The sequence below is a fragment of the Streptomyces tateyamensis genome (assembly GCF_003205575.1).
Classification (GTDB): Bacteria; Actinomycetota; Actinomycetes; order Streptomycetales; family Streptomycetaceae; genus Kitasatospora; species Kitasatospora tateyamensis.
Genome location: NZ_PYBW01000084.1, coordinates 1 through 56,930, shown reverse-complemented (window position 1 = coordinate 56,930; position 56,930 = coordinate 1). Strand labels below are relative to the sequence as shown.

Below are 56,930 nucleotides of genomic sequence, written 5' to 3'. Positions count from 1 at the left end.
CTCCAGCAGCAGGAACCCCCACTGCGAGGTGAGCGCGGCGTCGGTGGCCAGGATCGCCGACCCGGCCAGGTTCGGCGCGAGGTACCAGCGCGAGTGTGCGCTGGTCCGCCCCCACTGGGACAGCGCGAACGGGATCAGCACGAGAACCGACCCGAGGACCTGGACGACCTGCTCCATCACGGCACACTCCTGACGAGGCTGCGTCGTCTGTCGGTCCGGGGACGGCGCGTCTCGTCCGGTGGCCCGCGGTCGCGGTCCGCTCCCAGGATGCCCGATCGCCGAACAGACATGCGAGAGTTGTCCGCCACGCTGTCCGCTGGGCGGACCGCAGGACCGGCCCGCACCGCGGTCGTGAAAGGATCCGGGGGAGGGCCTGGCGTTCCGGGCCCGGCAAGAGAGCCCGGTCGGGCCCGCGGCCCCTCCCCCAGCCTTCGGCCGGGAGGTACCCCCAATGCCGCCCGGCCCGCTGACGAAGGAGCACCGTTGGGAACGTTGCGCTGGCTGACGGCGGGGGAGTCGCACGGCCCCGCCCTGGTTGCCACCCTGGAGGGCCTGCCCGCGGGCGTGCCCGTGACCACGGCGGCGGTGGCCGACGCGCTGGCCCGGCGCCGGCTCGGCTACGGGCGCGGCGCGCGGATGAAGTTCGAGCAGGACCAGGTCACCTTCCTGGGCGGCGTGCGGCACGGCGAGTCGATGGGCTCGCCGGTGGCGATCATGGTCGGCAACACCGAGTGGCCCAAGTGGGAGCAGGTGATGTCGGCCGACCCGGTCGACCCCGAGGTGCTGGCCGGCCTGGCCCGCAACGAGGCGCTGACCCGCCCGCGCCCCGGCCACGCCGACCTGGCCGGCATGCAGAAGTACTCGATCGACGAGGCCCGCCCGATCCTGGAGCGCGCCTCCGCCCGCGAGACCGCGGCCCGGGTGGCGCTCGGCACGGTGGCCCGCTCGTTCCTCAAGGAGGTCTGCGGGATCGAGATCGTCTCGCACGTGGTGGAGCTGGGCGCGGCCAAGGCCCCGGCCGGCGTGCTGCCGCTGCCCGCCGACGAGGCCCGGCTCGACGAGGACCCGGTGCGCTGCCTGGACGCCGACGCCTCGAAGCGGATGGTCGCCGAGATCGACCAGGCCCACAAGGACGGCGACACCCTGGGCGGCGTGGTCGAGGTGCTGGCCTACGGCGTGCCGGTGGGCCTGGGCTCGCACGTGCACTGGGACCGCCGGCTGGACGCGCGGCTGGCCGCCGCCCTGATGGGCATCCAGGCGATCAAGGGCGTCGAGGTCGGCGACGGCTTCGAACTGGCCCGGGTCCCGGGCTCGCAGGCGCACGACGAGATCGTGCCGACCCCCGACGGCGTCAAGCGCACCTCCGGGCGCTCGGGCGGCACCGAGGGCGGGCTGTCCACCGGCGAGCTGCTGCGGGTGCGGGCGGCCATGAAGCCGATCGCCACCGTGCCGCGCGCGCTGCAGACCGTCGACGTGCGCACCGGCGAGCCGGCCAAGGCGCACCACCAGCGTTCCGACGTCTGCGCCGTGCCGGCCGCCGGCATCGTGGCCGAGGCGATGGTGGCCCTGGTGCTGGCCGACGCGGTGCTGGAGAAGTTCGGCGGCGACCACGTCACCGAGACCCGGCGCAACGTGCAGGGCTACCTCGACCACCTGATCGTCCGGTGACCGCCCCGGTGGTGGTCCTGGTCGGCCCGCCCGGAGCCGGCAAGAGCACGGTCGGCCGACTGCTGGCCGAGCGGCTCGGTGTCGTCTTCCGGGACACCGACACGGACATCGAGCAGCAGGACGGCAAGCCGATCCCGGAGATCTTCATCCAGGACGGCGAGCCGCACTTCCGCGAGCTGGAGCGCCGGGCGGTGGCCGACGCGCTGGCCGAGCACCCCGGGGTGCTCGCGCTGGGCGGCGGCGCGGTGCTGGCCGAGCAGACCCGCGAGCTGCTGCGCGGCCGCCCGGTGGTGTACCTGGAGGTCGCCCCGGCGGACGCGGTGCGCCGGGTCGGCCTGGACGCGCCGCGCCCGCTGCTGGCGGTGAACCCGCGTCAGCAGTGGCGCGAGCTGATGGAGCGTCGGCGCCCGCTGTACCTGGAGGTGGCGGCCGCGGTGGTGGACACCGGGGGCCGCACCCCGGAGCAGGTGGCCGAAGCCGTGCTGGAATCGTTGGAGCTGAAGGATCAATGACTGACACCGTCACCATCCACGTCGCCGGTTCGGCCGGCCACGAGCCGTACGACGTGCTGATCGGGCACCAGCTGCTGGGCGAGCTGGGCGGGCTGATCGGCACCCAGGCGCGCCGGGTGGCGATCATCCACCCGGAGGCGCTGGCCGCCACCGGCGAGGCCGTCCGCGAGGACCTGCAGGCCCAGGGCTACGAGGCGATCGCGCTCCAGGTGCCGAACGCCGAGGAGGCCAAGAGCGCCGAGGTGGCCGCGTTCTGCTGGTCCGCGCTGGGCCAGACCGGCTTCACTCGCACTGATGTGATCATCGGCCTGGGCGGCGGTGCGACCACCGACCTGGCCGGCTTCGTCGCCGCCAGCTGGCTGCGCGGGGTGCGCTGGATCGCCATCCCCACCACGCTGCTCGGCATGGTGGACGCGGCTGTCGGCGGCAAGACGGGGATCAACATCCCCGAGGGCAAGAACATGGTCGGCGCCTTCCACCCGCCGGTGGGCGTGCTGGCCGACCTGGCCACCCTGGAGACGGTGCCGGTGCACGACTACGTCTCCGGCCTGGCCGAGGTGATCAAGTGCGGCTTCATCGCCGACCCGGTCATCCTCGACCTGGTGGAGGCGGACCCCGAGGGCGCCAGGACCCCGGGCGGGCCGCACACCGTGGAGCTGATCCAGCGGGCCATCCAGGTCAAGGCCGACGTGGTCTCCGGCGACCTCAAGGAGGCTGGCCGGCGCGAGATCCTCAACTACGGCCACACCCTGGCGCACGCGATCGAGCGCAACGAGCGGTACAAGTGGCGGCACGGCGCGGCCGTCTCGGTCGGCATGGTGTTCGCCGCGGAGCTGGGCCGGCTGGCCGGGCGGCTGGACGACGCGACGGCGGACCGGCACCGCTCGGTACTGGCCTCGGTCGGCCTGCCGCTGACCTACCGGGCCGACGCCTGGCCGAAGCTGCTGGACGCGATGAAGATCGACAAGAAGTCCCGCGGCGACCTGCTCCGCTTCATCGTGCTGGACGGCCTGGCCAAGACCTCGGTGCTGGAGGGCCCGGACCCGTCGCTGCTGGTGGCGGCCTACGCGGAGGTGTCGGCCACGTGAGCCGGCCTTTCGGGCAGCGCGTCCTGGTGCTGAACGGCCCCAACCTCGGGCGACTGGGCAGCCGGGAGCCCGACGTGTACGGGGCCACCTCGTACGCCGGGCTGGTCCAGCGGTGCACCGCGCTCGGCAAGGAGCTCGGCCTCGAGGTGGAGGTCAAGGAGACCAACTCCGAGCAGCAGATGATCGAGTGGCTGCACTGGGCGGCGGACGAGCGGACCCCGGTGGTGATCAACCCCGGCGCGTTCACCCACTACTCGTACGCGATCCGGGACGCGGCCGCCCAGCGCACCGCGCCGCTGATCGAGGTGCACATCTCCAACCCGTACGCGCGCGAGGAGTTCCGGCACACCTCGGTGATCGCCGCGGTCGCCTCCGGCACCGTCGCGGGGTTCGGGATCGGCTCCTACGAGCTGGCGCTGCGCGCCCTGGCGGAGCAGCTCGCCACCCGCTGAGCTGGCGCCCCGGTTGCGGGCTGGGCTCGCCGCCGGGGCGCCGTGTAGTGTCCCGGGCGGGAGGTGTGACCGTGACTCAGCAGTACGGCCGGGAGGTGCCGCCGCGTCCGCCACTGCCGCCGGGCACGCCCGCGCCCGCCGCCGCCCAGCTGACCGCCGGTCAGCCGACCGGGGCTCAACTGCCGCCGCCACCGGCCGTCCCGCCACCGCCGGCGGTGCCGCCGCGGCGGTCGGTGAGCGCACCCAGCGCCGCGGTGCCGCCCGGCGGTACCGGCCACTTCGTGATGCCCACCGGTGCGCCGGTCCAGCTGCCCGCGGCCCCCTCGCCGCAGCCCGGGGCCCCGGCCGGTCCGCTCGCGGTGCTGCTGATCGGGCCGGCCGGCGCGGGCAAGACCACGGTGGCCCGGCACTGGGCCGAGCGGCGCACCACGCCGACCGCGCACATCAGCCTGGACGACGTGCGGGAGTGGGTGCGGTCCGGGTTCGCCAACCCGCAGTCGGGGTGGAACAGCGACTCCGAGGCGCAGTACCGGCTGGCCCGGCGCACCTGCGGGTTCTCCTGCCGCAACTTCCTGGCCAACGGCATCTCCTGCATCATCGACGACGCGGTCTTCCCGGACCGCCCGGCGATCGGCCTGGGCGGCTGGCGGCGGCACATCGGGCCCGGGATGATCCCGGTGGTGCTGCTGCCCGGGCTGGACTCGGTGCTGGCCCGCAACGCCCGCCGCAGCGGGACCAGGCGGCTGAGCGACGAGCAGGTGGCCCTGATCCACGGGCGGATGGCCGGCTGGTACAACTCCGGGCTGCCCATCATCGACAACTCCCAGCTCGACGTGCCGGCCACCGCCGAGGCTCTGGACCGGATCATCGCGGCCCGCCTGTCGGGCCGCCCGGTCCGCTGACCGGCGCGGGCCCCGCTCGCCACCTGGTCTAAGCTCGCCCGCATGCCCGAAGGCCACATCCTGCACCGACTCGCCCGTGAGCACCTGCGCCTGTTCGGCGGTGCGCCGGTCGCGGTGGCCAGTCCGCAGGGGCGGTTCGCCGCGGGGGCGAAGCTGGTGGACGGCCGGCCGCTGGAGCGGGCCGAGGCCGACGGCAAGCACCTCTTCCTCGGCTTCCCGCACGCCTGGCTGCACATCCACCTCGGCCTCTACGGCGTCGTCACCTTCGGTGCGGCGCCCGCCCCCGAGCCGGTGGGCCTGGTCCGGCTGCGGCTGGCGAACCAGGACCACTACGCGGACCTGCGCGGCCCCACCACCTGCGAGCTGCTCACCCCGGCCGAGAAGGACGCGGTGCACGCCCGCCTGGGCCCCGACCCGCTGCGCGCCGATGCCGACCCCGAGCGGGCCTGGCACCGGATCAGCCGCAGCCGCAGCACGGTCGCCGCGCTCCTGATGGACCAGAAGGTGCTGGCCGGCGTCGGCAACGTCTACCGCGCCGAGGTGCTGTTCCGGCACGGCATCGACCCGCACCGCCCCGGCCGCGAGCTGACCCGCGCCGAGTGGGAGCCGATCTGGCAGGACCTGGTCGAGCTGATGCGCGCGGGTGCCGAGACCGGCCGGATCGACACCGTGCGCCCCGAGCACACCCCCGAGGCGATGGGCCGCCCGCCCCGGGTGGACGACCACGGCGGCGAGGTCTACGTCTACCGCCGGGCCGGGCAGCCCTGCCTGGTCTGCGGCAGCGAGGTCCGCACCGAGGAGCACGCGGCCCGCAACCTGTTCTGGTGTGCTAGCTGCCAGCAGCGCTGACCGCGCGGGCCGGCTGCGCCGCCGAGGCCGCCACCAGGACGCTCCCCGGCCGCCCGAGGGCCGCCAGCCGCCGCCGGGCGCCGAGCCGCTGCACCGCGCCGACCGCCGTCACCCCGGTGCCCAGCGCCAGCCAGCCGAGCGGACCCGCCGTCATCACCACGCCGGTGAGCAGCAGCGGGCCGAGCGACTTCTGCACCGACTGGGACATCCCGGCCACCCCCAGGTAGGCCGCCTGCGCCTGGTCCGGGGCCAGGCTGACCGCCAGCTCCCAGGAGCTGACCGAGCGGATCAGCTCGGCCAGCGTGACCAGCACCGCCGCCGCCAGCAGCGCCACCGAGCCCCGTACCGCCCCGCCCCCGGTCGCGGCCGCCATCGCGGCGCAGGCGCCGAGCAGGGCCACCCCGTACCAGCCGACCGCGGTGGCCGCCCGGCGCGGTCCGTCGGTGCGGCGCGAGACCGGCAGCTGGAGGAACACCACCAGCACCGTGTTGAGGACCAGGAAGACCGGTACCAGGGCGTGCGGGGCCGCGGTGTGGTGGATCAGCCAGAGCGGCAGGCCGACGCCCAGCAGCGAGTCGTCCAGGCAGAGCGCGGTGTCCCGGAGCACGAAGAGCAGGTAGCCGCGGTCCCGCCAGGGGTTGGTCCCGGCCTGTGCCTGCTCGGCCGGGGCCGCCTGGGGGGCGGGCGGCAGCTCGCCGGTGCGCCAGGCGAGGAAGGCCGCGGCCAGGTAGGAGAGCCCGTTGGCCACGATCAGTGCGCGGTAGGCGTCGGTGGTCCCGACGGCGAGCCCGACCGCCGCCAGGCCGGCGCCGACCGCCGTGCCCGCGTTGGCCACGGTCCGGAAGAGCGCCTGGTAGGTGCCGCGCCGCTCGCCCGCCACCCGGGTGGCGAAGATCATCTCCAGCGTCTTGGCGCCGCGCTCGGCCAGGCAGGTGACGGCCACCACGGCCGTCAGTGCGGCGAAGCTGTGCACCAGCAGCATCAGCGCCATGGTGCCCACCCGCAGCAGGTGACTGCCCATCAGCAGGCCGCGCACCGGCAGCCGCCCGGCCAGCCGCCCGGCGACCGGCGAGCCCGCGATCCCGGCCACCGCCGCCACGCCCACCAGCAGGCCGACCTGCCGGGCGTCCAGGTGGCAGACGAAGGTGAAGTACAGCACCGAGGCGGCCGCCCACACCCCGCTCCCGGTCCGGTCCACCGCCTGCGCGGCCAGCATGGTCCGCGCATCGCGCCCGCCCGGCGGCCGCCGCAGCTGCGCCAGCAACCCGTCACCGCTTCCGTGCCGTGCCATCCTTCGGCCCCGTTCCCCGTCGTACACGATCATCGGGGAGCAGCCTCGCCGAGATGTCTCTTGATGTCAAGATAATTGATGTCGAGAGAAACATCGGATGCCGTGCGGGCGCCGGGTCCGGCCCGCATGGTGCTCAGCGCCGGCTGACCGGGGCCAGGTACGGGCGCGGGTCGGACCGGTGCCACCAGTGGCCGGTGGCGCGCCGTTCGGCGCGGGTGGTGAAGCGGTACCGGTAGCTGACCGCGCGGACCCAGTGCGGCGGCCGGTCGGGGAACGGGTTGTGCCGCAGCAGGCGCAGGGTGCCCCGGTCCCCGGCCGCCAGGCGCTCGGCGAACGGCCGCAGCCAGGGCCGCGCGTACTCGGGGGAGAGCGCGGCGAACCACATCAGCCAGTCCAGCCGCAGGTGGTAGGGGGCGTACTGGCGCGGGCGCCGGCTCAGCGCCCCCGGCTTGCCCTTGAAGCCGTACTCCCGCCAGACCGTGCGCTCGGTGAGCACCGCCTCCTCGGTGCCCTCCAGCACCACCTCGAAGCGGACCCGGCTGATGCTGCCGAACGCCCCGTAGGCGTTCACCAGGTGCAGCCGGTCGAACGAGTGGTTCATCAGCTGACGGCGCGACAGCAGGTTGCGGGCCGGCCGGTAGCTGAGCACCAGCAGCAGCGCGGTGCAGCCCAGGACCAGCACCTCGAACCAGAGCGGCGCCGCACCCATCGCCGACCGGCCCGAGCCGGGCAGCCGCAACGCCCCGAAGGCGAGCGCGATGGTGAGCCAGTTCAGCCAGGCGAAGTTGCCGGAGGCGACCAGCCAGAGCTGGGTGACGACCACCGCGCCGGCCGCCACCGAGGCGAACGGCTGCGGGGCGAACAGCAACACCGGCAAACCCAGCTGGGCCAGGTGGTTGGCGGCCGTCTCCACCCGGTGCAGTGGGGCCGGCAGGTGGTGGAAGTACCAGCTCAGCGGGCCCGGCATCGGCTGCGTCTCGTGGTGGTACCGCAGGCAGCTGAGATCCCGCCAGCAGGGGTCGCCGCGCAGCTTGATCAGCCCGGCCCCGAACTCGACCCGGAACAGCAGCCAGCGGTAGAGCAGCAGCACCGGCAGCGGCGGTGCGACCTCGGCGTTGCCGAGCAGGACCGCCAGGAACCCGGCCTCCAGCAGCAGGGACTCCCACCCGAAGGAGTACCAGGTCTGCCCCACGTTGACGATGGAGAGGTACAGCACCCAGAGCACCGCCCACAGCGCCATGGCCGCCCCGAGCGGCACCGCGTCGGCGGCGCCCGCCAGCACCGCCGCGGCCACCGCCGCGCCGCTCCAGGACACCATCGCGAACCGCCGGTCGGTGTAGCCCCACTGGAACAGGCTCGGCGCCTGGCGCCAGCCCCGCCGGCGCAGGTAGCGCGGCACCGGCAGCATCCCGTGCTCGCCGATCAGCGCCCGGAACTGCCGGGCCGCCGCGACGAAGCCCACCAGGTAGACGAGCGCCAGCAGCCGCTGCAGCACCAGCCGGCTGAGCGCGAAGTCGGGTGCGCCGAACCACTCCACCCCCTCAGCCAACCACCGCTCGCCCGCCCGGCGCAGCAGGACGGGCGTGGCGGCCTCGGCATCCCTAGGCTGGCCGACATGGCTGATGCGCACGCGGTCCGCAGGGAACGGCTCGGCGAGTACTGCAGCGCCGGCGGGGCGGACGCGGCACTGGTCACCAAGCCGGCCAACGTCCGCTACCTGACCGGCTGCGCGCCGTGCGGCGCCACCCTGCTGCTGACCCGCGAGCGCGCCCTGCTGGTGCTGCCGGCCGACCTGCCCCCGGACGACACCGGCGAGCACCCGTACGCCGTGGACCTGCCCCAGCTGGCCGCCCCGGGCGGGCGCGACACCGCCGAGCTGGCCGCCGAGGCCGCCGCCTCCTACGGCGTGGCCGACCTCGCGGTGGAGGAGCACGACCTGACGGTCAGTCGGCTGCGCGCGGTGCAGGCGCTGGCGCCCGGGGTGCGTTTCGGCGACCTCAACCGGGCGGTGGAGCAGCTGCGGGTGGTCAAGGACGAGCACGAGGTGGCCGACCTGCGGATCGCCGCCGAGATCGGCGACCAGGCGCTGGGCGAACTGCTGGAGTCGATCCTGGTCGGGCGGACCGAGCGGCACCTGGCGATGGAGCTGGAGCGCCGGATGATCGACCACGGCGCGGACCGGGCCGGGTTCCCGGTCTCGGTCGGCACCGGCAGCCACTCCGGCCGCCCGGTGCACCGGCCGACCGACCGGCGGGTGGAGGAGGGCGACTTCCTGACCGTCTCGCTGGGCGCCCAGTACCGGGGTTACACGGTCTGCTCGGCCCGCACCTTCGTGATCGGCGCGGCGCCGGCGGCCTGGCAGGTCGAGCTGCACCGGCTGGTCTTCGAGGCGCAGCGGGCCGCCCGGGAGGCGCTGGTCCCGGGCGTGTTGGCCGCCGCCCCGGACCTGGCCGCGCGCGAACTGCTGCGCGCGGCAGGGCACGTGGAGCAGCAGCCGCGGCCGTTCGGACACGGTGTGGGCCTGGAGGTTCGGGAGGCGCCGCAGCTTGGGCCCGGCGAGATGGGTAAACTGGACAATCGCGTGCCGGTCACCGTCGGTCCAGGGGTCCACCTCCCGGGTCGCGGCGGTGTCCGGATCGAGGACACGCTCGTGGTGCGTCCCGCGGAAGCGGGCGGGCCTGAGCTGCTCACCATCACCACCAAGGAGCTCCTCGCCCTGTGACCGCCCAGGCGGAGGCAGGACCGCACCCTTGGTTCCTTGACAGCTATATCAGGAGTAAGTGCGCCCGTGGCTTCCACGAACGATCTCAAGAACGGCATGGTTCTCAACCTGGACGGCAAGCTCTGGTCCGTGGTGGAGTTCCAGCATGTCAAGCCCGGCAAGGGCCCGGCCTTCGTGCGCACCAAGCTCAAGGAGGTCCTGACCGGCAAGGTCGTCGACAAGACCTTCAACGCGGGCGTCAAGGTCGAGACCGCGAACGTCGACAAGCGCACCATGCAGTTCTCGTACAAGGACGGCGAGAACTTCATCTTCATGGACATGGACACCTACGACCAGATCACGGTCGAGCCGGGTGTGGTCGGCGACGCCGCCAAGTACCTGCTGGAGGGCTTCGACGCCCTGGTGGCGCAGCACGACGGCGCCCCGCTGTACGTCGAGCTCCCCGCCGCGGTCGAGCTGGTCATCGCGGAGACCGAGCCGGGCCTGCAGGGCGACCGCTCCACCGGTGGCACCAAGCCGGCCACCCTGGAGACCGGCGCCGAGATCCAGGTGCCGCTCTTCGTCACCACCGGCGAGAAGGTCAAGGTCGACACCCGCGACGGCAGCTACCTCGGCCGGGTCAAGTAACCGTGGCCTCTGCACGCACCAAGGCGCGCACGCACGCCTTCCAGATCCTCTTCGAGGCCGACCACCGGGACGCCGACCCGCTGTCGGTGCTCGCCGACTGGGTGGCCCGGGGCCGGGACGCCAAGCCGGGTGACGGCGTCCCGCAGGTCGCCGAGTACACCATGGAGCTGGTCGAGGGCTACGTCCAGCACGCCCGCCGGATCGACGAGCTGATCTCGACCTACGCGGTCGGCTGGACGCTGGACCGGATGCCGCTGGTGGACCGCAACGTCCTGCGGATCGGTGCCTACGAGCTGCTCTGGGAGGACGGCGTCCCGGATGCCGTGGTCCTGGACGAGTCGGTGGAGATCGTCAAGGAGTTCTCCACGGACGACTCCCCGGGGTTCGTCAACGGCCTGCTGGCCCGGTTCCAGGAGAACAAGGCGGCGATCCGCCGCTGACCGCAGCGCGCCCGCACCACCGCGGCCGCCGGACGAGCTTTCCCCCTGCCTTCGGCCGGGGGGACCCTCCCATCCGGCGGCCGCGGTGCGTTCACCGACCGGCCCTGGGCCCGGTCGTCCCGGTGGAGTACGCTGCTTCCTACTCGTCAGTAACATCACCGGAAGGCGGCACCTCCATGACTCCCGCGAGCAGCAGTGAGTTCGACCAGGGCATCGCCCTGCGGCCGGACGGCGAGGCCGGCTGGTACCGCGGCGAACTGGGCGAGGGCTGGCAGATCGGCGGCGGGATCAACGGCGGCTTCCTGCTGGCCGCGGCCGCCAACGCGCTGCGCCAGGAGCTGCCGCAGCACCCGGACCCGCTGTCGATCAGCGGCTACTACCTCTCCGCCTCCACTCCGGGCCCGTACACGGTGCGCACCGAGGTGGTGCGCAAGGGCAACTCGCTCTCCAACGCGACCGCGGTGCTCTACCAGCAGGACGAGCACGGGCAGCAGGTGGAGCGGCTGCGGGTGCTGGCGAGCTACACCGACCTGGCCGCACTGGACGCCGAGGTGGGCACCGCGGCCGAGCCGCCGGCCATGCCGCCGCGCGAGCAGTGCATCGGGGCCGAGCACGCCCCGCCGCAGTTCGTCGAGCAGGCCGCACTGCTGCGCCGCTTCGACCTGCGGCTGGACCCGGCCTGCGTGGGCTGGGCGCTCGGGCAGCCGTCCGGCAACGGGCGGATCCAGGGCTGGTTCCGGCTGGCCGACGACCGCGAGCCGGACCCGCTGGCGCTGCTGCTGGTCGCCGACGCGCTGCCGCCGGTCACCTTCGACCTGGGCCGCCCCGGCTGGGCGCCGACCATCGAGCTGACCGTGCACCTGCGGGCGCTGCCGGCGGCGGGCTGGCTGCGGGTCTCGCACGCCACCCGGAACCTGGCCGGCGGGTACTTCGAGGAGGACTGCGAGATCTGGGACGAGGCGGGCCGCCTGGTCGCGCAGTCCCGTCAGCTGGCCCGCACGCCGCGCGCGAAGTAGACCGCGCCCTCCTCCGCGCACCACCGTGCGCGGGGGCGTGAACCCGGACGGCAACGGCGTGACCCCGAGGGGGTCACGCCGTGACGTTTCTTCAGGCGGGGCAACTGAGCCAGGCTCAGTTCGCCTCCTCCTCGCGCACCGCGCGGCGGGCGTCGGAGTTGAGCACGCCCCAGCTGATCAGCTGCTCGGTGAGGATGGACGGCGACTGGTCGTAGATCACGGCCAGGGTGCGCAGGTCGTCCTGGCGGATCGACAGCACCTTGCCGTTGTAGTCGCCGCGCTGGGACTGGATGGTGGCTGCGTAGCGCTGCAGCGGGCCGGCCTTCTCGCTGGGGACCTGGGTCAGTCTCTCCAGGTCCAGCACCAGGCGCGGCGGCGGCTCGGCCGCCCCGCCCGGGGTCCCGCCGGGCAGCAGCTCCTGGACCGGGACGCCGTAGAACTCGGCCAGCTCGGCGAGCCGCTGCACGGTCACCGCCCGGTCCCCACGCTCGTAGGAGCCGACGACGACGGCCTTCCAGCGCCCCTGGGACTTCTCCTCGACGCCGTGCAGGGAGAGCCCCTGCTGTGTGCGGATGGCGCGGAGTTTGCCTCCGAGCTGCTTCGCGTAGTCGCTGGACATTGTTCTCCCCGGACGAAGTGCGTGTTCGTGACGGTCACGGGGGAGTGGAGGGGTGCCCCTGCTTCCCAGTCGGCCTACTGGTGGGTAGGTCGCGCATTCCGTAACTCACTGTGAGGTTACGTAGAGTAAGGTAGCCGCGTCAAGCCGAATGGGGCAGTCGTGCGAATGGTCTGCTACCTCTGCGTGAACACGACACAACGCTCGGCGGGCGCCGCATGATCGCCCTGGTAGCATGTCCGAGGCCGCCAGTACGACCGGGCAGCCACCCTTCCAGGCATCCTTTAAAGCCCGTCCCGTGAGGCGGGGAAGGAGGTCCGCTTCGGCATGACCACTCAAAACGAATTGCCCCGCCCGCCGCACCAGGTGCTGGACGGCGCGGACATCACCCGGGTGATCACCCGGATCGCGCACGAGATCGTGGAGCGCGCCAAGGGCGCGGAGGACGTGGTCCTCCTCGGCATCCACACCCGCGGGGTCCACCTCGCCCGCCGGCTGCACGCCAGGCTGACGCAGATCACCGGCCGCGAGATCCCGCTGGGCACCCTCGACATCACCATGTACCGGGACGACCTGCGGCTCAAGCCCGCCCGCGCCCTGGAGCACACCGACATCCCGGCCGACGGCATCGACGGCCGGCTGGTGATCCTGGTCGACGACGTGCTCTTCTCCGGCCGCACCGTGCGCGCCGCGCTGGACGCCCTGGGCGACATCGGCCGCCCGCGCGCCGTGCAACTCGCCGTGCTGGTCGACCGCGGCCACCGCGAGCTGCCCATCCGCGCCGACTACGTGGGCAAGAACCTGCCCACCTCGCTGCGCGAGGCCGTGCAGGTCCGGCTCGCCGACACCGACGGCCAGGACGCCGTGCTGGTCGGGGACCGCGACCACGCCGCTCCGTCGCGCTCCGCGCGCCATGACAGCAGCTCCCAGGCGCTCGCCGCCGACCCGATCCACCCGGAGTAGACCCCGTGAAGCGCCACCTCGTCTCCGCCGCCGATCTCAGCCGCGACGACGCGCTGCTGATCCTGGACACCGCCGAGGAGCTGGCCCAGCTCTCCGGACGGGCCGTCAAGAAGCTCCCCACGCTGCGCGGTCGCACCGTCGTCAACCTGTTCTTCGAGGACTCCACCCGCACCAAGACCTCCTTCGAGGTCGCCGAGAAGCGGCTGTCCGCCGACGTGATCAACTTCGCCGCCAAGGGCTCCTCGGTCTCCAAGGGCGAGAGCCTCAAGGACACCGCGCTGACCCTGCAGGCGATGGGCGCCGACGCCGTGGTGATCCGCCACCACGCCTCCGGCGCACCGGCCCGCCTGGCCCAGTCCGACTGGCTGCACGGCAGCGTGATCAACGCCGGCGACGGCACCCACGAGCACCCCACCCAGGCCCTGCTGGACGCCTTCACCATGCGCCGGCACCTCAACCCGGGCCTGGGCAACGACCTGAGCGGCCGCCGGATCACCATCGTCGGCGACGTCCTGCACAGCCGGGTGGCCCGCTCCAACGTGCTGCTGCTCAAGACGCTGGGCGCCCAGGTCACCTTCGTCGCCCCGCCGACCCTGCTGCCGATCGGCATCGACAGCTGGCCCTGCGAGGTCTCCTACGACCTGGACGCCACGCTGGCCAAGACCGACGCGCTGATGATGCTGCGGGTCCAGCGTGAGCGGATGAACGCCGCCTTCTTCCCGACCGAGCGCGAGTACTCGCGTCGCTACGGCATGCACGGCGGCCGGCTGGCCAGGCTGCCCCAGCACGCCATCGTGATGCACCCGGGCCCGATGGTCCGCGGCATGGAGATCACCGCCGAGGTCGCCGACTCGCCCCGCTGCACCGCGGTCGAGCAGGTCGCCAACGGCGTCTCGATCCGGATGGCCGTCCTGTACCTCCTGCTCGGCGGGGCGACGCTCGCCGACACCCCCAGCACGAACCAGAGTGAGGCCGCGAAGTGAGTACGTACCTGATCCGCAACGCCCAGCTGCTCGGCGGCCCCGCGCAGGACATCCTGATCGACGGCGGCGTGATCCGGCAGATCGGCGCCGGCCTGACCGCCGAGGCCGAGGTGGAGATCGACGCCACCGGCCTGATCGCGCTGCCCGGCCTGGTCGACCTGCACACCCACCTGCGCGAGCCCGGCCGCGAGGACGCCGAGACGGTGCTGACCGGCACCCAGGCGGCCGCCAAGGGCGGCTACACCGCCGTACACGCGATGGCCAACACCTTCCCGGTGGCCGACACCGCCGGCGTGGTCGAGCAGGTCTGGCGGCTCGGCAAGGAGTCCGGCTACTGCGACGTGCAGCCGGTCGGCGCCGTCACCGTCGGCCTGGAGGGCAAGAAGCTCGCCGAGCTGGGCGCCATGCACGAGTCGGCGGCCGGCGTGCGGGTCTTCTCCGACGACGGCAAGTGCGTGGACGACGCGGTGATCATGCGCCGCGCGCTGGAGTACGTGAAGGCCTTCGACGGCGTCGTGGCCCAGCACGCGCAGGAGCCGCGGCTGACCGAGGGCGCCCAGATGAACGAGGGCCGGGTCTCCGGCGAGCTGGGCCTGGGCGGCTGGCCGGCCGTGGCCGAGGAGGCGATCATCGCCCGCGACGTGCTGCTCGCCGCGCACGTCGGCTCCCGGCTGCACGTCTGCCACGTGTCCACGGCCGGCTCGGTGGAGATCATCCGCTGGGCCAAGGCCAAGGGCTGGGACGTGACCGCCGAGGTGACCCCCCACCACCTGCTGCTCACCGACGAGCTGGTCCGCTCCTACGACCCGGTCTACAAGGTCAACCCGCCGCTGCGCACCGCCGAGGACGTGCACGCGCTGCGCAAGGCGCTGGCCGACGGCACGATCGACGCCGTCGCCACCGACCACGCGCCGCACCCGGCCGAGGACAAGGACTGCGAGTGGGCGGTCGCCGCGATGGGCATGGTCGGCCTGGAGACCGCGCTCTCGGTAGTCCAGCAGGCGATGGTCGACACCGGCCTGCTGAACTGGGAGGGCGTCGCGGACCGGATGTCGCACCGCCCGGCCCGGATCGGCCGGCTGGTCGGCCACGGGCGCCCCGTCTCGGTCGGTGAACCCGCGAACCTGGTGCTGTTCGACCCCGCGTACCGTGGCACCGTGAACCCCGACAGCTTTGCCACCCGCAGCCGCAACACCCCCTACCGGGGCCTGGACCTGCCCGGGCGGGTGCACGCCACCTTCCTGCGCGGGGTGGCCACCGTGCTGGCCGGCGAGCTGGTCGCACCGGAAGAGCTGGCGTGAGCGCGCGGAGCGCACTGACCGTCAGGGCGGGCAGTGACACCCTGACGGCCATGCAGAAGGCCAAGGTCAACGACTGGCCCACCCACATCGGCTGGATCGTGGGCCTGCTGATCCTGGTCGGCCTGGTCTACTGGCTGATGCGCCAGGGCTGGAACTGGCGGCGCACCCTGCAGTCCGGCCTGCCGGCGCTGCCCGCCGTGCCGAGCGAGCCCGGTGCCACCATCCTGGAGAGCGGCGGCCGCTACCACGGCAGCACCACCGCCGGGAACTGGCTCGACCGGGTGGTGGCCCACGGCCTGGGCACCAGGAGCCTGGCGGAGCTGACCCTGACGGAGCGCGGGCTGCTGGTCCGCCGCCCCGGGGACACCGACCTGTGGCTGCCCGCCGGGGAACTGACGGGGGCTCGGACCGACACCGGCATCGCCGGCAAGGTGGTCCCGGCGGGACTGATGGTGGTCGGCTGGCGGCTCGGGGAGCAGGAACTGGAGTCCGGCTTCCGGCTGGACCACCCGGACCGGCACCCCGAATGGGTCACCGCCATCGAAGACGTTGCAGTACGGACGAAGAAGACGGAAGGCGTAGCACCATGACCGCACCTGCCCCCACCGAGCCGCGCCCCTGGCGCGAACGCGTGCCCGCCGTGCTGGTCCTGGAGGACGGGCGCACCTTCCGCGGCCAGGCGTACGGCGCGGTCGGCGAGACCTTCGGCGAGGCGGTCTTCAACACCGGCATGTCCGGCTACCAGGAGACCCTCACCGACCCGTCCTACCACCGCCAGGTGGTGGTCATGACGGCCCCGCAGATCGGCAACACCGGCTGGAACGACGAGGACGACGAGTCCCAGCAGATCTGGGTCTCCGGCTACGTGGTCCGCGACCCGGCCCGGATCCCCTCCAACTGGCGGTCCAACCGCTCGCTGGACGCCGAGCTGGCCGCCCAGGGCGTGGTCGGGATCAGCGGCGTGGACACCCGCGCCCTCACCCGCCACCTGCGCGAGCGCGGCGCGATGCGGGTCGGCATCTTCTCCGGTGCGGCGGTGGCCGAGCCGGCCGAGCTGCTGCAGCGGGTGCTGCGGGCGCCGGAGATGAAGGGCGCCGACCTGTGCGCCGAGGTCGCCACCAACGAGCCCTACGTGGTCCCGGCGGTCGGTGAGAAGAAGTTCACCGTCGCCGCGGTGGACCTCGGGATCAAGGCGATGACCCCGCAGCGGATGGCCGAGCGCGGCATCGAGGTGCACGTGCTGCCGGCCAACTCGACCGCCGAGGACATCTACGCGGTCGACCCGGACGGCGTCTTCTTCTCCAACGGCCCGGGTGACCCGGCCACCGCCGACCACCAGGTCGCCGTGCTGCGCGAGGTGCTGGCCAGGAAGACCCCGTTCTTCGGGATCTGCTTCGGCAACCAGATCCTCGGCCGGGCGCTGGGCTTCGGCACCTACAAGCTCAAGTACGGCCACCGCGGCATCAACCAGCCGGTGCAGGACCGCGGCACCGGCAAGGTCGAGGTGACCGCGCACAACCACGGCTTCGCCGTGGAGGCCCCGCTGGACAAGGTGAGCGACACCCCGTTCGGGCGCGCCGAGGTCTCCCACGTCTGCCTCAACGACGACGTGGTCGAGGGCCTGCAGTGCCTGGACACGCCCGCCTTCTCCGTGCAGTACCACCCGGAGGCGGCGGCCGGTCCGCACGACGCCGCCTACCTGTTCGACCGGTTCGTCGAGCTCATGCGCGGCGACAACAAGCACAGCGCCGAGCTCATGGAGGGCCAGCGTGCCTAAGCGCACCGACATCAAGTCCGTCCTGGTCATCGGCTCCGGCCCGATCGTCATCGGCCAGGCTGCCGAGTTCGACTACTCCGGGACCCAGGCCTGCCGGGTGCTGCGGGCCGAGGGCCTGCGGGTCGTCCTGGTGAACTCCAACCCGGCGACGATCATGACCGACCCGGAGATCGCCGACGCCACCTACGTCGAGCCGATCACCCCGGAGATGGTCGAGAAGATCATCGCCAAGGAGCGGCCCGACGTGCTGCTCCCGACGCTGGGCGGGCAGACCGCGCTCAACACCGCGATCTCCCTGCACCAGGCGGGCACGCTGGACAAGTACGGCGTGGAGCTGATCGGCGCCAACGTCGAGGCGATCAACAAGGGCGAGGACCGGGAGCTGTTCAAGCACGTGGTCGAGGCCGTCAAGGCCAAGATCGGCTACGGCGAGTCGGCCCGCTCGGTGATCTGCCACTCGATGGAGGACGTGCTGGCCGGCGTCGAGACGCTCGGCGGCTACCCGGTCGTGGTCCGCCCCTCCTTCACCATGGGCGGCGCGGGCTCCGGCTTCGCGCACGACGAGGAGGACCTTCGCCGGATCGCCGGCCAGGGCCTGGCCCTGTCGCCGACCACCGAGGTGCTCCTGGAGGAGTCGATCCTCGGCTGGAAGGAGTACGAGCTCGAGCTGATGCGCGACAAGAACGACAACGTCGTGGTGGTCTGCTCGATCGAGAACTTCGACCCGATGGGCGTGCACACCGGCGACTCGATCACCGTCGCGCCGGCCATGACGCTGACCGACCGCGAGTACCAGATCCTGCGCGACATCGGCATCGCGGTGATCCGCGAGGTCGGCGTCGACACCGGCGGCTGCAACATCCAGTTCGCGGTCAACCCGGAGGACGGCCGGGTCATCGTGATCGAGATGAACCCGCGGGTCTCCCGCTCCTCGGCGCTCGCCTCCAAGGCCACCGGCTTCCCGATCGCCAAGATCGCCGCCAAGCTGGCCGTCGGCTACACGCTGGACGAGATCCCCAACGACATCACCGAGCAGACCCCGGCCTCCTTCGAGCCGGCGCTCGACTACGTGGTGGTCAAGGTCCCGCGGTTCGCCTTCGAGAAGTTCCCGAGCGCGGACGCCACGCTGACCACCACCATGAAGTCGGTCGGCGAGGCCATGGCGATGGGCCGCAACTTCCCCGAGGCGCTGAACAAGGCGCTGCGCTCGCTGGAGAAGAAGGGCTCCCAGTTCACCTGGGTCGGCGAGGTCGGCGACAAGGCCGAGCTGCTGGTCAAGGCCCAGGTGCCGACCGACGGCCGGATCAACACCGTGATGCAGGCGATCCGGGCCGGCGCCACCCCCGAGGAGGTCTTCGAGTCCACGAAGATCGACCCGTGGTTCGTCGACCAGCTGTTCCTGCTCGACGAGATCGCCCGCGAGCTGGCCGCGGCCGAGCTGCTCGACCCGGAGCTGCTGCGGCACGCCAAGCGCCACGGCTTCTCCGACCAGCAGATCGGCGAGATCCGCGGCCTCAAGCCGGACGTGGTCCGCGAGGTGCGGCACGCGCTCGGCATCCGTCCGGTCTTCAAGACGGTCGACACCTGCGCCGCCGAGTTCGCCGCCCGGACCCCGTACTTCTACTCGTCCTACGACGAGGAGAGCGAGGTCGCCCCGCGCACCAAGCCCGCCGTGATCATCCTGGGCTCCGGCCCGAACCGGATCGGCCAGGGCATCGAGTTCGACTACTCCTGCGTGCACGCCTCGTTCGCGCTGGCCGAGGCCGGCTACGAGACCGTGATGGTCAACTGCAACCCGGAGACGGTCTCCACCGACTACGACACCTCCGACCGGCTCTACTTCGAGCCGCTCACCCTGGAGGACGTGCTGGAGATCGTGCACGCCGAGCAGGCGGCCGGCCCGGTGGCCGGCGTGCTGGTGCAGCTCGGCGGGCAGACCCCGCTGGGCCTGGCCCAGGCGCTCAAGGAGAACGGCGTGCCGATCGTCGGCACCCAGCCCGAGGCGATCGACCTGGCCGAGGAGCGCGGCGCGTTCGGCCGGGTGCTGCGCGAGGCGGGCCTGCCGGCGCCCAAGCACGGCACCGCCTTCTCCTTCGCGGAGGCCAAGGCGATCGCCGACGAGATCGGCTACCCGGTGCTGGCCCGCCCGTCCTACGTGCTCGGCGGGCGCGGCATGGAGATCGTCTACGACGAGGCCAGCCTCGCCTCGTACCTGGAGCGGCACGCCGGTCTGATCTCCGAGCACCCGGTGCTGATCGACCGCTTCCTGGACGACGCGGTGGAGATCGACGTCGACGCGCTGTACGACGGCCAGGAGCTCTACCTCGGCGGCGTGATGGAGCACATCGAGGAGGCCGGCATCCACTCCGGCGACTCGGCCTGCGCGCTGCCGCCGATCACCCTGGGCGGCTTCGACAGCAAGCGGCTGCGCGCCTCCACCGAGGCGATCGCCGCGGGCGTCGGGGTGCGCGGTCTGATCAACATCCAGTTCGCGCTGGCCGGGGACATCCTCTACGTGCTGGAGGCCAACCCGCGCGCCTCGCGCACCGTGCCGTTCACCTCCAAGGCGACCGCGGTGCCGCTGGCCAAGGCGGCCGCCCGGATCTCGCTCGGCTCCACCATCGCCGAGCTGCGCGCCGAGGGCCTGCTGCCGGCCGAGGGCGACGGCGGCACGCTGCCGGCCGACTGCCCGATCTCGGTCAAGGAGGCCGTGATGCCGTGGTCGCGGTTCCGCGACATCCACGGCCGCGGGGTGGACACCGTGCTCGGCCCGGAGATGCGCTCGACCGGTGAGGTCATGGGCATCGACAAGGTCTTCGGCACCGCCTACGCCAAGGCCCAGGCCGGCGCCTACGGCGCGCTGCCGACCAAGGGCAAGGTCTTCGTGTCGGTGGCCAACCGGGACAAGCGCAACCTGGTCTTCCCGGCCCGGGCGCTGGTCGAGCTCGGCTTCGAGGTGCTGGCCACCGGCGGCACGGCCGAGGTGCTGCAGCGGGCCGGCATCCCGTCCACGCTGGTGCGCAAGCACAGCGACGGCGAGGGCCCCAACGGCGAGCGGACCGTGGTGCAGCTGATCCACGACGGCGAGGTCGACCTGATCATCAACACCCCCTACGGCACCGGCGGCCGGATGGACGGATACGAGATCCGCACCGCGGCGGTCTCCCGCGGAGTGCCGTGCCTGACCACCGTGCAGGCGATGGGCGCGGCGGTGCAGGGCATCGACGCGCTGGTGCGCGGCGAGGTCGGGGTGATGTCGCTGCAGGAGCACGCGGCGCTGATCAACGCCGGCCGCAAGTAGCACGATCCTGAAGGGGAGGCATCCGTCGCCGGATGCCTCCCCTTCCCATGCGAGGAGCCCTGTGTACAAGATCCTGTTCAACCTGGTCTTCCGGAAGATGGACCCGGAGAAGGCGCACCACCTGGCCTTCTTCTGGATCCGGCTGGCCGCCTCGGTGCCCGGTCTGCGGCAGCTGGCCGCCCTGGTGCTGGCCCCGCGCGACGCCGCGCTGCGCAGCACCGCGCTCGGGCTGGACCTGCCCGGCCCGTTCGGACTGGGCGCCGGCTTCGACAAGAACGCGATCGGCATCGACGGCCTGGCGATGCTCGGCTTCGACTACGTCGAGATCGGCACCGTGACCGGCGAGCCGCAGCCGGGCAACCCGCAGCCGCGGCTGTTCCGGCTCGTCGAGGACCGGGCGCTGATCAACCGGATGGGCTTCAACAACCAGGGCTCGGCCCGGATCGCGGCCCGGCTGGCGAAGCGTCAGCGCGGCTCGCTCTCCCCGGTCGTCGGGGTCAACATCGGCAAGACCAAGCTGGTCGAGGAGGCCGACGCGGTCGCCGACTACGTGAAGAGCACCGAGCGGCTGGCCGCGCACGCGGACTACCTGGTGGTCAACGTCTCCTCGCCGAACACCCCCGGGCTGCGCAACCTGCAGGCCGTCTCGGTGCTGCGCCCGCTGCTGACCGCGGTGCGCGCGGCGGCCGACGCGGCCACCGCGCACCACGTGCCGCTGCTGGTGAAGATCGCGCCCGACCTGGCGGACGAGGACGTGGACGCGGTCGCCGACCTGGCGCTGGAGCTGGGGCTGGACGGGATCATCGCCACCAACACCACGATCGGCCGGGACGGCCTGCTGGCGCCCGCCGACGCGGTCCGGGCGATCGGGCTGGGCGGGCTGTCCGGGGCGCCGCTGAAGGACCGCTCGCTGGAGGTGCTCAAGCGGCTGCGCCGGCGGACCGAGGGGCGGCTGGTGCTGGTGTCGGTGGGCGGCATCGAGACCGCCGAGGACGCCTGGCAGCGGATCCTGGCCGGTGCCGACCTGGTCCAGGGCTACAGCGCCTTCGTCTACGAGGGCCCGTTCTGGATGCGCCGGGTCCACCGGGGCCTGAGCGCCCGGCTGCGCCGCGCCGGCTACCGCTCGCTGGCCGAGGCCGTCGGCGCCGACGCCTGACCCTGTTCTTCCGGAAAGGAAACCTCCTATGACCACCCCCTTCGGCGCCCGGTTGCGCCACGCGATGGACGAGCGCGGCCAGCTCTGCGTCGGCATCGACCCGCACGCCGAGCTGCTCACCGCCTGGGGCCTGGGCGACGACCTGGCGGGCCTGGAGACCTTCAGCCGCACCGTGGTCGAGGCGCTGGCCGACCGGGTCGCGGTGCTCAAGCCGCAGGCCGCCTTCTTCGAGCGGTTCGGCAGCAAGGGCCTCGCGGTGCTGGAGACCACCGTGGCCGAGGCCCGGGCGGCCGGCGCGCTGGTCCTGATGGACGCCAAGCGCGGCGACATCGGCTCCACCATGGCCGCCTACGCGCAGGCCTTCCTCTCGCCGGCCAGTCCGCTCTTCTCGGACGCCGTGACGGTCAGCCCCTACCTGGGTTTCGGCTCGCTCCGGCCGGCCCTGGACCTGGCCCGGGCGAACGGCTGCGGCGTCTTCGCGCTGGCCCTGACCTCCAACCCGGAGGGCTTCGAGGTGCAGCGCGCCACCGGCCCGGACGGCGTGAGCGTGGCCCAGCAGGTGCTGAACCGGCTGGCGGCGGAGAACGCCGGTGCCGAGCCGCTCGGCTCGTTCGGTGCGGTGGTCGGCGCCACCCTGGCCGACGCGGGCGCGGACCTGGCGATCAACGGCCCGCTGCTGGCCCCCGGGATCGGTGCGCAGGGGGCCACGATGGCCGACCTGCCGCGGGTGTTCGGCGCCTCGGTGCGCGACGTGGTGCCCAGCGTGAGCCGCGACGTGCTCAAGTACGGTCCTTCGGTCACCGGCCTGCGGGAGGCCGCGCAGCGCTTCGTGGACCAGGTCCGGGCCGTCGGCGGCATGTGACAGCGGTCACAATCTTTTGCCGAAGAGGCCCCAAACCGGGCCGATTTCGCCCGAAAAGTCCTGGCCCACCTGTGCTGACCAGGACTTTTCGGCTTCTTTTCCTGACGCGGGCGCCCAATCCGGGTAGTGTCCGGCGATAGGTGCCCAACGCAGGGGTATCTCGTTGCTCTCGCAGGTCAGAGCGGCTAGGTTCCACTGCGGCCGCAGCCCGGGATTGCGGTAGCACCTGCGCACGACCAATGTCCTAGCACTTCATTTCCTTCCAGACCCTGAGGTGAACGGCGTGGCTCTTCCGCCCCTTACCCCTGAACAGCGCTCCGCCGCGCTGGCCAAGGCCGCCGAGGCTCGCCGGGAGCGCGCCGAGGTGAAGAACCGGCTCAAGCACTCGGGCGCTTCCCTGCACGAGGTGATCAAGGCCGGCAAGGCCGACAACGAGGTCATCGGCAAGATGAAGGTCTCCGCACTGCTGGAGAGCCTGCCCGGTGTCGGCAAGGTCCGTGCCAAGCAGATCATGGAGCGTCTCGGCATCAGCGAGTCCCGCCGGGTCCGTGGCCTCGGTACGAACCAGATCGCCTCGCTGGAGCGCGAGTTCGGCGGTACCCAGTCCTGACTCGGGCGCCGGTGCGCCCCGGTGGTCCCGGTACTGTCCGGGATCCGGGATAATCGGTGCATGAGTGAACGTCCGCGGCTGACCGTGCTCTCCGGCCCCTCCGGGGTCGGCAAGAGCACGGTCGTCGCTCATATGAGGCAGCAGCACCCCGAGGTCTGGCTCTCGGTGTCGGCGACCACCCGGCGTCCCCGGCCAGGCGAGCAGGACGGGGTCCACTACCACTTCGTCGACCACGACGAGTTCGACAAGCTGGTCGCCAACGGCGAACTGCTGGAGTCGGCCGTCTTCGCGGGGAACCGGTACGGCACCCCGCGCGCCGCGGTGGAGCAGCGGTTGGAGCGCGGCGAGCCCGTGCTGCTGGAGATCGACCTGCAGGGAGCCCGCCAGGTCCGGCAGTCCATGCCGGAGGCGCAGCTGGTCTTCCTGGCGCCCCCGAGCTGGGAGGAGCTGGTCCGCCGGCTGACCGGCCGCGGCACCGAGCCGCAGGAGGTCATCGACGAGCGGCTGGCCGCCGCCCGGGTCGAGCTGGCCGCGGAGCCGGAGTTCGACACCACACTGGTCAACACCTCCGTCGAGCAGGTGGCGGCCGAGCTGCTAACGTTGCTCGGTGTAGTCTGACCTTTTCCTTTCCACCCTTTCGGAAGGTTTTCGCGTGTCCTCTTCCATGACCGCGCCCGAGGGCATCATCAACCCGCCGATCGACGAGCTGCTCGAGGCCACGGACTCGAAGTACAGCCTGGTGATCTACGCGGCCAAGCGGGCCCGTCAGATCAACGCGTACTACTCCCAGCTCGGCGAGGGTCTGCTGGAGTACGTCGGCCCGCTGGTCGACACCCACGTGCACGAGAAGCCGCTGTCGATCGCGCTCCGCGAGATCAACGCGGGCATGCTGACCGCCGAGGCGGTCGACGCGGCCTGACGGCCTTTCACCGAGGGGCCCACCGGATCCGTCCGGTGGGCCCCTCGCGTGTCCGCGGCCGGACCCGCCTAAGGTTGGGGCGTGACTGAGACCCAGAGCCCCCGTGTCGTCCTCGGTGTCAGCGGCGGGATCGCCGCCTACAAGGCCTGCGAGCTGCTGCGCCGGTTCACCGAGTCGGGGCACCAGGTCACCGTGGTGCCGACCGCGGCCGCGCTGCACTTCGTCGGCGAGGCCACCTGGGCGGCGCTGTCCGGGCGCCCGGCCGCGGTGGAGACCTGGGAGCGGGTGCACGAGGTCCCGCACGTGCGGATCGGGCAGCAGGCCGACCTGGTGGTGGTCGCCCCGGCCACCGCGGACCTCATGGCCAAGGCGGCCCACGGGCTGGCCGACGACCTGCTCACCAACACCCTGCTGACCGCCCGCTGTCCGGTGGTCTTCGCGCCCGCGATGCACACCGAGATGTGGGAGCACCCCGCCACCCAGGAGAACGTGGCCACGCTGCGGCGCCGCGGCGCCGTGGTGCTGGAGCCGGCGGTGGGCCGGCTGACCGGCAAGGACACCGGCAAGGGCCGGCTGCCCGACCCCGACGCGATCTTCGCCGCCTGCCGCCGGGTGCTGGCCCGCGGGGCGGCCGCGCCGGACCTGGCCGGCCGTCACGTGGTGGTCTCGGCCGGCGGCACCCGGGAGGCGCTGGACCCGGTCCGGTTCCTGGGCAACCGCTCCTCCGGCAAGCAGGGCTACGCGCTGGCCGTCACCGCCGCCGCGCGCGGCGCCCGGGTCACCCTGCTGGCCGCCAACACCGAGCTGCCGGACCCGGCCGGGGTGGACGTGGTGCGGGTCACCTCGGCGCTGTCGCTGCGCGAGGCGGCGCACCTGGCGGCCAAGGACGCGGACGCCGTCGTGATGGCCGCCGCCGTCGCCGACTTCCGCCCGGCCCTGTACGCCACCGCGAAGATCAAGAAGGTGGACGGCGTCGAGCCGGCCCCGGTCGAGCTGGTCCGCAACCCCGACATCCTGGCCGAGCTGTCGGCCGGGCGGGCCCGCCCGGGCCAGCTGGTGGTCGGCTTCGCGGCCGAGACCGACCACGTGCTGGCCAACGGCCGGGCCAAGCTCGCCCGCAAGGGCTGCGACCTGCTGGTGGTCAACGAGGTGGGCGAGGCCAAGGGCTTCGGCACCGACACCAACGCGGCCGTGGTGCTGGGCGCGGACGGCTCCGAGACCGTGGTGCCGCACGGCCCCAAGGAGGACCTGGCCGAGGTGGTCTGGGACCTGGTGTCGGCCCGGCTGGCCTGAGCAGGGCCGCTGACCTCGGCGGATCCCGGTGGGCGAGACAGAGTGTCCAAGAACGCGGTGGGGAGTATTGATCGGCGATTGCTGACCGTTACACTCCAGGAATCAAGTCTTTCCGGATGCCCCGGCCCGGCCGGGAGCGTTCAGTCAGCAGCCGCTGCAACCCCAGGGAGCGCTGTGTCTCGCCGCCTGTTCACCTCGGAGTCCGTCACCGAGGGGCACCCCGACAAGATCGCTGACCAGATCAGCGACACCATCCTCGACGCCCTGCTCAAGGACGACCCGACCTCCCGGGTCGCCGTCGAGACCCTGATCACCACCGGCCAGGTCCACATCGCCGGCGAGGTCACCACCGCCGCGTACGCGCCGATCGCGCAGCTGGTGCGGGACAAGATCCTGGAGATCGGGTACGACAGCTCGAAGAAGGGCTTCGACGGCGCCTCCTGCGGCGTGTCGGTGTCCATCGGCTCGCAGTCGCCCGACATCGCCCAGGGTGTCGACTCCGCGCACGAGCACCGGGTCGAGGGCGACGAGGACGAGCTGGACCGTCAGGGCGCCGGCGACCAGGGCCTGATGTTCGGTTACGCCTGCGACGACACGCCCGAGCTGATGCCGCTGCCGATCACCCTGGCCCACCGCCTGGCGCGCCGGCTGACCGAGGTGCGCAAGAACGGGACCATCCCGTACCTGCGCCCCGACGGCAAGACCCAGGTCACCATCGAGTACGACGGTGACAAGGCGGTCCGGCTGGACACCGTGGTGGTCTCCACCCAGCACGCCAGCGACATCGACCTGGACTCGCTGCTGGCTCCCGACATCCGCGAGTTCGTGGTGGAGCCGGAGCTCCAGGGGCTGACCATCGACACCTCCGGCTACCGGCTGCTGGTCAACCCGACCGGCCGCTTCGAGATCGGCGGCCCGATGGGCGATGCCGGCCTGACCGGCCGCAAGATCATCATCGACACCTACGGCGGCATGGCCCGCCACGGCGGCGGTGCCTTCTCCGGCAAGGACCCGTCCAAGGTGGACCGCTCGGCCGCGTACGCGATGCGCTGGGTGGCCAAGAACATCGTCGCCGCCGGGCTGGCCACGCGGGCCGAGGTGCAGGTCGCGTACGCGATCGGCAAGGCCGAGCCGGTGGGCCTGTTCGTGGAGACCTTCGGCACCGAGACGGTCGACGTGCTGAAGATCCAGGAGGCGGTGACCCGGGTCTTCGACCTGCGCCCGCTGGCGATCATCCGCGACCTGGACCTGCTGCGGCCGATCTACTCCCAGACCGCCGCGTACGGCCACTTCGGCCGTGAGCTGCCGGAGTTCACCTGGGAGCGGACCGACCGCGCCGAGGCGCTCAAGGCGGCCGTGCAGGGCTGACGCGTTCGCAGCGGCGGCGGCCACCCCTGGGGGTGGCCGCCGCCGCCGCATGTCCGGGCCGCGTGGTACCACTGGAGCGGGTCGCAGTGGGCACCGGGCTGGGAAAGGCTAGATGAGCAGCGAGAACACCCCCGAGGGCGGCGGGCCGCCGGAGCAGCTGGCGCTGATCCGGGACACGGTGCGCCGGGCCAAGCCGCGCACCTGGCGCGGCGCCCACCTGGCCGAGGAGCTGCCGGTGGCCCGGGTGGTGGTGGACAAGGGACTGCTCCACCTGGACCGGTACTACGACTACGCGGTCCCGGTGCAGATGGCCGACAGCGCCCAGCCCGGGGTGCGGGTCCGGGTGCGGTTCGGCGCCCGGATGACCGCGGGCGGGCGGCGCGAGGGCGGCGAACTGCACGACGGCTTCGTGGTCGAGCGGCTGGCGGCCAGCGACTACCCGGGGGCGCTGGCCCCGCTGGCCCAGGTGCTCTCCCCGGAGCCGGTGCTCAGCCCGGCCCTGCTGCGGCTCAGCCGCACCGTCGCCGACCGCTACGCCGGCACCCTGGCCGACGTGCTGCAGCTCGCGGTGCCGCCGCGGCACGCCAAGGCGGAGGCCGAGCCCTCGCCCGCGCCGCTGCCGCCCCCGCCGGCGCCCGCGCCCGGCAGCTGGCAGCGCTACCCGCAGGGCCCCGAGTACCTGAGCGCGCTGACCGCCGGGCTCGCCCCCCGCGCCGTCTGGACGGCGCTGCCCGGCCCCGACTGGCCGGGCGAGATCGCCCGCGCGGTGGCCGCCGCGCTGGCCGGCGGGCGCGGCGCGCTCGTCGTGCTGCCGGACGGTCGGGCGGTGGGCCGGGTCGACCAGGCGCTCACCGCGCTGCTCGGCGAGGGGCGGCACACCGTGCTGACCGCCGAACTCGGGCCCAAGGAGCGGTACCGGAACTGGCTGTCCGTCAGCCGCGGCGCCGTGCACGCCGTGATCGGCACCCGGGCCGCCGTCTTCGCCCCGGTGCACGACCTGGGCCTGCTGGTGGTCTGGTCGGACGGCGACAGCAGCCACAGCGACCCGCGCGCCCCGCACCCGCACGTGCGCGAGGTCGCCCTGCTGCGCGCCGCCGAGGAGGGCGCCGGGGTGTTGCTCGGCGGGCTGGCCATGACGGTGGAGGCGGCCCAGCTGCTGCGTACCGGGTGGGCCCGGCCGCTGGCCGCCGAGCGGGCGACGGTGCGCCAGGCGGCGCCCCGGGTGCGCACCGTCGAGGACGCCGACCAGGCCAGGGACGCCGCCGCCCAGGCCGCCCGGCTGCCCACGGTGGCCTGGCAGGCCGCGCGCGAGGCGCTGGCCACCGGGCCGGTGCTGGTCCAGGTGCCGCGCCGCGGGTACGCGCCGCGGCTGGCCTGCGAGCGCTGCCGCACCCCCGCACGGTGCCGGCACTGCGCCGGTCCGCTGGAGGCGGTGGCGGCCGGCGAGCTGCGCTGCGCCTGGTGCGGGGTGCCCGAGGAGGACTGGCACTGCGCGGAGTGCGGGTCGTTCCGGCTGCGGGCCCAGGTGATCGGGGCCCGGCGGACGGCGGAGGAGCTGGGCAAGGCCTTCCCCGGGATCCCGGTGCGGACCTCGGGACGGGACGCGGTGCTGCCCACCGTGCCCGGCGAGCCGGCCCTGGTGGTCTCCACACCGGGGGCCGAGCCGGTGGCCGAGGGCGGCTACGCGGCGGCGCTGCTGCTGGACGGGTGGGCGCTGCTGACCAGGGCCGACCTGCGGGCCTCGGAGGAGGCGCTGCGGCTGTGGCTGACCGCGGCCTCGCTGGTGCGACCGGCAGGTGAGGGCGGCCTGGTGGTGGTAGTGGCGGAGCCGACGGCGCGGCCGGTGCAGGCACTGGTGCGGTGGGACCCGGCCGGCCACGCGGAGCTGGAGCTGGCGGAGCGGGCGGAGCTGGGGTTCCCGCCGGTCTCGCGGATGGCCACCGTGACGGGGACGCCGAGCGCGGTGGCGGACCTGCTCGGGGTGGCCCGGCTGCCGGAGGGGACGGACCTGCTGGGGCCGGTGCCGCTGCCGCCGCTGCGGGGACAGGAGCAGGAGCGGGCGCTGCTGCGGGTGCGGCCGGGGCAGGGCGGGGCGCTGGCAGCCGCGCTGAAGGCGGCTCAGGTGGCCCGGGTGGCGCTGCGCGGGGCGGAGCCGGTCAAGGTCCGGGTGGATCCGACCGACATCGGCTGACCGGTGGCCCACCCCCGGGAAGTCGGCCGGCCTGCCCGCCGACTTCCCGCTGATGGGGCCCGCTCAGGGGTCCCGTGCTTCGGGGGTGGGATCAGCCGCGCAGCGGGATGCCGGGACGGTCCAGGCCGCCCTGGCGGGCCGCGGGCACCGTGCGGGCCAGCGGCGCCGCGGCGGGCTGGGCGAGCGGGGCGAGAGCCGGCTGGGCGAGGGGGGCGAGCGCGGGCTGGGCCGGGGCGGCCGGCTCGTCGTCGCGCGGCACCGCCGGGGCGGGCACCGCCGCCGCGGCCCCGGCGGCCGCGCCGAGCAGCTCGGTGGCCGAGCGGCGCATCCCGTACCGCCGGTGCACCGCCTGCTTGGTCACGCCCAGCGCCGAGCCGACCGAGTCCCAGGAGAAGCCGAGCGCCCGGTCGAACTCCACGGCGGCGGCCACCAGGGTCTCCACGCTCTCCCGCAGCTCCTGGGCCAGCCGGACGGTCGGGGCCGGCGCCCGCCCGTAGACGACGAAGCCGCCCGAGCTGCTGGGTCGGCGCGGACGGTAGACATTGCCCAGCTGGGCGGTGAGGGTGCGCAGCGCGTCCACCTGGCGGCGGACCCGCTCGATGTCCCGCACCAACAGGTGCAGACTCGCCCGTGCCCGGGTGTCGTGGTTGATCTGCTCGGCCATCGTGCTCGGGCCACCTTCCGGAGTGAATCTCCTTGGTCGGTCAATCGCACTTGACCAACGCGGGAGCATGCCCCAGGGTCACGCGCCGCGCACCAACTAGACTGACGAGCCGTGCCGTCTGAGAGGAGCCTGCCGAGTGGCGATCCAGCCGATCCGGATATTCGGTGACCCGGTGCTGCGTGCCAAGGCGCAGCCGGTGACCACCTTCGACAAGGAGCTGCGGACCCTGGTCAAGGACCTCACCGAGACCATGCTGGACGCGCCGGGCGCGGGCCTGGCGGCGCCTCAGCTCGGCATCTCGCTGCGGGTGTTCACCTACCACGTGGACGGGGTGACGGGGCATCTGGTCAACCCCGACCTGTCGCTCAGCGAGGAGGAGCAGGACGGCCCGGAGGGCTGCCTGTCGCTGCCCGGGCTGCGGTTCGACACCAAGCGGGCGCACGGCGTGGTGGCGCGCGGGTTCGACCAGTACGGCGAGCCGGTGACCGTCGAGGGCACCCAGCTGCTGGCCCGCTGCATCCAGCACGAGACCGACCACCTGGACGGGATCATCTTCATCGACCGGCTGGACCGGGAACTGCGCAAGGAGGCGATGCGGGCGATCCGCGAGGCCGACTGGGGCGGCGGCCCGGCCCCCGAGGTGCGGCTCTCGCCGCACAGCACGTTCGGCCCGGTCCGCTAACCGTACGCCCGGTCAAGTCCGTTAACCGTCGTCCACCGTTCCCTGACCTTCTGGAAAGGCTTCCCCCGTTGCGCCTGGTCTTTGCTGGCACTCCTGACGTCGCTGTCCCCTCGCTGGAGGCGCTGCTCGCCTCCGACCGGCACGAGGTGGTCGCGGTGGTCACCCGCCCCGACGCCCCCGCCGGGCGCGGGCGCAAGCTGGTGGCCAGCCCGGTCGGCCGGCGGGCGGCCGAGGCCGGGATCGAGGTGCTCAAGCCGGCGACGCCCAGCGACCCGGAGTTCCTGGCCCGGCTGACCGAGCTGGCCCCGGACTGCTGCCCGGTGGTGGCCTACGGCGCGCTGCTGCGCGAGAGCGCCCTGGCGATCCCGGTGCACGGCTGGGTTAACCTGCACTTCTCGCTGCTGCCGGCCTGGCGCGGGGCGGCCCCGGTGCAGCACGCGGTGCTGGCCGGTGACGAGGTGACCGGCGCCGCCACCTTCCTGATCGAGCGCGGCCTGGACTCCGGCCCGGTCTTCGGCGTGCTCACCGAGGAGATCCGCGCCACCGACACCAGCGGCGAGCTGCTGGACCGGCTGGCCCGCTCCGGCGCGCACCTGCTGACCGCGACGATGGACGGCATCGAGGACGGCAGCCTGGTGGCCGTCCCGCAGCCCGCCGACGGGGTCACCCTGGCCCCGAAGATCACCGTCGAGGACGCCCGGATCGACTGGAAGCACCCGGCGCTGCGGATCGACCGGCAGGTGCGCGGCTGCGCCCCCGCGCCCGGTGCCTGGACCACCTTCCGCGGCGAGCGGCTCAAGCTGTCCGGGGTGGTCAGGCTGCTGCCCGGCGAGCAGACGCTGGCGCCGGGCGAGCTGGCGGTGGCGAAGAACAGCGTGCGGGTCGGCACCGGCAGCCACGACCTGGAGCTGGGCGAGGTGCAGCCGCAGGGCAAGAAGCCGATGCGGGCGGCCGACTGGGCGCGCGGGGCGCGGATCGAGAGCGGCGAGCTGCTGGGGGTGTGAGCCTTATCCTTGAGCGTTGATCCGCAGTCCGTGAGCGGCGATCCGCAGCAGCTTCGACCCGCAGCAATTCTGACCCGCAGCATCTTTGACCCGCATCAGCTCTGATCCGCAGCACTTTTGAGCGCAGCACATTCCCGAGGTCGTTTCCCATGAGCACACCCCCCGCCAAGCGCGCACCCCGTCCGCACCGCCGCCCCAAGAAGGACCCGGCCCGGACCGTCGCCTTCCGCGCGCTGCGGGCGGTGGACGAGCGGGACGCCTACGCCAACCTGATCCTGCCCTCACTGCTGCGCGAGGCCGAGCAGAAGGGCATGGACCGGCGCGACGCGGCACTCGCCACCGAGCTGGTCTACGGCACGCTGCGGCAGCAGGGCAGCTACGACGCGATCATCGCCGCCTGCATCGACCGCCCGCTGCGCGAGGTGGACCCACCGGTGCTGGACGTGCTCTCGCTCGGCGCGCACCAGCTGCTGGCGACCCGGATCCCCACCCACGCCGCGGTCTCCGCCACCGTCGAGCTGGCCCGTGCGGTGCTCGGCGACGGGCGGGCCAAGTTCGTCAACGCGGTGCTGCGCCGGATCAGCGCGCAGGACCTGGACGCCTGGCTGGCCCAGGTCGCCCCACCGTACGAGGACGACGCGGAGGACCACCTGTCCGTGGTCCACTCGCACCCGCGCTGGGTGGTGGCCGCGCTCTGGGACGCGCTGGGCCGCTGGCAGCCCGGCTCGGCCGGCCGGGAGGCGATCGAGCAGCTGCTGGCCGCCGACAACGAGCGCCCGGCGGTCACCCTGGTGGCCCGCCCCGGCCGCATCTCCACCGAGCAGCTGGCCGCCGAGCTGCCGGAGGCCGGCCCCGGCCGCTGGTCGCCGTACGCGCTGGCGCTGGCCGAGGGCGGCGACCCGTCCGGCCTGGCCGCGGTGCGCGAGGGCGCGGCCGGGGTGCAGGACGAGGGCAGCCAGCTGGTCGCGCTGGCGCTGGCCAACGCGCCGGTGGACGGCGCGGACCGGCTCTGGCTGGACGGCTGCGCCGGCCCCGGCGGCAAGGCCGCGCTGCTCGCCGCGCTGGCCGCCGAGCGGGGCGCGGCCCTGGTCGCCTCCGAGCGGCAGCCGCACCGGGCCCGCCTGGTGGCCAAGGCGCTGGCCGGCAACCCCGGCCCGTACACCGTGATCGCCGCGGACGGCACCCGCCCGGCCTGGCGGCCCGGCACCTTCGACCGGGTGCTGGTCGACGTGCCCTGCTCGGGCCTGGGCGCGCTGCGCCGCCGGCCCGAGGCGCGCTGGCGGCGCCGCCCGGAGGACGTGGCCGGTTTCGGTCCGCTCCAGCGTGACCTGCTGCGCTCGGCGCTGGACGCGGTCCGGGTGGGCGGCGTGGTCGGCTACGCGACCTGCTCGCCGCACCTGGCCGAGACCCGGGCGGTGGTGGACGACGTGCTGCGCGAGCGGGCCGAGGAGCTGGAGTGGGTGGACGCCCGTCCGCTGCTGCCGGATCTGCCCGGGCTCGGCGACGGACCGGACGTGCAGCTCTGGCCGCACCTGCACGGCACCGACGCGATGTACCTGGCGCTGCTGCGACGGGTGCGCTGACCGGCCGCCGGCGGTGCGCTGACCGGCCGTCGGCGATGGCCGTGCGGAACAGGCGGACTGACAGGCGGCAGGTCGACGGCCCGGACTGACGGGTGACAGGTCGACGACTCGGGCTGACCGGCGGTAGCTCGACGGCCCGGGCTGACAGGTGGGCAGATGGCCTGGTGGGCGGCCGGATCGAGGGGCTTGCCAGGCGGGCGGCGGGCTGGCAGCATGCTGGCCGACCGGTCCCGGGGGAACAGGCGAGGAGTGAAGCCGATGGTTGCGGGCGAGTTCGAGCACCAGAGCCGCCGACGCGCCTGAGCACAGCGTCGGGGAGGCCCGCCTCGCGGCGGGCGGCAGGGCCCCGGCGTCGGTGGCATGTCCGAGTCCGAATCGTGCATGTCTCTGAAGGAATACCAACACCGTGGACTTCGCTGTCCGAATCCAGCAGCACGTGTGCGCGCTGGCCCGGCGGTCCCCGAACCACCTCGTGGTCGGTCCGTTCCTGATCCGGTTCAGCCCGGACTGGCCGAGCCCGTACGCCAACTACGCGATACCCGAGCAGGACGCCGAGCCGACCCGGCGTCAGATCCGCGAGCTGGTAGCGGCGTTCGAGCAGCGGGAGCGGCTGCCCCGGCTGGAGTATTTGCCCGAGTGGGCGCCCGCCGTCGAACCCGCGCTGCTGGCCGCCGGGTTCGAGGTGGAGAACCGGGTCCCGCTGCTCGCCTGCACCGCCGCGGACCTGGTGGTTCCCGGCCCGGTGCCGGGGTTGGCGGTCAGCGTGCCGGAGAACGAGGACGAGTTCGTCGCCCTCGCCCAGGTCCAGCACCGCGCGTACGGCGAGGAGGGCGAGCCGGGCGACGGCGAGCTCGGCTGGCTGCGGATGACCGCCCACGGCGGTGGGGCGGTGGCGCTGGCCCGGGTGGACGGCGAGCCGGCCGGCGGCGGGGCCGCCTCGATATCGGCGGAGGGGCTCAGCGAGTTGGCCGGGATAGCGGTGGCCGACCGCTACCGCCGCCGCGGCGTGGGCGCCGCGGTCAGCGCCGTGCTCACCGCCACCGCACTGGACCACCAGCGGGAGGCGGTCTGGCTGGAGCCCGCCGAGGAGTCGGTCGAGCGGATGTACGAGCGGATCGGCTACCGCCGGGTGACCGAAAAACTCAACATCTCGCTGCCGCGCCGGCGTTAGCCTGGCCCGATGGACGAGACGGAGTGGTTGGTCGCGCGGTTCGTCGCCGGGCTGCGCGCGTTGCTGCCGGTGCGGGCGGTGTGGGCGCACGGCTCGCTGGCGCTGGGCGACTACCAGCCCGGGCGCAGTGATCTGGACCTGCTGGCCCTGCTGGAGCGGGCACCTGACCCTGCGGAGCGGGAGCGGTTGACGGCGCTGCACCGGGAGTTGGAGCGGGCCAGCCCGCTGGCGCTCGAGCTGCACTGCTCCTACCTGCTGCCGGACCGGCTCGCCGATCCGGCGCTGGACCACCTCACCTGGGCGCACCGGGAACTGCTGGCGCGCCCGGTCTCCGAGGTCACCCGGCGCGAACTCCAGCTGGGTGCGCGCACCGTGTACGGCCCGCCGCCGGCCGGCCTGCTGCCCGGCGTCACGGACGAGGAACTGGCCCGCGCGGTGCGCGCCTCGCTAATGGACTTCTGGCGCCCGGCACTGCCCCGCTGGCACCTGTGGCTGCGCGACGACTGGGTGGACCTGGGCCTGTACACGCTGGCCCGGGCAACCGCGACGCTGCGCACCGGAGAGCTGCTGACGAAGGGGCAGGCGCTTGCACTGCTCCCGGAGTTCGGGGTCTCCACCGCGGTGCTGGCGGACCTGCGGGCCCGCCGCTACGGGGGCGCGGTGAACGGCCACTGGCGCTGGAAGTGGCGCCGCTCGCTCGAGGTGCGCCGGGTGCTGGCAGCCGGGATCGCGCGGGCGGTCTGCGGGGCGGCGGGGGCTCAGCGGTAGCGGGGGAGCCCTGCGGTGCCGAGCAGCCAGCGGCCGACGGGGACGTTCTGGCGGTGCGCGGGTCCGCCGGTACGGGCGGTGAGGTCCGAGGCAGCCGGCCAACTGGGCCGAGTGGGCGTTGATTTCCGGTAGGTGCTGGACAAATCGGCTGGTGCGGCGCAGGGTTGAGGATCATGGAGTACACCCGTCTGGGCCGCACCGGCCTCAAGGTTTCCCGACTCTGCCTGGGCACCATGAACTTCGGTCCGTTCACCGAAGAGGGCGACGCCCATCAGCTCATGGACGTCGCGCAGGAGCAGGGCATCAACTTCTTCGACACCGCCAACGTCTACGGCTGGGGCGAGAACCGCGGCCGGACCGAGGAGATCCTCGGCAGCTGGTTCGCCAAGGGGGGCGGCCGGCGCGAGAAGACCGTGCTCGCCACCAAGGTCTACGGCGACATGGGCAGCTGGCCCAACGAGGGCCGGCTCTCGGCCCTCAACATCCGCCGCGCGGTGGACGCCAGCCTGCGCCGCCTGCAGACCGACCACATCGACCTCTACCAGATGCACCACGTCGACCGGGACACCCCGTGGGACGAGATCTGGCAGGCGATGGAGGTGCTGGTCGCCCAGGGCAAGATCATCTACGTCGGCTCCAGCAACTTCGCCGGCTGGCACATCGCCCAGGCCCAGGAGCGGGCCAAGGCACGCAACTTCCTCGGCCTGACCAGCGAGCAGTCGCTCTACAACCTGCTGGAGCGCAGCGTCGAGCTGGAGGTGCTGCCGGCCGCCGAGCACTACGGACTGGGCGTCATCCCGTGGTCCCCGCTGCACGGCGGGCTGCTCGGCGGCGTGCTGCGCAAGGAGCGCGAGGGCGTGCGCCGGGCGGGCGGCCGGGCGCTGGAGGGGCTGGCCAAGCACCGCGGCCAGCTCGAGGCCTTCGAGGACTTCGCCGCCGAGCTCGGCCACGAGCCCGGTGACATCGCGCTGGCCTGGCTGCTCACCCGCCCGGCCGTCACCGCCCCCATCGTCGGCCCGCGCACCCTGGACCAGCTGCACGCGGCGCTGCGCGCGCTCGAGGTGACGCTGGACCAGAAGTCGCTGGAGCGCCTCGACGAGATCTTCCCGGGCCACCGGACGGCGCCGGAGGACTACGCCTGGTGAAGCCGCGCGCGGGGTGGTCCGCCGCTCGGCGGGCCACCCCGTGCGCGGGTCGGGGTCAGCTGCGGCGGGCCACCGTGTGCTCGGGTCGGGTCGGTAGCGGCGGGCCACCCCGTGCTCGGGGCGGGGTCAGCTGTTCAGGCCGAGGTCAGCCCAGCACCGAGCGGACCAGCTCCGCCGACAGGGCGCGCAGCTGCTCGCGGGCCTTCGGGTCGTACGCCTGGTTGTCGGCGCGGGCCTCCTGCAGGCCGTTGTAGAAGCGGCCGGTCCCGGCGCCCGCGGCGCCGCTGACCAGGGCCAGGGTGGTGGTGGCGCCCTCGTCGACCCCGCTCATGGTGGGCAGCAGGGCCTCCGCGACCATGCCGGTGGGCATCAGGGTGGCCGGGTGCAGGGCGTTCACCGTCACGGTGGAGCCGGCGGCGGTGAGCTGCTCGGCCAGGTCGATGGTGTGCAGGATCTGGGCCAGCTTCGCCTGACGGTAGGCCCGGCCGCCGTCGTAGTCGACGAGCAGCTGCGGGTCGGCGAAGTCGATCGGGTGCTGGCCGATCGAGGAGACGTTGACGATCCGGCCGTCCGCCTCCTGGAGGCGGCCCAGCAGCCGGGTGTTCAGGTGGTATCCCGCCAGGTAGTTGACCGCGAGGCGCAGCTCCAGCCCGTCCGCGCTCTGCTCGCGCGGCGCGCCGGGCGGGCCGGAGCCGATGCCGGCGTTGTTGACCAGCACGTCGAGGCGGGGGAAGTCGGCCAGCACGGCGGTGGCCAGGCCGTCCACCTCGTGCAGGTCCGCCAGGTCGGCGAGCAGTACCTCGGCCTGCCCGCCCGCCGCGCGCACCCGGTCCCGCACCTCGCCGGCCCGCTGCTCGTCCCGGCCGTGCAGCAGCAGGAGGGTGTCGGGGCCGGCCAGCCGCTCGGCCAGCGCCTGGCCGTGTCCGGTGGTCGATCCGGTGATCAGAATGGTCCTCAGTTGATTTGACACATTGTCAAAGATAGGGCAACGGACGGGAGATGAAGTTGACGAAGTCCGCGCCCGCGGATCCGCGGCCGGCCGCGGCGCGCCAGGACGGCAACGAACGGCAGCGAGCTGCCCTGCCGGAACTGCCGGCGGACTGCACGGCCCGGTGTCGGAGCGGTACGACGTGATCGTGCCGGAGCGGGGCGGGGGAGCGGGCGGCGAGAGCCTCGGGGGATGATGGGGGCGGGCGAGTGCCCACACGGACGAATGGTGAGGCTTTCGGAAATGGCGCAGATCAACCCCAGCATCCTGTCCGCGGACTTCGCCCGCCTGGCCCAGGAGGCCCAGGCCGTGCGCGGGGCCGACTGGCTGCACGTGGACGTGATGGACAACCACTTCGTGCCGAACCTGACCCTCGGCGTCCCCGTGGTGGAGTCGCTGGCCCGGGCCACCGACACTCCGCTCGACTGCCACCTGATGATCGAGCAGCCCGACCGCTGGGCCCCGCAGTACGTGGAGGCCGGGGCCGGGTCGGTCACCTTCCACGTCGAGGCGGCCGCCGCGCCGGTCCGGCTGGCCCGCGAGATCCGGGCCAAGGGCGCCCGCGCCTCGATGGCGCTGCGGCCCGCCACGCCGATCGAGCCCTACGAGGATCTGCTCCCCGAGCTGGACATGCTGCTGATCATGACGGTGGAGCCCGGCTTCGGCGGCCAGGCGTTCCTGGACATCATGCTGCCCAAGATCCGCCGCACCCGGGAGCTGATCAGCAAGCACGGCCTGGAGCTGTGGCTCCAGGTGGACGGCGGTGTCTCGGCCGCCACCATCGAGCGTTGCGCGGAGGCGGGCGCGGACGTGTTCGTGGCGGGCTCGGCGGTGTACGGCGCCGCGGACCCCGCCGAGGCGGTGCGGGCGCTGCGGGCCCAGGCCGAGGCGGCCACCGCGACGGCGGCCTGGGCCTGCGCGCACTGAAGCACCCCCCGGCCGGGCCGCGCGGGTCCCGCGCGCAGACAGCCGCCCGCCTGCTGGGCTGCTGACCCCCGCTCGGCTACGGTGGCCGACGTGAGCAACCTCGACCTGCGTCCCACCGCGACCGACTGCGGCGGCCAGTCGGCCACCGGCCCGGTCCGCGACCTGCTGACCGGGCGCACCGTCCAACTCGGCGAGAGCACCAGGGTCCGCCGACTGCTGCCCACCCTGGGCCGGCGGATGGTCGGCGCCTGGTGCTTCGTCGACCACTACGGCCCCGACGACATCGCCGGCGAGCCCGGCATGCAGGTCCCGCCGCACCCGCACATGGGCTTGCAGACCGTCAGCTGGCTGCACGACGGAGAGGTGCTGCACCGGGACAGCCTGGGCAGCCTGCAAACCGTCCGCCCGCGCGAGCTGGGCCTGATGACCTCCGGGCGGGCGATCTCGCACTCCGAGGAGTCCCCGGCCGACCACCCCCGGCTGCTGCACGGCGCCCAGCTCTGGGTCGCCCTGCCGGACGCGCACCGCCACGTGGCGCCGCACTTCGAGCACCACCCGGTGCTCCCCGAGATCACCGCCGCCGGCCTGCGGGGCACGGTCATCATGGGCACCGCCGACGGCGCCACCTCGCCCGGCACCACGTACACGCCCCTGGTGGGCGTCGACCTGACACTGCGTGAGGGCGCCCGGGCCCAGCTCCCGGTGGAGCCGGACTTCGAGTACGCGGTGCTGTCGATCAGCGGCAGCGTCGAGGTGGACGGCGTCCGGGTCGAACCGGGCTCGCTCCTCTACCTGGGCACCGGCCGCACCACCCTCCCCCTGCTCGCCCGCACGGACGCCGCGGTGCTGCTGCTGGGCGGCGAGCCGTTCGAGGAGCGGTTGGTGATGTTCTGGAACTTCATCGGCCGCGACCACGCGGAGATCGTCCAGGCGGTCCAGGACTGGGATCAGGGTGACCGCTTCGGGGTGGTGCACGGGTACACGGGGGAGCGGCTGCGGGCGCCGGCGTTGCCGCCGGGGCCGCTGAAGCCGCGGGGAAGGGTGCGCTGACCTGCGGGAATATATGGTCGGGCTGGCTCTCTGCGGAGCGTCGGCGGGAGTCCGTAGCTGGACTCGGCCAGACATAGGCGGGGAGCTAGCCGACCCTTGGGGACGGCTCATCGGGTAAAGGGAGCGATTCCCAGGTCTACGCGCGTTCGGCAGGGTCTACTCGTACACTTGCTGACCATTTGCTGACTTGGCTGACGGGTCATCAGGAAATCGGTCTGGGCCGTTTGGGTGCGCTGGACCAAGCCCAGGCGGCTGCGGCGGCCTGCTGGGCCGGGGTGTACAGCGGGTAGGGCGCCGGGGTTGGCGGGGCGACCGGCGGCAGGTTGGGGATCGGTGCGGCGCCGGGCGCTGCCGCTGCGAGGTTCAGGGGCCTCGCCTCGGTGGCGGCAACGGCATCCGCCGCAGCCGCCGCCTCCGCTACGATCCCGGCGTCGACCGCGCCAGCGGCGGCGTCGGAGCCGCCGAGGGTGAACCCGCGGGTCTTGCGTATGGCGATCTTGGTCGGCAAGGTGTCCGGGTGCGGGCTGATCTTGTTCCGGATGACTTGTGGGAGCGCGTGGCTCCGCTCCTGCCACCCGCTCCTGAGCGGCGCCACCGCTACCCCGGGCGGCTGCGTGTTCCCGACCGTGCGGCCCTCGCCGGGGTGATGTACGTACTGCGAACTGGCGTCGCCTGGCGTGATGTCCCGGCCGAGACGGTCGGCTGCTCCGGGGTGACGGCCTGGCGCCGCCTGCGGGACTGGACCGGGGCCGGCGTCTGGCCGCGCTTGCACGCAGCCCTGCTGACCGAGCTGCGCCGCGCCGACCTGCTGGATCTTGAACACTGCGCTGTTGACGGCTCGCATGTCCGGGCCCTCAGAGGGTGGATCACGTCGGCCCCTCACCGGTCGACCGCGCCCGTCCCGGTTCCAAGCACCACCTGATAGTCGACCGGCACGGAACCCCGCTCGCCGTCACGCTGACCGGCGGCAACCGCCACGACGTCACCCAGCTGCTGCCGCTGCTCGACGCGGTCCCGCCGATCCGGGGGCTACGAGGACGGCCTCGCCGCAAGCCGCGATACCTGTATGCCGACCGGGGCTACGACTTCGACTAGTGGCCGCGGTACGGACCAACCGTGCTCCATGATCACCGCGAGAGCGACCCCGTCGCGCCCCGACTGACCCTCGGTGCCGCAGCTCGGGCCGCCCGGGCCGTCGAACTGCACCGAGCTGAAACGTCCCCCGGGCACCTGAGGTGGCGTGTCCTCGCCAGCCCTTCAGCGTGCTGTCCCAGGGCCCACGATCGCAGTAGGACGTCCGATGACATGGGGGACACCATCGAAGACCGGAGCGCGTTCTTCGGGTACGTCCACCGTTTCGTGATCCACGCCGCCGGGGTGGGCGGCTGGTCGACTTGCCCGACGGCCGTGGGCCGCGCCGGATGCCGGCGCGGCCCACGGAGGTGGTGGTGGGTCAGGAGGTGGGCGGCATCAGGACGGTGTCGATGATGTACACGGTGGCGTTGGCGGTGTGCACGTTGCCGCACAGGACCTTGGCGTTGCTGTTGACGGTGAAGTCCTGGCCGGAGCCGGTGACGGTGACGGGGCTGCCTTCCAGGGTCTTCTGGGTGCCGGCCAGTGCGTCGGGCGACAGGCGGCTGGGCGAGACGTGGTAGGTGAGGATCTTGGTGAGGAGGGCCTTGTCGGCCAGGACCTTGTCCAGGTCGGCCTTGGGGAGCTTGGCGAAGGCGTCGTTGGTCGGCGCGAAGACGGTGATGTCCTTGGCCGAGTTGAGCGTGTCGACCAGGCCTGCGGCCTTCACAGCGGTCACCAGGGTCGAGAGCAGCGGGTTGTTGGAGGCGGCGGTGGCCACCGGGTCCTGGCCCATGCCGGCGAAGCTGCCGGCACCGGTGGCGGGGACGGCGGAACAGGCGGCGCCGAACGGCTGGTCGGCCATCGCGGAGCCGGTCGCGGGCATGGACGCGGCGCTGCTCGGGGCCATCGGTGCGCCGGCTGCTGCTGACGATGCCGCATCACCGCCGGCCTTGCTGCTGCCGCTGCTGCCGCACCCGGTGAGGCTCAGCGCCAGCGCTCCGACGGCCAGGGCGACGGCGAGGGACGTGCGGGTGGTGATGACGGACATGTGAGGTGCTCCTTGAGAGGGGTGATGACGGTTCAGGCCGGGCGATAGCCGGGCGCCGGGACAGGAGGGAGGTTCGGAAAGGCTTCAGGTGACGATCACGACGGTGCTGTGCCAGCCCGTCGAACCGGAGGGGAACGGAGTTGCTCGGGCTTCGGTCTGGACGGCGCCGGTGGCGTCGGTGGCGCGGACCTCGATCCGGTGCGTTCCGGGTTGGGCACCCGTCCAGTCGTAACTCCACTGCCGCCACAGGTCCGTGCCCGCGTCGGCTGCCAGGCGGGCCTGGGCCCATGGTCCGCCGTCCACCCGGACCTCCACCGCCGCGATACCGCGGTGGGTGGCCCAGGCCGTGCCGGCGACGCTGACGTCTCCGGCGGCGACGTGGGCGAACGGCGCAGGGACGTCGATGCGAGAGGTGGTCTTCACCACCCCGGTACGATCCCAGCCGCGCTTGACCCAGTAGGGGTCGTGGGCGGCGAAGGTGGTGACCTCCAGGTCGACCAGCCATTTAGTGGCTGACGTGTAGCCGTAGAGTCCGGGGACCACCGTGCGGCACGGGAAGCCGTGCGCCACGGGCAGGGTCTCGCCGTTCATGGCCACCGCCAGGAGTGCCTGCCGCCCGTCGAGTACGGCGTCCATCGGGGCGCCGATGGTCATGCCGTCCTTGGAGCGGCCGACCAACTGCTGTGCCCCGGAGCGGACTCCGGCTTCGCGCAGCAGGGCGGGCAGCGAGGCTCCCAGCCACCGCGAGGTGCCGACGTAGGGTCCGCCGACCTCGTTGGACACGCACGACAGGGTGTGGTCCAGCTCCTCAAGCGGTCGGCGCAGCAGTTCGTCGAAGCTGATGAGCAGTGGTCGGTCGACCAGGCCGTGCACCCGCAGCGACCAGCTGCGCGGGTCGATCCTGGGCAGCGTGAGGGCGGTGTCGACCCGGTAGAACTCCGCGTTGGGGGTGTAGAAGGAGGGCAGGCCGGGGATGGCCGGGCGCGCCGCAAGTGGGACCGGCCGGGCGCGAAGCGCAGGCGCGGGGAGGTGGACCGCGTTGCGGGCGGCGGTGATGTCGTTGCGGCTGTCCGCGAGCATGCGGCCGCCCACCCCCGCGACCGCTGCCACGGCGACCGTGCCGCCGGTGGCCAGTAGCACCGTTCGCCGGTCCGGGTTGGACGATGACGTGGGGCCCTTCACAGGGGGCTGGACGCCGGGTCGGACGCTGGCTTGCCGGAACAGGCGGGCGAGCCAGACCACAGCCGCCGCGCCTGCCAGGCCGGCCGCGATGGATGGCACGGCGTCGGTTGGCATCGACGTCGAGCGGGATAGGGCCGCCCAGATGCCCAGACCGCCGAAGAGCGCGAAGACCGCGCCTCCCAGCGGGGGGCGTCGGGCCGCGAGCAGGCCGGCGAGGGCGGCGAGAGCCGCCATCGTCAGATAGATCCCGGCGAGCAGCACCGGCTTGTCGTTGGTGCCGAAGGTGCGGACGGCGTAGTCCTTCAGCGCAGTGGGCGTCAGGTCGATCGCGGCCGAGCCGACCGCGATCACCGGTGCGCTCTCGGGTCCCGTGAACGCCGCGACCAGTTCACCCGCGCCGACCGCTGCCGCGGCGGCGGCAAACCCGATCATCGCGGCGCCCGCCGCACGCAGCGCCGGGCGGGGATGGTGCACGGAGGCGGGTTCCTCGGCAGGCGTTCCACTGTTGGTCACAACGCCCATTCGGAGCAGTCCCCGGGCCGGATGGGTGGCGATCGAAAAGTCACTGATCCGGTTGCGAAGCGGGATTGACGGCTGGTCCGTAAGAGGGCAACCCCGCCGGTCGGGTTGCGCGTGGGCGGGCGGTGAGCGCCTCGACCGATGCGCAGGCCGGCGGCATCGCGGGCCTCCCGGAGGACCCGCGCCAGAGCCCGGGGGAACTTCACCCTCACATACTTCGAGACGTCTTCACCCTGCGCGGGGAACGCCCCCGCCGCACAGCGAGCGGATCTGCTTCGGAGACCAGCGGAAGGCCGGGATCGGCAACCGCGGCGGTACTCCCAGCACTGCTCGACGGGTGGAGGTGGACCGGGCATCGATGCCCGGTCCACCTCCACCCGTCGAGTTTCTCGATCAGCCGCCGTGCGAGAGCCGACCGCGAGCCGTGCTGTCCATCTGAAAGGCTGTCACGCCGTCACAGAAGGAACGAGAGCAGCCCGAAGCCGCGGCCGTAACGGTCGCCGCCCTCGTGGTTGCCGTTGAAGCTGTTGACGAAGACGTTGTGGTGGCCGTAGTCGTTGTTGTTGTTCTGCCACTGGTCACCGCCGCCGTGCTCCTCGTGGCGGCCCTCGTCGTTTCCGTTCTCGTCGCAGTCCTGCTGGTGGCCGTAGGACTGGACGGAGTGCGCCAGGCTGTGGATCGGGGTGGCCATGGCGGCCCCCGCCGGGATGACCACCGCGCCGACGGCGAGTGTGGCGATGGCAGCGGCCTGTGCGATGCGCTTGAGCATGAGAAGTCACCTTCACGTCTGGGGATTTCGGAGATTTCAGCCTCTCCACCGCCGACGCTAGGAGCAGGACCGGCCGCTCGCATGTCGGCTCGGCCGGATGCCGAGGCGAATGGACGAGCGTGAGGGTGAGCGCCCGGAACGGTCACATGGGGGGATGCGTCACCTGCCCTTATGTTGACGGGCCCGTAGCGGCGCCACCCGTCCGAGTGAGGCAGCCCTACCGGCCCCACTCATCCACGTTCGCCCCCCAAGAGCGGACTTCACGGCTGGTCAACGGATGTGCGCCGCGGTGGCAGGGTGTCGGCGCTACTGCCGGTGCTACCCGGCGTGGGGGCCCTCCGCTTCGGTGCGCGGCCGATGCACCACCGTTCGGCCGCGCAGCGTCAGTTCTGGAGTATCAGCGGCGGCCGGTGCGCGGTGGTTGGAGTGTGCCCTGGGCGGCCCGGGATCCGCCCGGTCCGCCGCCGGGCCCGCGCAGGATGAGGGCAGCGCCTACTGCGGTGAGCGCGCCGACCACAGGCGCGGTGAGGTAGATCCACAAGTCGTGCAGGTCCGCGCTGACCAGCGCGGGTCCGAGCGAGCGGGCCGGGTTCATGGACGCGCCGCTGACGGGGCCTGCCCACAGTCCGGCCGTCACGATGTACGCGCCGACGCCCACTGCGGACAGGGACCCCACGTTCTGCGCGCTGGAGGCAGTACCCAGGACGGTGCTGACGAGCCCGAAGCTGAGAACAGCCTCGACGACGAACACCTGGGCGGTGGAGAAGCCGGGCCCCGGCAGGGTCGCGCCGACGTGGGCCAGGTCCCCGAAAGTGGCCTTGAGGACGAGGCATGCCAGCACGGCGCCCGCGCACTGGGCGGCGATGTAGGCGGGAACGCGGCGCCAGGCGAAGTCGCCGCGCAGTGCGAAGGCGATGCTCACGACGGGGTTCAGGTGGGCGCCGGAGACCGCGCCCATGAAGAGGATGACGGCCAGTACGGTCAGCCCGGGGGCCGTCACTTCCGCACCGCGACCGATCTGGCCGTGGGTCGCCGCGTCCAGTACCGCTGCGCCGGCGCCGGCCAGGACGAGGAGGAAGGTGCCGAGGAGTTCGCTGAACAGCCGTCGCCCCTCGTAGGCGAGGTCGGTGAAGTCGCGGGCCCATACCGGCTCGCGCTCCAGTTCCGCCGCGATCCGCGGACCGTGGCGGGCGCGCACGCTCTCCTCGACGTGGTCCGACTCGTCGGGAGCGCCAGCAGGTACCGCGTCGCCCGGATGCTCCTCGCCGGTCATTCCGCTCGCCCGTCCGGGCTGGGGGGGGGTCACGTCGCGATCGCAGGCAGGTCGACGACGCGGCAGGGGATGTCGGTGCTCTCGCTGAGGTGGTAGGAGGCACACACGCGGTGGTACCCGTCGGCGATCTGCAGGGGGCGGCCCCGCCCCAGGTCGCCACGAACGAGCAGGACGGGGGAGAGCGGTTTGCCCTTGGAGACCTTCTTCAGGTCTCGGGCGACCTCGGGGTCGTCCGCGGGGAGCAGCGGCAAGCGGGCCGCACGCAGGATGTCCTTGGCGCACTGCTGGACCGTGGGTGCCCGTGACAGCAGGGCGGTCAGGACCTCCACCAGCGCGGGGCCGGCCGTCAGTGAGAGAAACGAGGCGGCGGCCGGGTAGTCGTGTTCTGCCGGGGCGTCAGCCCACCGGACGGTCAGTGTCTTCGCCATGGCAGCGTCCCTTCCACGCCTCGGTGGTCACCGCGCCGGCGACCCCTGGTCACAGTGTGTCCCATACGTCGGGTTCCACACCTGAGGACCTGCCGACCGCGCTTCACGATGAGGGCGGCGCAGCACGAGCATCCGGGGATTTTCTGGTGCCTGGCCATCCGGATGGCCTGCTCGCTGGTGCTGTTGTCGAGGGGGACTCGCCAGTCGAAGGTGAACCGGAGCACTTGGTCGCGTTCGATGTCGAGGCGGTCGAGCAGGTTCGCGGCCTTCGATCGCCTGTGGCGCGGCTCACCCGCGGCGCGGGCCGGGTGCCCGACTCCGTCCAGCAGCGAGATCTCCTCGTAGCAGGCGGTGAGGTGTTCGAGGGCGTCCACGGTGTAGCCGGTGGCGTGCGGGGGTGCGGCCTGGATGGTCTTGACCTCCTCTCAGGTGTCCACCAGCTGCGTGGCGAGGTTCATCTGGCTGCCGAGTCACTGCCGCAGTCCTGCCCGTGCCGCGGCATCTTCCTGATCAGGTCGTGCCGGTGAGGGCGGTCAGGTCGGCGCGGGCGCGGGGGGCTTGCAGTGGGTTGAAGTAGGGGTCGTCGTGCAGTGCTTCGGTGAGGTCGTCTCGGGCGGCGGCATCCCGGCCGAGGGCGTGTTCGATCTCACCGCGGTGGTAGGCGAACAGGGCGTTCGGCCAACCAGTGTGCTGGGCCTGGTGGGCGAGGTCGAGTGCCTCGGTGTCGGCGCCCTGGCGGTGCAGCGCCCAGGCGAGGGCGTCGGCGACCAGCACGTTGTGGCGTCGGCTCCACTCGGCGCGCAGCAGGCGTACTGCCTGGGCCGGGTCGCCGTGGTCGGCGTGGTATTGGCCCATGGTCAGGTCATCGACGACGCCGTTGGCCGCGGCGAGGCGTTGTTCGGCGTCCAGCAGTCGGTACTGCTCCTGGGCCTGGTCGGCGTGGCCCAGGGATTGGTGGAGTTCGCCCAGTTCAAGCAGGTACTGGGGCAGAGGAACCTTGGCGATGGCGCTGTCGTAGTCGCGCACGGCGCTACTGGTGTTGCCGAGGGCTGCTTCGGCGCGGGCCTTTCCAGCGAGGGCGGGGGTGTAGTCGGCGTCTTCGGCCAGGGCCTGCTGGTAGCCGGTCAGGGCCTGGTCGGGGTGACCGGCGTTGCGGTCCAGTTCGGCGATCTGGTACTGGCAGAAGGCCTTGTCGGCGGGGTCGAACGCGCCGCCCAGGGCGTGCTGGAGTGCCCGTCGGGCGTCGTCGGTGCGGCCGTGCTGTTCGAGGTCGTACGCGGCGCGGGTGAAGGAGGCGGTGCCGGGCTGGCGGTCCAGGAGGGCCTGAACTGCTTCCGTGGCGCCGGTGTCGTCGCCGAGCTGGGTGCGGGCGTCGGCGAGGACGGCGTAGGCCTGCCAGTGCAGCGGGGCGCTCGCGATGGTCTGGTCCGCGAGGTCGCGGGCCTGGGCGAACTGGTGGCGGGCGTTGGCCAGGGCGCCGAGGCCGGTGAGCGCCTCGATGTTGTCCTTCGGGGCGAGGGTGAGCGAGCGGTGCAGCGCCTCGTCGGCCTTGGGGTAGTAGGAGGGGTCGGCGCTCAGCCGGGCCTGCTCCACGTATTCGCCTCCCAGGCGTGCCCAGCCCGACGCGTCGTCAGGAGCTACGCGCAGCCGGCGCTGGTCCGCGGTGATGGCCTGGGGCAGGGAGCCGCCTGCGAGCGGCCTGCTGTCGCGCCGGGCGTTGTCCGACGAGGCTGCCGAGTTGGCAGTGGGGCGCTCCTGCCACACGCCGACCGCGGCCAGGGCGCCGCAGAGAAGCGTGGTGGTGATCGCAAGGGGAAGTCGTCGCATGTTCGGGTCCCGGTGAGCCGAAGGGTCGCTACACGTCGGACGGGGTGGGTGCGCGGGGAACTGTTCGCGCACCCACCCCACCGAGCCGTCAGTGCGCCTGGTTGACCGCCTTGGCGTAGGGCAGCGCAACGTAGGGGAACGAGGTGCCGAACGGCTTGTCAGCGGCGTTCACGCCGTCGCCGGCGGCCAGTGCGCCGATCAGGTGGCCAGGGGTGGCTCCCTCCAGCGCCTGCAGCTCGATGTCGACGACGTCGTCGGTGAGGCGGCGCCCATTCGGGTAGCCCTGGAAGTCGCCGTTCAGGACGCCGAGCCGGTCGGGCTTGGCGGTGACCGGGGTGGACATGTTCAGCCGCAGTTCCTCGGCCGGCACGAACTGGTTGACGTCGATGTCCTGGTTCATCAGCTGAGAGTTGAGGTCGACGGCCAGCGGACCGTTCGCGGCCTTGGCGATGCCGGTCAGGAAGATCTCCTGCAGGTCGGTGCGCGGGGTCGCCGGGGCGGGGATGCCGTAGATGCTCTGGACCAGGTGCGGGACCTCGGGGTCGAGGACCTTGGCGACCACGGCGGGCTGGTTGTGGTCCTCGGACGGCGGGAGCGCGTTGAAGGCGTCCTTCAGACCGGCCGGCACCACGACCTCGTTGACCAGCGGGTTGCCGAGGCGCGAGACCTGGACGTACTTGCCGACCGGCTCCTGCTCGCCGGGGGTGAGCTTCATGGTCTGCTTCTCGGTGCTGCTCCAGACCCCGATGACAGGGTTGCGGCCGGCGTCGCCGTGGAAGGCCAGCTCGCTCTTGGGGACCTGGATGGAGAGGGTGTTGACGTTGTATCCGGCCAGCGTGTTCTGGCCGGTCTCGGAGAGGTTGCCGCCGTAGAGCAGGTCGAAGACCCGCAGGTCGAGGAAGAACGGGTCTGCGGCCTGGGTGGCCACGGTCTGCCCGCCGTTCGGCAGCTGCACGGTCGCCTGGTCGCGCAGCTTCCCGTAGTTCGGCATGGACGCCTTGCCGGTGTCCGAGGGGGCGGCGGTGCCGTGCTCGACCAGCATCTTGGGCTCGCAGCCGGGGCGCAGTTCCTCCAGCGTGTAGTACTGGTGGAAGAGCAGGGTGGGGTCGGTGAGGTTGTTCACCACGCCGTTGTTGTACAGGAAGGTGTTGGTGCCGCGCTGGTCCTCGGTGTGGAAGGTCCAGCGGTAGGTGATGTCGGGGTGGCCGGTGCCCTGCGAGTCGATGTTGATGTCGTAGTGCGCGCCGTCGGCCCAGGGGTAGAAGTTCGGTCCGCCGTTGGGCTCCTGGAACGGCAGCCAGTTGGCGACCAGGGTGACGGTGTCCTGCTTGTCGGGGCTGGTGAAGGCGTAGACGTCGGTGTTGTCGACCTGCGGGTCGGCGGCGATCAGCGGCGCCTCGCGGTGGCTGGAGGCGCTGCTGACGCCGGCACCCGTGCCCAGCAGCGCGGTGCTGGCCAGGGCCAGGCTCATGGTGGTCAGGATGGCCGCGGTGCGGGCGGTCGAGCGCGATCGGGCAGGTCGGCGCGTGACGTTCATACGGTCGGGTTCTCGCTTCCGTGACGGGTCGGCGTCCGCCCCGGGCTCGATGGCGCCCTTGGCGGCGGGTCCGGCTGAGCAGCCGCACTGGGCACTGTGAACCGGATCCCATCGGAAGTTCGTGAACGCGCGGGGCCTGGACTGGCCGCGTCACCCGCGTGGTTGAGCAGCTGCGCCCGGACGGACCAACATCAGCCAGCGGCCGTGACTCTTCCCAAGCCCTGGTCTCGGCGACCTCGGCGGGCCTGCGCCGGCCCGGTTTCCTTCGCCGCGCTGAGCGATTCGCCGAATCTGTGGTCAGGGTGTCATCCCTCGCTCGCGGGGACTGCCGGCAGCGCCTCGACCGGGTTCGCACGCAGGCTGGTGGTCCATTTCTCCTCGATCCGTGCGAACTTCCATACCGCCAGGGCGATGAGCCAGGTGGCGAAGAACAGGCCGACGATGACGAACCCGACGATGTTCAGGTCCAGGGCGGCGACGGGGTCCCAGAGGCCGCCGTGGAGGTGGAACTGCCCGGCGAGCAGGCCCAGCAGTTCGACAGTGCCGATGATCAGGGCGACGGCCACGGACAGGCCGGTGATGGTGAGGTTGTAGTAGACCTTGCGGACCGGCTTGGAGAACGCCCAGCCGTAGGCGAAGTTCATGAACGAGCCGTCGATCGTGTCGAGCAGGCACATGCCGGCGGCGAACAGGACGGGCATGCACAGGATCGCGTACCAGGGCAGGCCCGAGGCCGCGCCCGACCCGGCGAGGACGAGCAGGGCGATCTCGGTGGCGGTGTCGAAGCCCAGGCCGAAGAGCAGCCCCAGCGGATACATGTGCCAGGGCTTGGCGATCGATCGGGTGGCCCGGCCGAGCAGACGGTTCATCAGGCCGCGATTTTCAAGCTGCTCTTCGAGCGCGGCCTCGTCGAACTGGCCGGAGCGCATCCGCCGGAAGACCCGCCAGATGCCGGCCAGGACGACCAGGTTGATGGCCGCGATGAGGTAGAGGAAGGTGCCGGACACGGCGGTCCCGATCAGGCTGGTGACCTGGTGCAGCTTCGATCCGCCGTCCTGGACCGGGCCGGCGAGGGCTTTGACACCGAGTGAGAGCAGGAATGCCAGGGCGAAGACGATGCTGGAGTGGCCCAGAGAGAACCAGAACCCGACCGACAGCGGGCGCTTGCCCTGCTGCATGAGCTTGCGGGTGGTGTTGTCGATGGCGGCGATGTGGTCGGCGTCGAAGGCGTGCCGCATGCCCAGGGTGTAGGCGGTCACGCCGATCCCGATGCCGAAGCTCTTCGCGCCGACGCTGTAGTGCCCTGGCGCCACGATCACCACGAGCGTGAACCAGCCCACAATGTGCAGTGCGGTGATGAAGGCCGCCATCGCCGCAAGTCGGGACCATTCCTGACGGGTCATCGTGGCGGCGGTGCGTCGCCACGCGGATCTGATGTCTACGCGGGCGGGGCGGACGGGTGCTGTTGTGGTCATGGGCGTTCTTCCTCACCTGGGGCGCGGGTGGCACGCCGGGAAGCCTCAACCTTGTAGTTGCATAATCCCAGCAGTTGCACAGGTCTGTCACAGGGCGCGCTGAGGCATCTGGGGGATGCGGCGGAGTACGCCTCGCACGCCCGGCGTGTGTCGGGGCTGGCTGGGAGACGAACAGCGGCGCCGGCAGGAACGGACGCTTTCTGCTCGTCACCTGTGCGGACATGGACGCCTCGGGCGGGCGGGGCCCGAGGACCTGGTGCGGGCCGTTCGAGTGACTGCTGTCAGCCGGCCGTGTCGCGGGCACGGCGCTGGGCGTTGTCCCGCGAAGGTGTCAGGGCCGGGTGCGAGTGCACGGCACGCGGCGCCCCACCCGCCAGGTGCCCAGTCCGAACGAGGCGGCCTGGCCAGTCCGCTGGAGGCAGTGCGTGGCCATCACCCGTTCCGTTGCCCGAGCTGGGGTCCTGCTGGCCGGCACCGCGTGGCTGGCTACGGCCTTCGTGCCGCCCGCCGGAGCCCATCCGCTGGGGAACTTCTCCATCAACCACTACACCGGCCTGACCGTGCACCCCGACCACGTCGAGGCGCTCTCCGTCACCGACACCGCCGAGATCCCGACCCTGCAGCAGAAACCCCAGGTGGACCGCGACGGCAACGGCACGGCGGATGACGGCGAACGAGACGCCTGGGCGGCTCAGCAGTGCCGGCAGAGCGCCGAACGGCTCAGCGTGACCGCGGACAACCGGGCTCTGCGCTGGACGGTCAGTTCGGCGCGGTTCCAGTACGCGCCCGGCTCCGCGGGCCTGGATACCAGCCGCCTGGAGTGTGTCCTCCACGCGCCGCTGGACCTCGGCACTGCCGGTGCGCAACTGCGCGTCGCCACCGGGAGCGACGCAACGCGGGTGGGCTGGAACGAGATCACGGCCACCGGCGACGGCGTCCACCTGCGGGACAGCAGCGTCCCCGAGCAGTCGCTCTCCCATCAGCTGCGGGACTACCCGCGGGACCTGCTGGACAACCCGAGCGGCGTCGTGACCGCCCAGTTCACCGCCGTGCCCGGCGGCGGACCAGGCTCCGGGCTCACCGGCACCACTGGCGGCATGCGCGGTGGCGGCCCCACCGCCTGGCTCGCTCGCCTGGACGCGAAGCTGGCCACACTGGGCGCGACGCACGAACTGACCCTGCCGGTCGGCCTCCTCGCCGTACTCCTGTCCGTTGTTCTGGGCGCCGGCCACGCCCTGCTGCCCGGACACGGCAAGACGATCATGGCGGCGTACCTCGCCGGGCGACGCGGCAGCACCCGTGACGCCCTCACGGTCGGCGCGACCGTCACCGTCACCCACACCGCGGGCGTCCTCGTCCTCGGGCTGTGCCTGACCGCCTTCTCCTCGCTGGCCGGTGACCTCGTCCTCGGCTGGCTCGGCGTCACCAGCGGCGCCCTGGTCACCCTGGTCGGCGCAGGGCTACTGCTCGACGCGTTCCGCCGCGCCCGCGCCCGCACCCACCGCCATGGCCTGGCATCCAGCACCCCGGCCCGGCGCACCGACGTTCCCGTCCCGGTGCTCGCCGGGGCACCCGCCACGCAGGCCCAACAGCACAGTCACACCCCTGCGGACGGCCAGGTCCACCACGAGAACGAGCACGACCACGACCACCCCCATCCGCACGAGCACGAGCACCCGCATCCCCCCGAGCACCACCATGGCCACGGACATGATCACGACCACCACCGCCACAGTCTGTTCGGCCACCATCACCACCACGGCGAACCCGACCGACCGCTCGGCAAACGCGGCCTGATCGGCTTGGGCATCGCCGGCGGTCTGGTGCCGAGCCCCTCCGCCCTGGTGGTCCTGCTGGGCGCGGTGGCACTGGGCCGCACCCTCTTCGGCGCGGGCCTGGTAGTCGCGTACGGACTGGGCATGGCCGGCACCCTCACGGCCGCCGGGCTCCTCTTCGTCCGCCTCGGCGACTCGATCACGGGAGCCGCCGACCGGCCCTTCCTCCGCGCAGTCAGCCGGATCACCCCGTACACCGCGCTGCTGACCGCCCTGCTCGTCGTCACCGTCGGGATCGGCCTGGTCGTGCGCAGCCTGCCGTCCACCCTGTGAAGCCACCGGTCCCCGTCAGCAGGAGGTTCCTCGTGCTAATTCCCCGACACCGCCACGCGCTGCCCACACTCGTCCTGGCCGCCACGCTCTGCGGCCTCACCGCCGGGTGCGGCAGCAGCGATGACGGTAGCTTCGACGCCCAACCGGCCACGCCGTCGCCCACGTGCCTGCAGCACCAGCAGCAGGCCCCGGGCCACCGTTACACGGGCGGGGAGGAATCCGACCCCATGTCGGTCCTGACGATGATGCGCTTCTACACCGCCAACGGCACCAGGGCCTACTGCGACGGCAAACCGGCAACGGCGACGGACCGGCAGTGGACGCAGCTGTATCGCACCCTGGGTGGCGACCCCACCCACCTGGCAGGGAATCCGTGACCTGCGCGGCCCCGTCCCGGGTGAACCCGTGCCGAGCCTCGCGAAGGATCCGAACGCCGCGCCGTGCTTGGAGATCATGTCGAAGCGCACGGCGGGCCGGCGGACCGCAGCCACCAGGCGGGCGCACGGCCCGCTGCGGGCGGCACGCCCGCCCGGTCTCCCCAACCTGCCCGCGATCCCGGGTCTCGCGCGTGCCTGTTGCGGCGTGCTGGGTCGAGCGCGCGATTTGCGGGCTGGGGCACCTTGGCGAGGGCGCTGGTGTAGTCGGCGAGTGCGGTGTCGGTGTTGCCGAGCGCCGCCTCGGCCTTGGCACGTCCCTCCAGTAGCTCGGCGGAGCCGGGGATCACCCGCAGTCCTTCCTCGGCATGAGCCAGTGCTGTCTTCTGGTCACCGCTGTCCAGGGCGAGTTGGGCCAGGTGGTACAGCGTGAAGGCCCGGTCGGCCGGGGTGTTGGCGTCGTCCAGCGCCCGCTTCATGTTCTCGGTCGCCGCGGCGACGTCACCGCGCAGCTCCCAGGCGTAGGAGGCGCGGGCGAGCGAGGGGGTGCCGGGGCGCAGGTCGACCATGTGCTGCACCGCGTCGTACGACTCCGGGTAGCGGCCGAGCTGGGTGTAGGCGTCGGCGAGGATCCCGTAGAGCGTCGCGTTGTCGGGGTTGACGGCGATGGCCCGCTGTGACCATTCCAGCGCCGAGGCGAAGTTGTGCCGGGCCGCCTGCAGGGCGGCATGCCGGCCATCGCGGTGAAGTTCTCGTCGCCGTCGAGCTTCAACGACTGCGTGAGGACGGCCTCGGCCTTGGGGTAGTACGACGGGTCGACGGTGACCTTGGCCTGCTGGACGTAGTCCAGGCCCAGGGTGCCCAGCGCGGGAGCGTCACCGGGCACCTGCCGCAGGTGCTGCTGGAGCCCGGCGATGTCGGTGGCCAGCGCGTCGGAGGATGCGCTCGTTTCACTCACGGTCCCCGGCGGACGGGCAGCCGAGCCCGCGCCGACACGGCCAGCAGAGCCAGGACACCGAGCCCGGCCATGGGCCGCTCGGCGCGGCGGCCAATGGCCGACAGGTGTGGCGAACGCGGAAGTTGCATGACCCGTCCTTCTGTTGCGGTGACCGCCCGTCCGCGGCACGCCCGGCCGGGCGGTCCCTGGGTGAGAGCGGTCAGTGTGGGCACCGGTACCGCGCGGCACAGGGCCTTGCGGGAGTGGCTGGACGCGGGAGCGATGGGTGCCACGCGCTTGGCGGGCTCTGCTGCGCGAAGCAGCTGGCGCGCGTGGGTCTTCGTGGTGACCGTTGCCACGTCCAGTGGGCCCAGGGGCCTACCACCACAACAGCACGGAGTGTGTTTGAGCGACTACTCAAAGCCGCTATTCGAGTTAGGCCGCAGCCGCCAGGTGTCCCGAGCCGGGACACACCCGGGCTCGGCGAAGCCTCGGCTTCAAGGTCGCGCTGGAGGCGGCGGCGGTCCTTGCTCTGCTGCGGTCAGAGGCCTGGGACGGTGGTCCCGTTGAGCCACCACAGGGCGGAGGTGTACCAGAGGAGGGCTACAGCTGTGACCAGCGATCCGCCCGCGACCGGCAGCGCCCAGCCGGGCGCACGGCGGCTGCGCACCAGCAGAACCTTTGCGGTGAAGGTGCCGTAGAAGGCACACCCGGTGATGGAGTGGATGGCGGTACGGGTGGTGTTGAGCCGGACTCCGTAGGCGGTGATGCAGTGGTAGGCGATGGGGAGGGAGAGTAGGAACGCGGCGAGGCCGGTGAGGCGGTGGACGGTGCGAACCGGTGCGGGGGCGCGGCCGGCGCCGGGCAGTCGTCGGTACATCCATAGGGCGAGCAGGAGTTGGACGAGGGCGAGGCCGAGCAGTGCCGTGCCCAGGCGTGCCTTGAGGCCGTTGGCATTGTCGCCGTACTGGCCGAACAAACTGCTGGTGTAAGCGGGTTCGTGACTGCCGCCGAAGGCGTACAGACCCGCAAAGACCACGATCGGCAGCAGTACGGCGAGGACGAGCCGCATGATTGCAACTGGTCTGCGCCGTCGTCCGGGTGGAACATCGACCGGGCGCATCACGCGGCTGCTCCTGTCACGGACGGCTGGCCTTCACGGTGAGGGTGCCTTTCATGTACTGGTGGATGGTGCAGATGTAGGGGTAACTGCCGTCCTGGGCAGGGGCGGTGATCGTCGCGGAATTGCCGGCGCCGAGCGTCCCGGTGTCGAAGGCCTTGCTGCCGGTAGCGGTCAGGGTGTGGGCGGTGGAGTCCTTGTTGACGACGGTGATCACGGTGCCCGGGGCGACGGTGAGGTCGGCGGGGGTAAACGCGAAGTCCTTGATGGTGATCGTCGACGCGGTGGCGGTGTTCGCGGTGGCGGCCGGTGCGGAGGAGGAGCCCGGGGCCGAGGTGCCGGCGGTAGTAGGTCCGCCGCTGCTGGAGCAGCCGGCGAGGCTGAGCAGTGCGAAGACCGCGCCGACTGCCATGGTGCTCCGGGGGCGCGGTCGGTTGAGGGTGGGGGACACGAGGTAGTCCTTCGGGTCGGGGCCCGAGGGAAGGGTGTCAGTCCTCCCTCGGGCTCGGGACGAGTTGGGTCAGACGGTGAGGAGGGTGGGGCTGGCGGCCTTGTCGACGGGCAGGAAGTCGTCGGGGACGGGGTACTGGCCCAGGACGTAGTTGAGGACGGCGGCGTGCATGGCTTCGACGGGGGCGATGGTGGCGGCGGTGGCGATCCCGGCGGGGCTGGTGACGTTGTAGGTCGCGAAGAGGTAGGTCTGGGCGGCCTGGTCCTCCAGTTGCAGGGCCAGTTTGGCGACGTCGCCGACGCTGGTGGCCTTGCCGAGGGCGGCAAGGGTGTCGGGCTGGTTGGACAGTGGGACGTCGGTGATCGCCGGCTTGCCGGCGCCGGTGAGCACGGCGTTCCAGGCCTTCGCGTGATCGGCGTGCTGGGCCATCGCCGTGGTGATGAAGGTGGCGACCGCGGGGGGAACGGTGCCGAGCTTGCCGGCCGCCGCCGCGTCCAGGGCGGCCTTGTAGGCGCCTACCGCCTGGTTCTCCAGCGCCGTGGCGAGCGCGACGACCTTCAGGTCCCCGGTGTACTGCCCGCTAGCCGACGCGCCGGCCGAGCCGGACGAGCCCGCAGCCGACGGTGAGGAGGAGCCGCTGCTGGTGGTCTTGCTGCTGGAGCACGCCGCGAGGACCAGAGCGGCGGCCGCGCCGCCGGTTCCGAGCAGGAAGCGCCGACGGCCGTTGTCCACAGCCTCGACCGAGCGCCGCGCCCGGATCTCCTCGGCGAGGTCGGCGGCGCTCGCCCGCATCTCGGGCAGCGTCTCATGGTGGGCCTCGTCCATGTCGCCGGTGAGGCGGCTCAGTTCACGCTCGCTGATCGGCAGCTCCCAGCCGCCCTGTGCAGTGGTCACTTCACGGCTCCTTCACTGGTCGGCGAGGCGTTGGTGGTCGGGTAGAACGCATCGGGGAAGCCAACACTGCCGGCGGCGGCGGGCAGCTTCGCCGGGTCCACCGGGATGGTGATCAGGTCCGCGGCGTTGCCCGCGAGCAGGGCCTGGACCGCGAGCAGGGTGGCGCGGTGCTGGGCCTCAACGGGTGCGACGGAGGCGAACAGCTTGCGCAGGTCGGCGTTGCTGACCTGCCCGACGTTCTTGGTGTACGTCTGGGCGGCGACGTCTTCCAGGGTGATGGCGAGCTTGACCACGTCGGCTGGGGTCTTGACGGTCGGCAGGGTCTGGTCGACGACAGCCTTGTACTTCGGGTCGGGATTGTTCTGCGCCTGGCCGCCGGCCGCGGTGGCGGCGGAGTTGAAGGCCTGTGCGTGGGCCTGGTGCTGCGTGGTGGTCTTGGCAATGAACGCCGCAACCGTCTTGTTGCCGTCCTTGATGAACGGCAGCCCGGCGGCGGCCTGGTACACGGCGATCGCCAGGTTCTCGATCGACGCGGCGGTCTGCAGCGCCATGATGTCGTCCGCCGACGCGGACGGAGAGGCCGCCATGGCGCGCGAGGTGCCAAGCAGGGCCGCCGCACCGGCGACCCCGGCCAGCACCCCGCCCCGCTGCCACCAGCGCAAGGTGCGCGGCTCCGCCTTCTGCGAGTAGTCGGTCAGCGCGTCACGCGTGATCCGCAGCGCGTCGCTGTTCAAGTCCTGCGACTGCGCGGTCAGCTCTTCCAACAACCGGGTGTCGATACGCTCTTGCGCCATCACGCCCCATCTCTCCTTCAGCGCCCGCCCTGTCACGGGCCTGCCCACGCAACTTTCGGGGAATACACGCCCTCGGATTGCCCGACCCACCCGGATGCCGCGCGGGTTCACCCGCATGGATGCTCGCACGGCCCTCCGGGCCGATCGGGGCGAAGCCCTCTTGACATGCTGTTGCATTAGGTAAGCAATCGCGCTTTCAGTTCGGCGACTTGCCCTGCGTTCCACAGTTGA

Annotated in this window: 55 protein-coding genes and 1 pseudogene (1 of these 56 running past the window's edge); 35 read left to right on the top strand and 21 right to left on the bottom strand. The window is 72.6% G+C overall.

The window, feature by feature from the left end:
- A protein-coding gene (locus tag C7C46_RS22815) for a CBU_0592 family membrane protein (protein ID WP_110671769.1) crosses the window boundary here: on the bottom strand, positions 1 to 177 show its 5' portion. It extends 75 nt beyond the left edge of the window; 177 of the gene's 252 nt are visible here — the first part of the coding sequence; the start codon lies at positions 175 to 177; the stop codon falls past the left edge of the window.
- A gap of 306 nt (positions 178 to 483) precedes the next feature.
- Between C7C46_RS22815 and aroC the strand changes: the two genes are divergently transcribed.
- The 6 genes from aroC to C7C46_RS22785 all read left to right on the top strand — a co-directional run bounded on the left by aroC (position 484) and on the right by C7C46_RS22785 (position 5,471).
- Positions 484 to 1,668 carry a chorismate synthase gene (gene aroC / locus C7C46_RS22810; RefSeq protein WP_110671768.1) on the top strand — a complete coding sequence of 395 codons (1,185 nt, stop codon included), beginning with the start codon at positions 484 to 486 and terminating at the stop codon, positions 1,666 to 1,668.
- Positions 1,665 to 2,180, top strand: coding sequence for a shikimate kinase (locus C7C46_RS22805; protein ID WP_110671767.1), 516 nt, complete (start codon positions 1,665 to 1,667; stop codon positions 2,178 to 2,180). Before aroC ends, C7C46_RS22805 begins: the two co-directional genes overlap by 4 nt.
- Positions 2,177 to 3,268, top strand: a complete 1,092-nt coding sequence (gene aroB, locus C7C46_RS22800; RefSeq protein ID WP_110671766.1) for a 3-dehydroquinate synthase — start codon at positions 2,177 to 2,179, stop codon at positions 3,266 to 3,268. Before C7C46_RS22805 ends, aroB begins: the two co-directional genes overlap by 4 nt.
- Positions 3,265 to 3,720 carry a type II 3-dehydroquinate dehydratase gene (gene aroQ, locus C7C46_RS22795; RefSeq protein ID WP_110671765.1) on the top strand — a complete coding sequence of 152 codons (456 nt, stop codon included), beginning with the start codon at positions 3,265 to 3,267 and terminating at the stop codon, positions 3,718 to 3,720. The genes aroB and aroQ overlap by 4 nt, the downstream gene beginning before the upstream one ends.
- A 71-nt stretch (positions 3,721 to 3,791) precedes the next feature.
- Positions 3,792 to 4,622, top strand: coding sequence for an AAA family ATPase (locus C7C46_RS22790; protein ID WP_245984719.1), 831 nt, complete (start codon positions 3,792 to 3,794; stop codon positions 4,620 to 4,622).
- Between the two features lie 42 nt (positions 4,623 to 4,664).
- A complete protein-coding gene (locus C7C46_RS22785) occupies positions 4,665 to 5,471 on the top strand; it encodes an Fpg/Nei family DNA glycosylase (RefSeq protein WP_110671764.1) in 807 nt (268 codons plus the stop codon).
- Here C7C46_RS22785 and C7C46_RS22780 read toward each other — a convergent pair.
- Together C7C46_RS22780 and C7C46_RS22775 are read right to left on the bottom strand one after the other, a co-directional pair.
- On the bottom strand, positions 5,452 to 6,762 hold the full coding sequence (locus tag C7C46_RS22780; protein WP_181442472.1) for an MFS transporter: 1,311 nt from the start codon (positions 6,760 to 6,762) through the stop codon (positions 5,452 to 5,454). The genes C7C46_RS22785 and C7C46_RS22780 overlap by 20 nt on opposite strands.
- 133 nt (positions 6,763 to 6,895) lie before the next feature.
- On the bottom strand, positions 6,896 to 8,299 hold the full coding sequence (locus C7C46_RS22775; RefSeq protein ID WP_110671763.1) for a lipase maturation factor family protein: 1,404 nt from the start codon (positions 8,297 to 8,299) through the stop codon (positions 6,896 to 6,898).
- Between the two features lie 78 nt (positions 8,300 to 8,377).
- Here C7C46_RS22775 and C7C46_RS22770 point away from each other — a divergent pair, with 78 nt between their 5' ends.
- The 4 genes from C7C46_RS22770 to C7C46_RS22755 all read left to right on the top strand — a co-directional run bounded on the left by C7C46_RS22770 (position 8,378) and on the right by C7C46_RS22755 (position 11,567).
- Complete coding sequence (locus C7C46_RS22770; protein WP_110671762.1) at positions 8,378 to 9,484, top strand: M24 family metallopeptidase; 1,107 nt, start codon at positions 8,378 to 8,380, stop codon at positions 9,482 to 9,484.
- Between the two features lie 66 nt (positions 9,485 to 9,550).
- A complete protein-coding gene (efp, locus tag C7C46_RS22765) occupies positions 9,551 to 10,111 on the top strand; it encodes an elongation factor P (RefSeq protein ID WP_110671761.1) in 561 nt (186 codons plus the stop codon).
- 2 nt (positions 10,112 to 10,113) lie between these two features.
- A complete protein-coding gene (nusB, locus tag C7C46_RS22760) occupies positions 10,114 to 10,551 on the top strand; it encodes a transcription antitermination factor NusB (protein ID WP_110671760.1) in 438 nt (145 codons plus the stop codon).
- Between the two features lie 176 nt (positions 10,552 to 10,727).
- Positions 10,728 to 11,567 (top strand): thioesterase family protein, encoded by an 840-nt coding sequence (locus C7C46_RS22755; protein ID WP_110671759.1) that lies wholly within the window; start codon positions 10,728 to 10,730, stop codon positions 11,565 to 11,567.
- 115 nt (positions 11,568 to 11,682) lie between these two features.
- On the opposite strand, the gene bldD is transcribed toward C7C46_RS22755, so the two are convergent.
- On the bottom strand, positions 11,683 to 12,186 hold the full coding sequence (bldD, locus tag C7C46_RS22750; protein WP_110671758.1) for a transcriptional regulator BldD: 504 nt from the start codon (positions 12,184 to 12,186) through the stop codon (positions 11,683 to 11,685).
- Positions 12,187 to 12,510: 324 nt separating this feature from the next.
- Between bldD and pyrR the strand changes: the two genes are divergently transcribed.
- From pyrR to C7C46_RS22680, 14 genes are all read left to right on the top strand, one after another.
- Positions 12,511 to 13,146: a bifunctional pyr operon transcriptional regulator/uracil phosphoribosyltransferase PyrR gene (pyrR, locus tag C7C46_RS22745; RefSeq protein WP_110671757.1), complete on the top strand. Its 636-nt coding sequence runs from the start codon at positions 12,511 to 12,513 to the stop codon at positions 13,144 to 13,146.
- A gap of 5 nt (positions 13,147 to 13,151) precedes the next feature.
- Positions 13,152 to 14,129, top strand: coding sequence for an aspartate carbamoyltransferase catalytic subunit (locus C7C46_RS22740; RefSeq protein ID WP_110671756.1), 978 nt, complete (start codon positions 13,152 to 13,154; stop codon positions 14,127 to 14,129).
- Positions 14,126 to 15,430, top strand: coding sequence for a dihydroorotase (locus C7C46_RS22735; protein WP_110671755.1), 1,305 nt, complete (start codon positions 14,126 to 14,128; stop codon positions 15,428 to 15,430). Before C7C46_RS22740 ends, C7C46_RS22735 begins: the two co-directional genes overlap by 4 nt.
- A gap of 50 nt (positions 15,431 to 15,480) precedes the next feature.
- On the top strand, positions 15,481 to 16,020 hold the full coding sequence (locus tag C7C46_RS22730; protein WP_110671811.1) for a PH-like domain-containing protein: 540 nt from the start codon (positions 15,481 to 15,483) through the stop codon (positions 16,018 to 16,020).
- Complete coding sequence (gene carA, locus C7C46_RS22725) at positions 16,017 to 17,207, top strand: glutamine-hydrolyzing carbamoyl-phosphate synthase small subunit (RefSeq protein WP_110671754.1); 1,191 nt, start codon at positions 16,017 to 16,019, stop codon at positions 17,205 to 17,207. Before C7C46_RS22730 ends, carA begins: the two co-directional genes overlap by 4 nt.
- Positions 17,200 to 20,508, top strand: a complete 3,309-nt coding sequence (gene carB / locus C7C46_RS22720) for a carbamoyl-phosphate synthase large subunit (protein WP_110671753.1) — start codon at positions 17,200 to 17,202, stop codon at positions 20,506 to 20,508. Before carA ends, carB begins: the two co-directional genes overlap by 8 nt.
- 61 nt (positions 20,509 to 20,569) lie before the next feature.
- Entirely contained in the window at positions 20,570 to 21,664 is a 1,095-nt protein-coding gene (locus tag C7C46_RS22715) for a quinone-dependent dihydroorotate dehydrogenase (RefSeq protein WP_110671752.1), read from the top strand.
- A 28-nt stretch (positions 21,665 to 21,692) separates the two neighbouring features.
- Positions 21,693 to 22,526, top strand: a complete 834-nt coding sequence (gene pyrF, locus C7C46_RS22710; protein ID WP_110671751.1) for an orotidine-5'-phosphate decarboxylase — start codon at positions 21,693 to 21,695, stop codon at positions 22,524 to 22,526.
- Positions 22,527 to 22,809: 283 nt separating this feature from the next.
- On the top strand, positions 22,810 to 23,136 hold the full coding sequence (gene mihF / locus C7C46_RS22705) for an integration host factor, actinobacterial type (RefSeq protein ID WP_110671750.1): 327 nt from the start codon (positions 22,810 to 22,812) through the stop codon (positions 23,134 to 23,136).
- 60 nt (positions 23,137 to 23,196) lie between these two features.
- Positions 23,197 to 23,754 carry a guanylate kinase gene (gene gmk, locus C7C46_RS22700; protein ID WP_110671749.1) on the top strand — a complete coding sequence of 186 codons (558 nt, stop codon included), beginning with the start codon at positions 23,197 to 23,199 and terminating at the stop codon, positions 23,752 to 23,754.
- A gap of 34 nt (positions 23,755 to 23,788) precedes the next feature.
- Positions 23,789 to 24,055 carry a DNA-directed RNA polymerase subunit omega gene (gene rpoZ, locus C7C46_RS22695; protein WP_035840778.1) on the top strand — a complete coding sequence of 89 codons (267 nt, stop codon included), beginning with the start codon at positions 23,789 to 23,791 and terminating at the stop codon, positions 24,053 to 24,055.
- Between the two features lie 81 nt (positions 24,056 to 24,136).
- The gene (coaBC, locus tag C7C46_RS22690) at positions 24,137 to 25,348 is read left to right on the top strand and encodes a bifunctional phosphopantothenoylcysteine decarboxylase/phosphopantothenate--cysteine ligase CoaBC (protein ID WP_110671748.1); all 1,212 of its coding nucleotides are present in this window, start codon (positions 24,137 to 24,139) and stop codon (positions 25,346 to 25,348) included.
- A 174-nt stretch (positions 25,349 to 25,522) separates the two neighbouring features.
- Entirely contained in the window at positions 25,523 to 26,716 is a 1,194-nt protein-coding gene (gene metK, locus C7C46_RS22685) for a methionine adenosyltransferase (protein WP_110671747.1), read from the top strand.
- Between the two features lie 112 nt (positions 26,717 to 26,828).
- Complete coding sequence (locus C7C46_RS22680; protein WP_110671746.1) at positions 26,829 to 28,907, top strand: primosomal protein N'; 2,079 nt, start codon at positions 26,829 to 26,831, stop codon at positions 28,905 to 28,907.
- A 91-nt stretch (positions 28,908 to 28,998) separates the two neighbouring features.
- On the opposite strand, the gene C7C46_RS22675 is transcribed toward C7C46_RS22680, so the two are convergent.
- Positions 28,999 to 29,571: a hypothetical protein gene (locus tag C7C46_RS22675; protein ID WP_110671745.1), complete on the bottom strand. Its 573-nt coding sequence runs from the start codon at positions 29,569 to 29,571 to the stop codon at positions 28,999 to 29,001.
- Positions 29,572 to 29,707: 136 nt separating this feature from the next.
- On the opposite strand from C7C46_RS22675, the gene def reads away from it, so the two are divergent.
- The 6 genes from def (at position 29,708) to C7C46_RS22645 (ending at position 35,924) form a co-directional block, all read left to right on the top strand.
- Positions 29,708 to 30,253 (top strand): peptide deformylase, encoded by a 546-nt coding sequence (gene def / locus C7C46_RS22670; protein ID WP_110671744.1) that lies wholly within the window; start codon positions 29,708 to 29,710, stop codon positions 30,251 to 30,253.
- A 68-nt stretch (positions 30,254 to 30,321) separates the two neighbouring features.
- A complete protein-coding gene (fmt, locus tag C7C46_RS22665; protein WP_110671743.1) occupies positions 30,322 to 31,257 on the top strand; it encodes a methionyl-tRNA formyltransferase in 936 nt (311 codons plus the stop codon).
- Positions 31,258 to 31,406: 149 nt separating this feature from the next.
- The gene (locus C7C46_RS22660; protein WP_110671742.1) at positions 31,407 to 32,840 is read left to right on the top strand and encodes an RsmB/NOP family class I SAM-dependent RNA methyltransferase; all 1,434 of its coding nucleotides are present in this window, start codon (positions 31,407 to 31,409) and stop codon (positions 32,838 to 32,840) included.
- Between the two features lie 406 nt (positions 32,841 to 33,246).
- Entirely contained in the window at positions 33,247 to 34,011 is a 765-nt protein-coding gene (locus tag C7C46_RS22655; RefSeq protein WP_110671741.1) for a GNAT family N-acetyltransferase, read from the top strand.
- A 9-nt stretch (positions 34,012 to 34,020) separates the two neighbouring features.
- Positions 34,021 to 34,779, top strand: coding sequence for a nucleotidyltransferase domain-containing protein (locus C7C46_RS22650; protein WP_110671740.1), 759 nt, complete (start codon positions 34,021 to 34,023; stop codon positions 34,777 to 34,779).
- Between the two features lie 173 nt (positions 34,780 to 34,952).
- Entirely contained in the window at positions 34,953 to 35,924 is a 972-nt protein-coding gene (locus tag C7C46_RS22645; RefSeq protein WP_110671739.1) for an aldo/keto reductase, read from the top strand.
- Positions 35,925 to 36,069: 145 nt separating this feature from the next.
- On the opposite strand, the gene C7C46_RS22640 is transcribed toward C7C46_RS22645, so the two are convergent.
- Positions 36,070 to 36,894 carry an SDR family NAD(P)-dependent oxidoreductase gene (locus C7C46_RS22640; RefSeq protein ID WP_110671738.1) on the bottom strand — a complete coding sequence of 275 codons (825 nt, stop codon included), beginning with the start codon at positions 36,892 to 36,894 and terminating at the stop codon, positions 36,070 to 36,072.
- A 261-nt stretch (positions 36,895 to 37,155) separates the two neighbouring features.
- On the opposite strand from C7C46_RS22640, the gene rpe reads away from it, so the two are divergent.
- A complete protein-coding gene (rpe, locus tag C7C46_RS22635; protein ID WP_110671737.1) occupies positions 37,156 to 37,839 on the top strand; it encodes a ribulose-phosphate 3-epimerase in 684 nt (227 codons plus the stop codon).
- 90 nt (positions 37,840 to 37,929) lie between these two features.
- Positions 37,930 to 38,889, top strand: coding sequence for a pirin family protein (locus C7C46_RS22630; RefSeq protein WP_110671736.1), 960 nt, complete (start codon positions 37,930 to 37,932; stop codon positions 38,887 to 38,889).
- Between the two features lie 202 nt (positions 38,890 to 39,091).
- Here C7C46_RS22630 and C7C46_RS34385 read toward each other — a convergent pair whose 3' ends face one another.
- Positions 39,092 to 39,397, bottom strand: coding sequence for a hypothetical protein (locus C7C46_RS34385; protein WP_146259176.1), 306 nt, complete (start codon positions 39,395 to 39,397; stop codon positions 39,092 to 39,094).
- A 9-nt stretch (positions 39,398 to 39,406) separates the two neighbouring features.
- Here C7C46_RS34385 and C7C46_RS22625 point away from each other — a divergent pair.
- Positions 39,407 to 39,981, top strand: a pseudogene (locus C7C46_RS22625) (IS5 family transposase); the annotation flags it as partial.
- A 361-nt stretch (positions 39,982 to 40,342) separates the two neighbouring features.
- On the opposite strand, the gene C7C46_RS22620 reads toward C7C46_RS22625, so the two are convergent.
- The 9 genes from C7C46_RS22620 to nicT form a co-directional block, all read right to left on the bottom strand.
- Entirely contained in the window at positions 40,343 to 41,011 is a 669-nt protein-coding gene (locus C7C46_RS22620; RefSeq protein WP_110671735.1) for a fasciclin domain-containing protein, read from the bottom strand.
- Positions 41,012 to 41,095: 84 nt separating this feature from the next.
- Positions 41,096 to 42,625 (bottom strand): molybdopterin-dependent oxidoreductase, encoded by a 1,530-nt coding sequence (locus tag C7C46_RS22615; protein ID WP_245984735.1) that lies wholly within the window; start codon positions 42,623 to 42,625, stop codon positions 41,096 to 41,098.
- Between the two features lie 541 nt (positions 42,626 to 43,166).
- Positions 43,167 to 43,481, bottom strand: a complete 315-nt coding sequence (locus C7C46_RS22610; protein ID WP_110671733.1) for a hypothetical protein — start codon at positions 43,479 to 43,481, stop codon at positions 43,167 to 43,169.
- Positions 43,482 to 43,878: 397 nt separating this feature from the next.
- On the bottom strand, positions 43,879 to 44,787 hold the full coding sequence (locus tag C7C46_RS22605; RefSeq protein WP_220040675.1) for an MIP/aquaporin family protein: 909 nt from the start codon (positions 44,785 to 44,787) through the stop codon (positions 43,879 to 43,881).
- The gene (locus tag C7C46_RS22600) at positions 44,784 to 45,182 is read right to left on the bottom strand and encodes a hypothetical protein (RefSeq protein WP_110671731.1); all 399 of its coding nucleotides are present in this window, start codon (positions 45,180 to 45,182) and stop codon (positions 44,784 to 44,786) included. Before C7C46_RS22600 ends, C7C46_RS22605 begins: the two co-directional genes overlap by 4 nt.
- Positions 45,167 to 45,556: a transposase gene (locus tag C7C46_RS22595; RefSeq protein ID WP_181442471.1), complete on the bottom strand. Its 390-nt coding sequence runs from the start codon at positions 45,554 to 45,556 to the stop codon at positions 45,167 to 45,169. The genes C7C46_RS22600 and C7C46_RS22595 overlap by 16 nt, the downstream gene beginning before the upstream one ends.
- 136 nt (positions 45,557 to 45,692) lie before the next feature.
- On the bottom strand, positions 45,693 to 47,009 hold the full coding sequence (locus C7C46_RS22590; RefSeq protein ID WP_110671729.1) for a tetratricopeptide repeat protein: 1,317 nt from the start codon (positions 47,007 to 47,009) through the stop codon (positions 45,693 to 45,695).
- Positions 47,010 to 47,097: 88 nt separating this feature from the next.
- Positions 47,098 to 48,480, bottom strand: a complete 1,383-nt coding sequence (locus C7C46_RS22585) for a DUF4331 domain-containing protein (RefSeq protein ID WP_245984716.1) — start codon at positions 48,478 to 48,480, stop codon at positions 47,098 to 47,100.
- 371 nt (positions 48,481 to 48,851) lie between these two features.
- A complete protein-coding gene (gene nicT / locus C7C46_RS22580) occupies positions 48,852 to 49,949 on the bottom strand; it encodes a Nickel transporter NicT (RefSeq protein WP_110671727.1) in 1,098 nt (365 codons plus the stop codon).
- A 497-nt stretch (positions 49,950 to 50,446) separates the two neighbouring features.
- Between nicT and C7C46_RS22575 the strand changes: the two genes are divergently transcribed.
- Positions 50,447 to 52,129, top strand: coding sequence for a high frequency lysogenization protein HflD (locus tag C7C46_RS22575; protein WP_245984714.1), 1,683 nt, complete (start codon positions 50,447 to 50,449; stop codon positions 52,127 to 52,129).
- A 32-nt stretch (positions 52,130 to 52,161) separates the two neighbouring features.
- A complete protein-coding gene (locus C7C46_RS35980; RefSeq protein ID WP_110671726.1) occupies positions 52,162 to 52,506 on the top strand; it encodes a hypothetical protein in 345 nt (114 codons plus the stop codon).
- 74 nt (positions 52,507 to 52,580) lie between these two features.
- On the opposite strand, the gene C7C46_RS36705 is transcribed toward C7C46_RS35980, so the two are convergent.
- From C7C46_RS36705 to C7C46_RS22545, 5 genes are all read right to left on the bottom strand, one after another.
- Positions 52,581 to 53,225, bottom strand: coding sequence for a tetratricopeptide repeat protein (locus C7C46_RS36705; protein ID WP_425470108.1), 645 nt, complete (start codon positions 53,223 to 53,225; stop codon positions 52,581 to 52,583).
- 756 nt (positions 53,226 to 53,981) lie between these two features.
- Positions 53,982 to 54,512 carry a DUF6529 family protein gene (locus tag C7C46_RS22560; protein WP_110671725.1) on the bottom strand — a complete coding sequence of 177 codons (531 nt, stop codon included), beginning with the start codon at positions 54,510 to 54,512 and terminating at the stop codon, positions 53,982 to 53,984.
- A 67-nt stretch (positions 54,513 to 54,579) separates the two neighbouring features.
- Positions 54,580 to 55,011: a cupredoxin domain-containing protein gene (locus tag C7C46_RS22555; RefSeq protein WP_245984710.1), complete on the bottom strand. Its 432-nt coding sequence runs from the start codon at positions 55,009 to 55,011 to the stop codon at positions 54,580 to 54,582.
- A gap of 69 nt (positions 55,012 to 55,080) precedes the next feature.
- Positions 55,081 to 55,905, bottom strand: a complete 825-nt coding sequence (locus C7C46_RS22550; protein WP_245984709.1) for a ferritin-like domain-containing protein — start codon at positions 55,903 to 55,905, stop codon at positions 55,081 to 55,083.
- Positions 55,902 to 56,699: a ferritin-like domain-containing protein gene (locus tag C7C46_RS22545; RefSeq protein WP_110671724.1), complete on the bottom strand. Its 798-nt coding sequence runs from the start codon at positions 56,697 to 56,699 to the stop codon at positions 55,902 to 55,904. The genes C7C46_RS22550 and C7C46_RS22545 overlap by 4 nt, the downstream gene beginning before the upstream one ends.
- Positions 56,700 to 56,930 lie beyond the last annotated feature (231 nt).

Bases quoted from the DNA above. Each gene is read 5' to 3' on its own strand.
- aroB (WP_110671766.1), top strand. From the start codon at position 2,177: ATGACTGACACCGTCACCATCCACGTCGCCGGTTCGGCCGGCCACGAG.
- C7C46_RS22785 (WP_110671764.1), top strand. From the start codon at position 4,665: ATGCCCGAAGGCCACATCCTGCACCGACTCGCCCGTGAGCACCTGCGC.
- C7C46_RS22780 (WP_181442472.1), bottom strand. From the start codon at position 6,762: ATGGCACGGCACGGAAGCGGTGACGGGTTGCTGGCGCAGCTGCGGCGG.
- C7C46_RS22770 (WP_110671762.1), top strand. From the start codon at position 8,378: ATGGCTGATGCGCACGCGGTCCGCAGGGAACGGCTCGGCGAGTACTGC.
- C7C46_RS22755 (WP_110671759.1), top strand. From the start codon at position 10,728: ATGACTCCCGCGAGCAGCAGTGAGTTCGACCAGGGCATCGCCCTGCGG.
- bldD (WP_110671758.1), bottom strand. From the start codon at position 12,186: ATGTCCAGCGACTACGCGAAGCAGCTCGGAGGCAAACTCCGCGCCATC.
- pyrR (WP_110671757.1), top strand. From the start codon at position 12,511: ATGACCACTCAAAACGAATTGCCCCGCCCGCCGCACCAGGTGCTGGAC.
- C7C46_RS22730 (WP_110671811.1), top strand. From the start codon at position 15,481: ATGCAGAAGGCCAAGGTCAACGACTGGCCCACCCACATCGGCTGGATC.
- carA (WP_110671754.1), top strand. From the start codon at position 16,017: ATGACCGCACCTGCCCCCACCGAGCCGCGCCCCTGGCGCGAACGCGTG.
- pyrF (WP_110671751.1), top strand. From the start codon at position 21,693: ATGACCACCCCCTTCGGCGCCCGGTTGCGCCACGCGATGGACGAGCGC.
- gmk (WP_110671749.1), top strand. From the start codon at position 23,197: ATGAGTGAACGTCCGCGGCTGACCGTGCTCTCCGGCCCCTCCGGGGTC.
- C7C46_RS22680 (WP_110671746.1), top strand. From the start codon at position 26,829: ATGAGCAGCGAGAACACCCCCGAGGGCGGCGGGCCGCCGGAGCAGCTG.
- C7C46_RS22675 (WP_110671745.1), bottom strand. From the start codon at position 29,571: ATGGCCGAGCAGATCAACCACGACACCCGGGCACGGGCGAGTCTGCAC.
- C7C46_RS22660 (WP_110671742.1), top strand. From the start codon at position 31,407: ATGAGCACACCCCCCGCCAAGCGCGCACCCCGTCCGCACCGCCGCCCC.
- C7C46_RS22650 (WP_110671740.1), top strand. From the start codon at position 34,021: ATGGACGAGACGGAGTGGTTGGTCGCGCGGTTCGTCGCCGGGCTGCGC.
- C7C46_RS22645 (WP_110671739.1), top strand. From the start codon at position 34,953: ATGGAGTACACCCGTCTGGGCCGCACCGGCCTCAAGGTTTCCCGACTC.
- rpe (WP_110671737.1), top strand. From the start codon at position 37,156: ATGGCGCAGATCAACCCCAGCATCCTGTCCGCGGACTTCGCCCGCCTG.
- C7C46_RS22620 (WP_110671735.1), bottom strand. From the start codon at position 41,011: ATGTCCGTCATCACCACCCGCACGTCCCTCGCCGTCGCCCTGGCCGTC.
- C7C46_RS22615 (WP_245984735.1), bottom strand. From the start codon at position 42,625: ATGATCGGGTTTGCCGCCGCCGCGGCAGCGGTCGGCGCGGGTGAACTG.
- C7C46_RS22610 (WP_110671733.1), bottom strand. From the start codon at position 43,481: ATGCTCAAGCGCATCGCACAGGCCGCTGCCATCGCCACACTCGCCGTC.
- C7C46_RS22600 (WP_110671731.1), bottom strand. From the start codon at position 45,182: ATGGCGAAGACACTGACCGTCCGGTGGGCTGACGCCCCGGCAGAACAC.
- C7C46_RS22590 (WP_110671729.1), bottom strand. From the start codon at position 47,009: ATGCGACGACTTCCCCTTGCGATCACCACCACGCTTCTCTGCGGCGCC.
- C7C46_RS22585 (WP_245984716.1), bottom strand. From the start codon at position 48,480: ATGAGCCTGGCCCTGGCCAGCACCGCGCTGCTGGGCACGGGTGCCGGC.
- nicT (WP_110671727.1), bottom strand. From the start codon at position 49,949: ATGACCCGTCAGGAATGGTCCCGACTTGCGGCGATGGCGGCCTTCATC.
- C7C46_RS22560 (WP_110671725.1), bottom strand. From the start codon at position 54,512: ATGCGGCTCGTCCTCGCCGTACTGCTGCCGATCGTGGTCTTTGCGGGT.
- C7C46_RS22545 (WP_110671724.1), bottom strand. From the start codon at position 56,699: ATGGCGCAAGAGCGTATCGACACCCGGTTGTTGGAAGAGCTGACCGCG.